Raw genomic sequence first — 57,671 nt, 5'->3', positions numbered from 1 at the left:
GTTCTAAAGACTGCTGCAACTCCCATTCTTTAATTTTAGCTTCGTGACCGGATAGTAGGATGTCGGGTACTTTCCAACCTTTATAATCTGCCGGGCGGGTGTATACGGGCGCGGCCAGCAAGTTGTCTTGAAAAGAGTCCGAAAGAGCAGACTGTTCGTCAGAAATTACACCGGGAATGATGCGTACAATAGCGTCTGTCATCACGGCTGCGGCTAGTTCGCCGCCGGTCAAAACGTAGTCTCCGATACTTATTTCTTTAGTAATCAGATGCTCACGAATGCGATAGTCGATGCCTTTGAAATGTCCGCATAGAATAATAAGGTTTTCCGCTAAAGACAGGCTATTTGCCATAGGCTGATTGAACAACTCTCCGTCAGGCGTTGCAAAAATGACTTCATCGTAGCTACGTTCTTCTTTCAAAGCGTTGATACATCTTTCGATTGGTTCAATCTTCATCACCATTCCTGCAAATCCGCCAAAAGGATAATCATCTACTCGCCGATATTTATCTTTGGTATAATCCCGAAGGTTGTGAGTGTGAATCTCTGCAAGTCCTTTATCTTGTGCACGTTTCATGATTGAACAATTAAAGAAACCTTCAATCATTTCAGGCAATACGGTTATAATATCGATACGCATACTCTTTATTTTTTCGCAAAAATACAAATAATCAAAGATAAACCTGTATTTTTGCTTAAACAATCGAAGAAATATGGATATTAAGGAGAAAATAGCAGAGCTGCGTGCCGAACTTCATCGGCATAACTATAATTATTATGTATTAAATGCTCCGGAGATTTGCGATAAAGAATTCGACGACAAGATGCGTATGCTTCAGGAATTGGAGGAAGCCTATCCGGAATATATGGATGAAACTTCGCCTACCATGCGCGTGGGGAGTGATATTAATAAGAATTTTACGCAGGTATCCCACAAATATCCGATGTTGTCGTTGGCTAACACTTATTCGGAAACGGAAGTCGCTGATTTTTACGAACGTGTCCACAAGGCCTTGAACGAAGATTTTGAGATTTGTTGTGAAATGAAGTACGACGGAACTTCTATTTCTTTAACTTATGAAGATGGGAAATTGATTCGCGCTGTGACTCGTGGAGACGGAGAAAAAGGAGACGATGTGACCGATAATGTAAGAACAATACGTTCTGTTCCTCTCGTACTGCATGGCGATCATTATCCTTCATCTTTTGAGATTCGTGGAGAGATCTTGATGCCTTGGAAGGTATTTGAAGAACTGAATCGTGAAAAAGGAGCACGGGAAGAACCGTTGTTCGCCAATCCGAGAAATGCGGCTGCTGGGACGTTAAAGATGCAAAATTCTTCTACTGTTGCGTCACGAAAACTGGATGCTTACCTTTATTATCTTTTAGGAGACAATTTGCCTTGTGACGGACATTATGAGAATCTTCAGAAGGCTGCGGAGTGGGGTTTTAAAACTTCTGATCTGACAAGAAAATGCCATACTTTGCAGGAAGTATTCGATTTTATTAAATATTGGGATGTGGAACGCAAGAATTTACCGGTAGCCACGGATGGAATCGTCTTAAAAGTAAATAGCCTGAGACAGCAGAAAAATTTAGGTTTCACAGCAAAATCTCCTCGATGGGCCATCGCCTATAAATTCCAAGCAGAGCGTGCGCTGACGCGTCTCATTAAAGTAACTTATCAGGTAGGCAGAACGGGAGCGGTAACTCCGGTTGCTAATCTAGAGCCTGTACAGCTTTCCGGGACGACCGTAAAACGTGCTTCATTGCATAATGCGGATATTATCGAAGGACTTGATCTGCATATCGGAGATATGGTATATGTAGAGAAAGGAGGAGAAATCATTCCTAAAATAACCGGGGTAGATATAGATTCACGCAGTTTTATGCTGGGAGAAAAAGTACGGTTCATTACTTATTGTCCTGAGTGTGGAAGTAGATTAACGAGATATGAAGGTGAAGCTGCTCATTATTGCCCCAATGAAACGGCATGTGCTCCTCAGATAAAGGGGAAAATAGAACATTTTATCAGCCGCAAAGCGATGAATATAGATGGTTTAGGTCCTGAAACAGTAGATTTGTTTTATCGATTGGGGTTGATTCGGAATGCGGCAGACTTATATGATCTTACAGTCGAAAAGATTAAAGGACTCGACCGCATGGGGGAGAAATCTGCAGAAAATATCATTGCGGGAATTGCACAGAGTAAGAAAATTCCTTTCGAACGAGTGATTTTTGCATTGGGAATTCGATTTGTGGGTGAGACGGTAGCAAAGAAAATTGCAAGAGCTTTTAAGGATATTGATGAGTTGCGGCAAGCTACCTTTGAAAAATTGATAAGTATCGATGAAATCGGAGAAAAAATAGGGGAAAGCATTTTATTATACTTTGCAAATCAAGTCAATTTACGACTGATTGAACGGTTCAAAACAGCTGGGCTACAATTATGTCGGACAGAAGAGAATATTAAGGAATACACAAATAAACTTGCTGGAAAGTCCATTGTTATCAGCGGAATATTTACACACCATTCAAGAGATGAATATAAGGATTTAATAGAAAAGAATGGAGGAAAGAATGTCGGAAGTATTTCCGCTAAAACAAGTTTTGTACTTGCCGGAGAAAATATAGGACCTTCGAAATTAGAAAAAGCAAACAAAATAGGAATCCCTATCGTAAGTGAAGATGATTTTTTGAAACTAATTTCGTGAGATATGAAAAATATTCATACTTTTGTGGTTAAGATTATTAGGGATTATAATTAGGATTCATGATACAGACTAAATTGAAAGGAATGGGGGTAGCACTGATTACTCCTTTCAAAGAGGATGATAGTATTGATTATGACGCACTCATGCGCATGGTAGATTATCTATTGCAGAACAATGCAGATTTCTTGTGTGTGCTTGGAACTACGGCCGAAACTCCAACTTTGACAGAGAAAGAGAAAATAATAATCAAGAAAAAAGTTATTGAGCGTGTACATGGAAGGGTGCCGATTCTTTTAGGGGTGGGCGGTAATGATACGCGTGCAGTAGTAGAAGCTTTGAAAAACGATGATTATACTGGTGTTGACGCTATATTGTCTGTTGTCCCTTATTACAATAAACCTTCACAAGAAGGCATATATCAGCATTATAAAGCAATATCAGAGTCTACAAATCTTCCAATTGTTTTGTATAATGTACCAGGCCGTACAGGTGTTAATATGACAGCTGAAACAACTTTACGGATTGCTCGCGATTTTGAAAATGTGATTGCAATCAAAGAGGCTTCAGGAAATATTACTCAGATGGATGATATTATCAAAAATAAACCTGATAATTTTGATGTAATTTCCGGTGATGATGGCATTACTTTTCCGTTAATTACATTAGGGGCAGTTGGAGTAATTTCAGTTATAGGCAACGCTTTTCCACGTGAATTTAGTCGCATGACACGATTGGCACTTCAAGGAGACTTTGCCAATGCCTTAACGATTCATCATAAATTTACGGAATTATTTAATTTATTGTTTGTAGATGGGAATCCTGCAGGAGTAAAATCAATATTGAATGCAATGGGAATGATAGAAAATAAGCTCCGATTACCCTTAGTTCCTACACGCATTACAACATTTGAGGCTATACGTAAAGTTCTGAATGAATTAAATATCAAATGTTGATTTCTTCAACTTTGAGTCTTAGATTAGAGCGGTAGATAAGCAATGAAAACGGCATGTGAAATGAAGTATACCAATCATTTCACATGCTAGCTTTTGTTTTTGAACATTTACTGAAGATACCCAATTAAACATAATCATCATTATGGAATATAATGAAATAATTGTTTAATCCAATTAATCATTTATATTTATAACAAGTAATGGAGTATCTGAATGAAAAATCATTTTGCGTGCAATACCCGGGTTAAACAAACGAGCAAATATATTTCTTTTATAAGAAGTTAAAGTTATTATGTCAATTTCATTTTCTTTTATATATTTATCAAGCCCTTTTAATATATTTTCATTTGTCACCACATCATAATGAATTTCAAGGTTGGGATATTGTTTGTGGAAATATTCTTTTATACCAGCAAGTTTGATTTCATCCCATGTATCTTTTGATTCGGCGAAGTGTATGAGAGACACTGAAAAATGAAAAGATTTCCATGCACTAAAGAAAGATTCAAAAGCAATTAGATCTCTTTGATCAAAGTTTGTTAAAAACGCAATTCGTTTTATCTCATTAAATTGTTTAAATCGTGTATTCTCCGGAATTGCTAATACTGTTGTACGACTTCTTTCGATAACTTCGGCCGTTACACTACCAATTAAATCAATGTCTTTTTGATTTTTTCCTCTAGTCCCCATAATAATTATTGGCGGACGCTGTTCTTTCGCATACCTTAAGATTTCTTCTTCGGGAATACCTTCACGCAAAATGCAACTAAATTTTACATCCGGGAATTCTCCGGATGAGATTTTTTCTTTTATTTTATCAGATAATAAATTAAGATCAGCATGAACTTTTTTAATAATCGTTTTTACAGATTCTTCATCTCCCATCTGATAATTAAACACATCTCCATACGGTAATGACGAAGCATATATAGGTGTAAAGTATACATGTAATAGAACTACTTCCAAATTTTCCAATTTGGCCAAATTGAATCCTAAGCCACATGCTTTGAGTGAATAGCTGGAAAAGTCAACCGGAATAAGGATTTTATTCGATTTGCTTTTCACTTTTGGTAAGTTCTCCCCTACAATACTTTCAGAAAGCCAGACAGAACTCTCTGTTATTTTTAATGCACGGGGCAAATCACTTTCTTTAATTCTTAAACGTACTCCTGAAGATACAACCGGCTGTATTTGGTTTACATTGTGGATGTAAGTTTCTATACCTTCATTTTCCAAGACATTTTTAAGGATTTGAGCCTTAGTATATGTCAAAATCGCTAGTGTAACTAATTTATCTTCCATAAATAAATCTTTTTATATGGGTGAATAAATCAAAAAATCCCAACTGTGTTAACACAGTTGGGACTAATATATTCTAAATTTGCATAGATTCGGTAGCTTGCTTATTGTGCATATTCATATTCAGTTCATCCAAAATTTTTAGAGCCCGATCAAGAACTGTCGTATCATCCAACATAACAAGCCCACCATCCGGACCGGGCTCTAGATGAATTCCGACACTTTTCCCTTCCTTGAAATTATGCCCACCAAAAAAGTTACGCACAGTATCTACATGTAAACCAAGTTCATCTGCTATTCTATGCATGCTACCGCTAGGCAATGAATCTTTAATTTTACGAAGTTCATTAAACGTAATTGTCCTCATGTCTCATAAATTTAATGGTTAATACTAAATGTATTGATTAATACGCTATAAACTTAAACAAAAAAAAAAGATAAAGCAAATAAATGCTTATCTTTTTCCTTTTATTGATTAAAAGTATGGAGCGTTTTATATCTTTTCAATGGCTTTGGCAGGTACCCAGCCTACCTTCCCATTTTCTAAACGAATTTCTTTCCATTCTTTCATTGAGTTATCTTTAATTTTTATTTTTCTGCCTTCGTGTAAAATGAATAAACTTGTACCGTTTTCGCTAGGAGTACTACGTACTGTAATGCTTGGATACATGACTATTGCATCTGTCCGAATAAGTAATTCTTTTTTTAGTTGCCAAGCAAATAAATTAGAACATATCACAATAACCAGGCATATGATTCCCGATATGAAACCTGCTTTTTTCCATACTAGTTGTTTAGAATAAAGAAACAGAATCATGGAGAAGATTAATAAGACAAAAAATACAATACTCCATAAGGCCCATCCGTCTACGCTCATCGTATTAATCAGTTCTTTAGTCCAAACTATAAAAAATATTTCCGGAATGGGTTCCACTTTATCTATGGTTTTAGCGCGAGCTATCTCCAAATTAGCTCGTATATCACTATTTCCAGGTTGTAAAAGCAAGGCGCGTTCATAATTTAGTACAGCTTTGCCTATTTCTCCCAATTTATAGTAAGAATTTCCTAAGTTATAATACACTTCCGCAGCTTCTCCTTGCATTAAAAGTGCTTCATAGATTTGAGCAGCTTCAGCATATTCATTTTTAATATAAGCAGAATCTCCTTCAGTCTTAGTCACTTCACTCAGTTTTTTATTAGACAAAAGAGTGTGACTGTTTACATGTGCAGAATCTACTTTTTGTAACTGCGTAGGTTCAACTTTCAAAGAGTTTTGCCCAAAGGCGAATACTGATATTGATAATAATATAATAAAGAGTGTTTTTTTCATAACCCAAAATATTCAGAATTAATGTTTTATAGAGCTTTCCATTTTACTGATCACTTCTATTGAAGATGAATATATTTTATCCATGGCTTGATTTTGATTTCCCGGTGCGAAACGAGCAAACTCGCAATTGTTTAATGCATTTAAAAAATCTTTTATCAAGTCTTCGCCTACTCCATGATCTCTTAGCTTTTCTTCAATATTATCTTTCGATAAACGAGAAACCGGAATATTCAATTTATCACTGATATATCCCCACAAAGCTTTTAAAACTTCATCATAAAAAGCTTCTTGTTTATTGTTAGATAGTAATTTCCCTGCCATTTTCATGCGTTTTACAGCTATTTTATTGGCTCTCTTAGTTTTTATTTTAGCAACATTCGCATTTTCGATAGCTTGCTTACGATAAACTATAAATAAAACAATAAAGGCAAGAGTCGGAATTATATAAAACAGCCAAAATCTCATTGATCCATAAAAGAAATGTCCTTTAGGTACAAGGGTAACTTCATTCTGCTTAATATAGCGAATATCTTCCCCTAATACCTTCAGATCTTCCTTATTAGTGAAGTTAGCAATCACCTGATTGGCATTTCCTGCTCCTTTTTCTACTTTAACCGTATATTCCTCCGTATGTAAGGTTTTATAAGATTTTGATCGAATATCAAAATAACTGAAAGAAATTGCAGGAATTTTGTAAGTACCTGCATGTCTTGGAATAGCTAAACACTCAATAATTTTATTTCCTGTAAGTCCATCTCGAGTGAGCCGAACCTGATGATCTGTTTTAGGGTCGTAGATTTCAAAGTCATTAGGAAATTTCACTTCCGGGCTGGAAATTAATTTTAGATTTCCAGTACCGGAAATAACTATTTTAACAGTGAGCGCATCGTTTGTCTTCAATTTTTCGTTATTAATAGAAGAAGAAATAGAGAACTCCCCCACTCCACCTGTAAAATTTGCAGGCTTATTATTAGCAGGAAGCGAATGAACATCTATTGAAATTCTGGGAGTTACAATATTCTTTCTGATTTCAAGTATATTACTTCCGCCATTGAAAAAAGCTTCAAAAGGATCATCAGATTGTATGGCCTTTCCTATAGTCATTTGAAACTGTGCCGGTTCGATAAATAATTTACCCGACTGCTGTGGAAAAAGAACAAATTGGCGATATACTGCCGTAGAGTAATTACGTCCATTATAATGCTCCTGACTCCATCTTGCATTAGCGGGCATTTCAATCTCTTGGGAATGAAATCCTTTAAAATCAGGAAGTTTTGCATTATTCAATTGTAAGTTCGGTTCCCTGGTATATATTTTATATGTCAGTACAAAAGCTTCTTGTTCATATACATTCGTTTTACTGGCTGTAGCAGTAATAAATAGATCTTGGTTAGACACTGAAGAAGAACGGGCAGTTCCGGAAGCTTGTCCCCTATTTCCACCTTGTTCTTGAGGCAGAACTTTTATTTTTATGGAGTTTGAAACAAGTTGATTACCATCTGCTATGACAGAAGCTCCGGGAATAGAATATTCACCTGCTGCAGTGGCCATTAAAATAAAAGTATAAGTAATACTGCTGGTTGATGTCATATTCCCGTTTATGATTTGTGTACTGCTTTGCTGAGATCGACTAGGTCCCATCAACACTTCGAAACCTTTAATAGAAGGTGCACGAAAATCTTTTATTTTCTGTGTGGTTACTGTATAAGATAAACGAAATTGGTCGCCTACAACTACCACATCGGGTGCGGAAGCCTTGAATGAGATGTTCTCAGCAACTGCCTGAATGCAAAGTGCTGTTAATGCTATCCATATAATAAAAAGTTTTCTCATTGCTTAGAAATTTATATCATCTATTTTTATTTACCAGTCTTTTTCCAAATGTCCGCTTTGGATAACCCTTTGTTGTTTCTTTACCTTGTCTTGAACATTCTTTTCATCTTGCATAACAGAATTCAATAGCTGTTCGGCATTTTCTTTAGACATTTCGTTTTCTTTCTTTTCAGATTTAGGAGGTTGCTGGTCTTTTTTATCATCTTTTTTCTGATCATGTTGCTTCTCTTCCTTTTGATCTTGTTTTTTATTCTGATCCTTGTCTTGATTTTGATTTTGTTGCTGTTGCTGATTCTTCAACATCTTTTGCGCTAAAGCCAAATTATATCGTGTTTCATGGTCCGAAGGATTATTGCGTAAAGACATTTTATATGCTTCTACCGCTTGTGCATAATCTCTTCCTGCTTGAAGAAGTACCCCCATGTTATGATAGATTTGAGATAGTTTTGATTTGTTTTTTTCTATTTTAGCAGCAGCCGTATACTGTTCCATAGCATCTTTAAACTTTTGTTGTTGAGAAAGTGTGTTTCCTAAGTTATACATTGAAACAGCAGACTGAGGATTTATTTCCAATGCTTTCCGATAGTTCACTTCCGCATCGACAAATATACTGTCTTTAAAAAAGCGGTTACCTTTGCGAATATAATCACGTTCTGCTTTCTGGGCGAAGATGCCGGCAGTAAAAAACAGAAGAACTGCAAAAAGCAAATATTTGATTTTGAAAATATACATAATTACTTCTTATTATTAGAAAATAAATGAATATTCTTAAACAATGGGTTTTTACGATCCAAGATTAAAATATCAGCCAATAGTAATAGCAGAATAATCCAGGCAACAGCTTGAAACTGTTCATTGTATTCAGTATACACTTTCGACTCTACATCAGACTTCGCCATCTTGTTTATTTCTCTATTGATTGCTTTTTGAGCCGCATTCGTATTATCTACCCGAATATATATACCTTTTCCTTCTTTGGCAATTTCCTGGCACATAGCTTCATTTAGCCGGGTAATAATTACATTCCCTGCTCTGTCTCGTCGAAAATCGTTGGTTCCTTCTACAGGTATAGGTGCTCCTTCGGGCATTCCTACTCCCAACACATTTACTTGGATCTCTTTTCCCGCTGCATCTTTCGCTGCTTCTACCGCTCCCCCTTCATGGTTTTCTCCGTCGGTTATCACAATAATAGCACGTCCTACGCCTTCTTGCGGAGTAAAGCTACGGGTTGCAAGTTTGATGGCTTCTCCAATTGCAGTTCCTTGTTTAGATATCAATGAAGGAGATATAGATTCTAAAAACATTTTAGCAGAAATATAATCGCTCGTTATGGGGAGCTGCGTAAATGCATTTCCGGCAAAAACAATCATTCCTACTTTATCGTTATCCATTTCGTCAACAAGACGGGATACCAATCGCTTGGCTTTTTCCAACCGGCTTGGTTGAACATCTTGCGCAAGCATAGAGTTCGAAATATCCAAAGCTATGATCACTTCTACTCCTTTGCGTTTTACTGTCTCCAATTTGGAACCGAATTGAGGACGAGCCAACAATACCGAAAACAGTCCGATTGCAGCAATAATAATCCCAAATTTTACGTCAGGACGATATTTAGAAACATCCGGCATTAGTTGGGACAACAAATAAGGATCGCCAAAACGCCGAATATTCTTTCTTCTTTTATAGTTTGAATAAAAGTAGAAAATTGCCAGTAAAGGCAATAATAACAACAGATACAAATATGCAGGTTCTTCGAATCGGAACATTTTTTATTGTTTTACAATTTATAAATACGATTTTGATAAGCTCTTTTTTAAGGAATTTTCTTGAGTATTGAATTGCGCAACAAGACTTCGAGCAACACACACATAAAAGCTGCCAACGCAAACCATCGATACTCCTCTTCTCGTTTGTTATACTCTTTTACACTCAGTTTCGTCTTTTCCAGTTTGTCAATTTCCGTATATACTTCTTTTAATTTAGTATTACTTGTAGCACGGAAGTAATTGCCTTCTGTCGTTCCGGCGATCTGAGTCAATGTACTCTCATCGATTTCCACCGGCATATTGATATATTGCACCGTATTCCCCATCGGATAAGGATAAGGCGCTACCCCATTGGTACCTACGCCTATAGTGTATATTCGTATTCCAAAACTTTTGGCTATTTCAGCCGCAGTCAAAGGAGATATATCCCCTTTATTATTGGTTCCGTCTGTCAGCAAAATAATCACTTTAGATTTAGCTTTGCTATCCTTTAGACGAGTAACCGCATTGGCTATACCCATGCCAATAGCCGTTCCATCTTCTATCAATCCGCATTTTATATTGTGAATTATATCCGATAATACAGAATGGTCTACCGTAAGCGGACATTGAGTAAACGATTCGCCTGCGAACAATGTAATTCCGATATTGTCATTAGGCCGCCCGTTCACAAATTCGGCAGCTACATCTTTGGCCGCTTCGAGTCGGTTTGGTTTTAAATCCTCAGCCAACATACTGGTAGATACATCGATAGCAAGCATAATATCAATCCCTTCTATTTCACTATTCTGCCATTTATTGGTCGTTTGTGGGCGTGCAAGCACCAGGATTATCAATATAAAAGCGAGTACACGCAATATAAAGGGAGCGTGCAGTAAATAGTTCTTATAACTTTTGGGAGTATGAGCATACACTCTCGCGTCAGAAATTTGCAGCGTAGCTTCACTCCTTTTATGCTTTAATATATACCATACAATGTAAGGTATAAGCAATAGCAGTAAGAACAAATATTCGATATTGGCAAAAACCATTTTATTTCTGATTTAACAAAATTCATATTTAGTATCCGGAGCCCTTTATGCTATGCAAAAAGTTCGTAAAGTTGGATACCGATGTATATACAAGCGCTTATCAAGGCTATTGATAAGAACGTAATGCCCAGAACCAAGAGAATCTTTACTCGTAAAGAACGTTTCTCTATGATTGTAATTTCCGTTGGTTGCGGCTTTTTCTCCTCTTCTAGTTGCTTTGTGTCATCAATAAAATCGATAGCATTAATCAAATTGGCATCGTTTTCATTCATTAGCGGATCATGTTTGGCGAACTTCACTAAATCAGCAGTTTGGAAAAGGAGCTGTAAATCTGATATCGCCTCTCTATCCCTTATCTTTAATAAGTTATCTATGATTTCGGAAGAAGTCATTTCTAATGCATTAAATCCGAAACGATCCTTTATATACGTACGAATAACATCTGTCAACTCCGTGTAATACTCCTTCGAATGTCCTTTTTGCCAAATCTTCTCACTTTTAATCCGTTCTATTTCTTTCATTGCTGTTTGGTGTGGGGGCAATTTCGGTTCTATTTTTATTTTTCTTATAATAGGCTTATTATCACGAAGGCGAACTATAAGATAGATAAGAAGGCCCAGTAAAGGTAATGCAAGAAACGAACATCCTATCAAGCCGTACCAGTCTTCCCATGAAAAAGGAGCTTTCATTACAGTTTTTTGTCCGAAAAAATGATCCGGATGCAAGGTATCTACCGGCATAGAATAGACTTTCAAGGCCAATGCATTCGACTTGTATACTTTGCCGTCCACCGTTACCGGCATAGGAGGTAAGTAATACAATGCCGAATCAAAAGAAGTAATTGTATACTCCTGAGTTATCAGCATTCGTTGGCGGTCATTCAAATATTGTGTATCGAGCTTTGCGGCCTCTATAATCTCCACTTTGTTAACGATAGTGTCAACATATGCCGGAAATGAGGCTTGTTGTTTGGCGTCCATAGCCACTTGTAATTGTATTTTTGTTTGTTCTCCAATTAAAATCTGTAACGAATCGATCTTTGCTTCTACTGTGACAGATTGTGCCCTAGCATTGCTAATGGATAACAAACATAAGAGTATTATCAGAACAATATTTTTATTCATGCCCGATTCTATTAATTACGTTTTGCAAATAAATTCAATAAAGCTTTCACATAGTCTTGGTCTGTTCTCACAGACACTGCGTCTACATTACTTTTGGCAAAAGTTTCGTCCAGTTCTGCCTGTCGTTGTATCCACCAATTACGATGTGCCCGGCGTACAGCTTTTGAAGATGTGTCGATCCATTGTTCATGTCCGGTTTCCGCGTCTTTTATCCGAATCAGCCCTATGGAAGGAAGTTCACTTACTCTTTTATCGTATACTTGCAAAGCCACTACATCATGTTTTCTGTTGGCAATAGTCAAAGCGTTTTTAAAACTTTCCTGATCTATAAAATCGGATAAAATAAAAGCAGTACATCTCCTTTTCATTGCGTTGGTCAGATATTCCAATGCCATCCGGAGATTTGTACGACGGCTTTTAGGTTGGAAATCAATCAGTTCTCGAATGATATAAAGAATGTGTTTACGTCCTTTCTTAGGAGGGATAAACTTTTCTATTCGATCTGAAAAAAACATCACGCCAATTTTATCATTATTCTGGATAGCGGAAAAAGCAAGTGTGGCCGCAATTTCCGTCACCATATCTTTCTTTAACTGTTTCACCGTACCAAACTCCAAACTTCCGGAAACATCAACCATCAACATGACAGTCAGCTCACGTTCTTCTTCAAACACTTTTACATAGGGTTTGTTGAAGCGTGCCGTCACGTTCCAGTCTATATCGCGTATGTCATCGCCAAATTGATATTCACGCACTTCAGAGAAAGACATCCCCCTACCTTTGAAGGCGGAATGATACTGCCCTGCAAAGATATTATTAGAGAGTCCTCGCGTCTTTATTTCAATTTGGCGAACTTTTTTTAATATTTCACTTGTTTCCATTCTAACGTTCTAATTGAAATCAGAGTTACAGGTTAGGGCACTTCTACTTTATTAAGAATTTTGCTGATAATCTCGTCCGAAGTCATGTTGTTGGCTTCTGCTTCATAAGTCAGTCCGATACGATGTCGCAGTACGTCGTGAGCCACAGCGCGTACATCTTCAGGAATTACATAGCCCCGACGCTTAATGAAAGCATAAGTGCGGGCAGCCAAAGCCAAATTAATGGAAGCGCGCGGCGAACCGCCAAATCCAATCATTTCTTTCAATTCCTTTAGATCATATTTTTCAGGAAAACGAGTTGCAAATACAATGTCTACAATATAGCGTTCTATCTTTTCATCCAGATATACCTGGCGAACGATTTTGCGAGCTTCAATGATTTCGTCCGCTTTTAATATGGGTTTTACATTGAAACTTTCCCCGTTTATATTTTGACGGATAATCTGTTTTTCTTCTTCCAATTGAGGATAATCGATTACCACTTTAAGCATAAAACGGTCGACTTGCGCTTCGGGCAGCGGATAAGTTCCCTCCTGCTCAATAGGATTCTGAGTGGCCAATACTAAAAACGGCTCAGGCAATGAGAACGTTTCTTTTCCAATCGTAACCTGTCTTTCCTGCATGGCTTCAAGCAATGCGCTTTGTACTTTAGCCGGTGCACGGTTGATTTCATCTGCCAGAACAAAGTTGGCAAAGACAGGACCTTTTTGTATTTTAAAGGCTTCATCTTTCTGACTATAAACCATGGTACCAATGACATCGGCAGGCAATAAGTCCGGTGTGAATTGAATGCGGCTATACTTTGCATCGATAAGCGAGGCGAGAGTTTTGATAGCCAATGTTTTTGCCAAGCCGGGTACTCCTTCCAAAAGAACATGTCCGTCTGAAAGTAATCCGATAAGTAATGATTCTACCAAATGTTTCTGACCTACAATAACTTGGTTCATACCTACAGTCAGGTTGGTAACGAAAGCGCTTTGTCTTTCAATCCGCTCGTTCAACTCGCGGATATCAATTGATTCAGCCATAAATCCTAAAATGTTTTATTATTGAATTCTCGTTTATTTTATTGTTAAGCCGTTCTAGTCGCAGCTTTTTATTTTGATTCCAAATGTAAGCTATATAATTAACCATCGCAACCATTTTTTTGTTAAAAAACAATGTAAAATCTTTAGATTAAGGTACTTTCATATTGTTTTGTACTTACATAACATTTTATCGGAATTGCTCGCTTCCTATGCGGCAAACTGTTTGACATGCAAATAGCGACTCTTATTTTTCAATTAGTTCCGGAATTTTAATCGTTGTTCCAAAAGGTACATTGTCAGGATCCTTTATTACATCCGAATTGTGTTTTACAATATAAGGCCACATTGCCTTGGTGCCGAAGAAGCGTAACGAAACCTTTGTCAGAGTTTCCCCTTTCTGAATTGTATACCTTGTTTTAGTGCCGGTTATTTGGTATACAACAGATTCGGAGTACACATTTACAGGATTTGCTTGCTCTTTTGATTCTACAGTTTGTCTATGTCGCACTTCATCTTTCAGCTCTTGCGCAACTTCCAATATTGTGTCTTTTTTCGCAACAGTATCGGTTATTTGTTCCGGTAACGGAGCCGAACCGGCGTTTATTGGCAAGTCAATTGATTCCTTTCTTGGCGAGGGAGGAAATATATCGGGGTAGTAAACGAAGAAAACAACTCCTCCGCATAGCAACAGAATAGCAACGATGCCGACTGTCAAGTAATAAATATAAGATTTCCTTTGTTGATGAGTGTCACTTTTTGACAAACTCTCAAGCTTTGTACATTCATCTGTTTTGTCTTCGTTCTTTGTAAATTCCTCCTTTTTCATTTCTTTATGATTATCTTCTTCAGCAGGAATGGTTTCTGTAACGAGGTTTTCCGTGTTTACTTGTTCTTCTTTTGTATAATTTTCAACGTCTGCTAAGTTTTCTTCTTCTGTATCCTCTTCCTCTGCTGCTATTTCATCCGTTGGCGTATCTTCCAATAATGTATTTTCATTTAATACTACTGTCTCAAAATGAGCGAAAGGTTTATTGATCACTTCTTTCAAATTCGTGTCAGGAGTGAATGATATTTTAGAATGTCCTTGTATCTTAAACCGTTCTCCCGTATTTACATTTATACTCTCCCTGCTATCTACATTTATCAGTTTGAAAGTTCCCAGACCTTTGATTTTTATATATTTTTCATTTTCCAAGGCCTGTTCTATCAATAGAAAAAATTCTTTGACAAAATCTTCAGCATCTTTTTTAGTCATATTGTGCTTCGAAGCCAACAAGTCTGTAAAATCTTGGATGGTCAATCTTTCATTCATAGTTGGAGAAAAAATTATTTAAATTTATCCTTCAAAATATTGCTCGGCCTGTATGCGAGCACCAGTTTTGGGGGGAATAATATTCGTTGGTTCGTAACCGGATTCACAGAAATGAACTCCCCTTTTTTCTTTACCTCAAAAGCTCCGAAGCCTTGTATGGAAATACTGTTTCCTTTTTCAAGCTCTTGCGTCATTTGCCCCAATAAAGAAGTTATCAGGTCCGTAGTGTCCTTAGTCGTATATCCCAGTCTGTCGGCTAATTCTGAAGTGAACTCTTTATTATTCATGATAATCTGCAATCTTTGCGTATAAATCAAAATCATCCGCGTCGGTAACTTCTACCCAATAGAACCCACCGATGCACAAATCGGTTTCGGGGCGCCGGATTAAAACTTCAGGATCCACTTCAGGAGAATCGAATTCGGTTCGTCCGATATAATAGTCTCCTTCTATCCTGTCTATTATGACTTTCATGCAAGAACCTATCTTTTGCGCGCTTAATTCCGCTGAAATCTGTTGCTGGATACCCATCAATTCGTCCAAACGGGCTTGTTTTACTTCTTGCGGGATAGAATCCTCATATTGATCAGCAGCGTAAGTCCCTTCTTCCTCAGAATAAGCAAAAGCTCCCATCCTGTCGAATCGTGCGTTGCGTACAAATTCTTTCAGTTCTTCAAAATCTTTTTCCGTTTCTCCGGGATGCCCGACCATTAAAGTTGTCCGTAAATGAATGCCGGGTACCTCTTTGCGAAATTGCTCTATCAATCTGTATGTCTGCTCTTTCGTCACTTGGCGACGCATCAGTTTCAGCATGTTGTCGCTGATGTGTTGCAGGGCGATATCCATATATTTACATACATTGTTTCGTTCACGCATAACGCGAAACAAATCTGTCGGGAAGTGTGCCGGATAAGCGTAATGCAAACGAATCCATTCTACTCCCGGAATGTCGGAAATCCGCTCTATCAACTCCGGAAGCATTTGCTTCTTATATAGGTCGATACCATAATAAGTCAACTCCTGCGAAATAACCTGGAACTCCTTTACCCCTTGGGATACAAGATAGCGCACTTCATCCAGAATATCTTCCATCGGTCTGGACACATGTTTTCCCGTGATGATAGGAATGGCGCAATATGAGCATTTTCGGTCACACCCCTCTGAAATTTTCAGATAAGCATAATGTTTCGGAGTAGTCAATGTACGCTCGATATGCAACTCTTCATGATAAGCTTTCCCTAGATCGTGCAGTAATTCTTTCCAATTGAATTTCCCATAGAATTTATCTACCTGAGGAATTTCTACGGCCAACTCTTTTAGATATCGTTCCGAAAGGCACCCCATTACAAACAGCTTTTTCAAGTCTCCCTCTTCCCTTCTTTGAGCAAACTCCAGAATCATATTAATGGACTCTTCTTTGGCATCGCCAATAAAGCCGCATGTGTTGATAACCGCTATTTCTCCTTTCGGATTTTCCGTATCATGAGTAACATTGTACCCCACCTCTTGCAGCTGTCGCATCAACTGCTCCGAATCTACTAAATTTTTAGAACACCCTAATGTGATGATATCTATTTCTTTTTTTCTCATGCGTTGTCACCAAACAAGGAGTCTACAAATTCATTTTTACGGAAAACCTGTAAATCTTCCATTCCTTCTCCCAATCCGATATATTTTACCGGTATTTTAAACTGGTCGGATATACCGATCACAACTCCTCCTTTAGCCGTTCCATCCAATTTCGTGATGGCCATAGCGGTTACTTCTGTTGCCAAAGTAAATTGTTTCGCCTGTTCAAAAGCATTTTGTCCGGTAGAACCGTCCAATACCAGCAACACCTCGTCGGGGGCATCCGGCACAACTTTCTTCATTACATTCTTGATTTTAGTCAACTCATTCATCAAGCCTACCTTATTGTGCAACCGCCCGGCAGTATCGATAATCACCACGTCCGCACTGTTGGCAACCGCAGAGCTGAGCGTATCGAAAGCTACAGAAGCGGGATCGGCTCCCATCTTTTGTTTGATTACAGGCACTCCTACCCTATCTCCCCAAATCATCAACTGTTCTACGGCTGCCGCGCGGAATGTATCGGCGGCGCCCAAATAAACAGATTTACCGGCTTTTTTAAACTGATAGGCCAGTTTCCCTATCGTAGTTGTTTTGCCTACTCCGTTTACGCCTACTACCATGATGACGTAAGGCTTCTTCTCAATCGGCATATCAAAATCAACTATCTCTCCCGAGTTGTTTTCTGTAAGCAAAGCAGCTATTTCATCACGTAATATATGATTCAACTCCTGAGTATTCACATATTTATCCGCCGCCACACGTTTCTCAATACGCTTAATAATATTCAACGTAGTTTCCACGCCTACATCAGAGGTGATCAATACCTCTTCCAAGTCATCCAACACCTCATCATCAACTTTCGATTTGCCGGCTACGACACGAGCTATTTTTCCAAATACGCTCTCTTTGGTTTTAGATAATCCTTTATCTAACGTTTCCTTTTTTTCTTTTGAAAAAAAACCGAATAATCCCATGTTTATAGTTATTTGTATAATACATAATGCCTACAAAGATATAATAAAGGATTGGAAAAGTAAAAAAATACAATAAAAAATCCCCCTGCCAACTAATCGGCAGGGGGATTTTACATATTTAGCTTAGATGCTATTTCAATTATTTCTTGAAGAAGTCTTGTACTTTATCGTTCGGTACCATTTGTTCATCAAAAACGTATGCTCCGGTCTTAGGAGATTTCACCATTTTGATAACTTTGGTATAAGAACGTCCTTCTTTTGTTCCTTCGTGCAAACTTGCTACTGTTTTCTTTGCCATGGGTGATAGTTCTTATAATTATTTAATTTCCTTGTGTACTGTTACTCTCTTCAGAATCGGGTTGTATTTTTTCAACTCAAGTCTTTCGGTAGTGTTTTTTCTGTTCTTTGTTGTGATATAACGAGATGTTCCCGGCATTCCGCTATCTTTGTGTTCTGTACATTCCAGAATCACTTGCACTCTGTTACCTTTTGCTTTCTTTGCCATTGTAAGTTTTCTCCTCTACCTTTTTAGCCGATTACTTTAATACTTTTCCAATCACAATAGCCTTTAGCCACCGCTTCAGTCAGCGCAGCGTCCAGACCTTTTTTGTTGATAATACGCAGTCCGTTAGCACAGATGCTAAGGCTGATCCAACAGTCTTGCTCTACGTAGTAGAACTTCTTCTTAAACAAGTTCACATCAAAGGTTCTTTTAGTTCTTCTCTTTGAGTGTGAAACATTGTTGCCAATCATGGCTTTCTTTCCGGTAATTTGACAAATCTTCGACATTTCTATCTTATTTTTATAGTTTTATATCTATACTTCTTTCAAACAGGACGCAAAGTAAGCACTTTTATCCGTATAAAACAAGAATTTCTTTAAATAATTCACAGCCAAGTATTCTTTTTTCTTTATTTGAGCATATCCCTGAGCATAAGTAGCGCATTATTGCCTGCTCTTTCCATATTCATGCTTCTCCCGCGATTTGTCTCCTGCCTGTAAGTGCGAATTTCGTTTTTATAACCAACGGCGATCCAAATCGTGCCTACCGGTTTCTCCGGAGTTCCTCCTCCGGGACCGGCAATGCCGGAAGTTGCAACGGCGCAGTCCGTCTTCATCACTTTCATCGCGCCTCTTACCATTTCGGTCACGGTTTCCTCACTTACGGCTCCATGTTTTCCCAATGTTTCGGCAGAAACACCGAGAAGTGTGTTTTTAATATCGTTAGAATAAGCCACTATGCTTCCGCGAAAATAATCCGAACAACCCGGCACAGAGCTTATACGTGCGGCTATACTCCCTCCCGTGCAACTTTCTGCGGTGGAGACGGTCAAATTATTTTTCCTTAGTAAATCTCCTACGATTATTTCCAAGGGAATATCTTCTTCGCTGAAAATGTCATTATCCAATATGTTCTTCAGTTTTGCCGACTCCGTGTCCAATGTTTTTTCCAGTTCCGTCTGGTTTTTTCCACGTGCCGTCAGACGAAGACGAATGACTCCGAGTTTGGGCAGATAAGCCAATTTGACGCATTCCGGCAAAGCGCTTTCCCATGCATCCAGCTTTTCCGCCAAAACGGATTCGGGATTGTTCTGAACTAAAAAGGTCCGGTGTATGATTACATCCGTATGAAATCTTTCATGCAATTTGGGTAATACGGATTCTTTCATGACGGCGTTCATCTCTTGCGGGACTCCGGGCATTGAAACGAGTACCTTTCCATCCTTTTCGAACCAGCTTACGGAGGCGCTCCCCACCGGATTGTTAATGACCGTGCACTCTTTCGGAACCATTGCCTGGCTCTTATTTAACGCATTCATCGGAATCTTTCCGGCAAGCACTCGTTTGATGTTTTGAAACACTTCTTCATTAAAAACCAACTCGGTACGAAAGTACTTGCAAAGAGTTTGTTTGGTAATATCGTCTTTAGTAGGACCGAGCCCTCCTGTCACCAAAACAACATTCACTCTTCTTAAAGCAGTATCGATTGCTTCCATTATTTCATCTTCCCGGTCTCGTATGGAGACGACACGCAATACTTCTATGCCTATTTTGTTCAGCTCCTGTCCCATCCAAGCCGAATTGGTATCGACAACTTGCCCTATCAACAGTTCGTCGCCAATTGTTATGATTTCAGCAAACATTATTTTCTACTTATTAATTAACACTTTCCGTTTCACCATCCATATTTCCTGCTCCATTGTTTTCGTAATGACATATTGTTTTAAGTGTATCGCGCCTTTAAAGGCAAACCCGCGAATATGCAGGAAGATCTATGGAGCAGAAATCTTTATCGAGATACTTGAAATATCCCGTAATAGCGATCATTGCAGCGTTGTCGGTCGTGTAGCTGAATTTTGGGATGAATATATTCCATCCGTATTTTTCGGCATGTTCTTTAAAGGCGTTTCGCAATCCATTGTTGGCAGAAACCCCGCCGGCTACGGCAATTTCCTTGATTTTATACGCTTTGGCCGCTTTTCTCAGTTTATCCATCAGGATATCTACGACCGTAGCTTCGAGCGATGCTGCCAAATCTGCTTTATGATGCTCAATGAAATCGGGGTCTTCTTTCAGCCAATCGCGGAGAGAATACAAGAATGAAGTTTTCAGTCCGCTGAAGCTGTAGTCCAATCCCGATATATGAGGTTTGCTGAATGTAAACGCTTTCGGGTTGCCCTGACGCGCCAGCTTGTCGATAATCGGACCGCCCGGATAACCAAGCCCCATCACTTTAGAACATTTGTCGATGGCCTCTCCTGCCGCGTCGTCGATTGTTTGTCCCAGAATCTCCATATCATTGTATGCTTTTACCAAAATGATTTGGGAGTTTCCTCCCGACACCAACAGGCAGAGAAACGGGAATTCGGGATGTTTGTTTTCTTCGCCTTCCGATTTAATAAAGTGAGCTAAAACATGTCCTGTGAGATGATTAACATCAATCAAAGGAATGCCTAAAGAACGTGCGAAACCTTTGGCAAAAGAGACTCCCACCAATAGCGAACCCATCAGCCCGGGACCACGTGTAAACGCAACCGCACTCAATTCTTCTTTGCTGACGCCGGCTCTTTTCAAAGCTTCATGTACTACAGGCACAATGTTTTGCTGATGCGCCCGGGATGCAAGTTCGGGAACTACACCTCCGTAAGCTTCGTGAACGGCTTGGCCGGATACTACATTCGACAGCAGATAACCGTCTTTAATGACAGCGGCCGAGGTATCGTCACACGAAGATTCTATTCCTAATATAATTGTACTCATATGTCATAAACTATTAAACGGCACAAAAGTAATGATAAAACTACGATTCATAACGAACTATTTTATATTTTTGTCGTAAAATAAAAAAAGAGAACTTATAAGAGCACTGAAAAGAACTGTACGATGGATAGTGGGTATTGTACTGGGAGTATATATCGGAACTATTGTTTTGTTGAATATACCGGGTATTCAACGTTTCATGAGTGTGCTTGCATCGAAAGAGCTATCGAAGGTTCTCAACACGGAGGTTGCCATCGGCAAAATCGATATCGGATTATTGAACCGGATCATTATTGACGATGTATTACTGAACGATCAGAAAGGGAACGAACTGCTGAAGATTCCCCGTTTATCGGCCAAATTTGATTTTATTCCCTTTTTCAAAGGAAAAATTTCGATAAGCAATGTACAACTGTTCGGTCTTAACATGAATCTCAGGCAAGAAACGCCCGATTCTCCGCCGAATTTCCAATTCGTGCTGGACGCATTTACTTCTAAAGATACCGTAAAGCGCGAAAGCTCGCTGGATATTCGTATCAATTCCGTCTTAATCCGTCGCGGGAAGGTCACCTATCATTTATTATCGGAGCCCGAAACACCCGGAAAATTCAATTCGCGGCATCTTCAATTTCAGAATATCATAGGTAACCTTTCATTGAAAGCTTTGACCAAAGACTCACTCAACGTAGGGATAAAGCGTTTGAGTGTGGATGAAGCGGCTTCGGGATTCTCGTTGAAGAAGATGAGCCTGAAGCTGGTGGCTAACAAAAAGCGCATGAGTATCGATAATTTTGCCATCGAATTGCCCGAAAGCTCTTTACGAATGGATACCATCCACTTGATGTACGCCGGGGTGAAGACTGCCGAACAGTTTGTTAAGCAGGCTCATTGTTCTTTTCGTATTTTACCTTCCCAAATTACGCCGAAAGACATTTCTCCTTTTATCCCCGCATTATCGCACTTCAAAGAGCCGGTGACGCTGAACATGGAAGTGAACGGTACAGTCGACCAATTTTCCTGCCCTCATTTGGAGATTACGGCCGAAGGCCGGCAATTCAGACTCTTGGGAGAAGTATCTGTTCAAGATCTCTCCCATCCCAAAGACGCTTACATATTCGGCAAGCTTTCGGAATTGAGTGCCAGTTCCCGGGGAGTAGGTTTTTTGGTACGCAACCTGAGCGATAATTACAATGGGGTTCCTCCCCTTCTGGAGCATTTGGGAAATATCGCTTTCCGCGGAGAAATATCGGGATACTTTACCGATTTGGTAACTTACGGACTGCTTCAAACCAGTCTTGGAGCCGTAAAAACAGACTTGAAACTGAGTTCGGACAAAGAGAAAAAGGCTTTTTCTTATTCGGGCGCTGTGAAGACTGAAGATTTTGAATTGGGGAAACTGCTGGGAAATGAGTTGTTTGGGAAAGTGACACTGAACCTGGATGTGCACGGGCGGCATGTGGAAAAGCAATATCCTTCCATTGGGATGAAAGGTCTGGTGACTTCTGTAGAATACAGCGATTATAGGTACGAAAACATCGCTCTGGACGGCGAATATCAAAAAGGAGGTTTTACTGGGAAGGCAACAATGAACGATCCGAACGGATCCGTATACTTAAACGGTGATTTCAATTTGGCATCCAAAGTCCCTACTTTCAATTTCTCTGCCGTTATTGACAAAATTCGCCCCCATGAGTTGAATATTACATCCAATTACGCAGATGCGGAATTCTCCGTAAAACTCAGAGCAAACTTCACCGGAGGTTCGGTCGACGAAATGAACGGAGAAATCAATATCGACAGTCTGGAATTCAGTGCTCCCGGGAAAGAATATTTCATGAGAAACATGAATATTCAGGCTATCCGGCAAAATAATGAGAACCAATTCAAGCTGACCTCAGAGTTCCTTACAGCAAATATCGAAGGAAGCTTTCAATATCAGACCTTGTCTGCCAGTATGCTCGATATTGTCGGCAGATATGTTCCTTCTCTGCTGCCCTCTTTCAAGCATCAGGAAAAATTGCATAACAACTTCCGGTTCGATATACATATATATAATACGGATATCTTATCTGCAATATTTAATATACCCTTACGTATTCATACTCACTCCACAGTGAAAGGGTATTTTAACGATGCGGGTCAGCGTTTGCGTGTAGAAGGATATTTCCCCCGCCTGCAATATAAGAACGACCTGATTGAATCGGGGATGATTCTCTGTGACAATCCGTCCGACAATATTCAGATCAAACTACGGCTGACGAATCAGAAAGAGGCGGATGCCGTCAACATTGCGTTGAACGCGCAAGCCAAAGAAGACGTCGTAAGCGCAACTTTCAATTGGGGAAATAATGCGACAGCCACTTATAGCGGACAACTTGCCGCTGTCGCCAAGTTTTTGCGCACGGAAGGAGAAAAGCCTTTGTTGAAAGCGGTGGTCGATGTAAGCCCTACCGATATTATTCTGAACGATACGCTTTGGCAGGTTCATCCTTCACAGATTGTGGCCGACTCCGGAAGAATAGACGTAAACAACTTCTATTTCAGTCATGCCGACCGGCATATACGTGTCAACGGCCGTCTTTCGGAACTCCCTGCAGATACGGTGAAAATCAGTTTAAAAGAAATCAATCTGGGGTACGTTTTCGATATAGTGGGCATCTCCGACGATGTTGCTTTTGGAGGTGACGCTACCGGAACCGCTTATGCGACAGGGGTTTTCAAGAAGCCGGTGATAAACGCGCGTTTGTTTGTAAAAAACTTCTCACTTAATCAGGGGCGGTTGGGAGATGCCGATATTAACGGAGGATGGGATAATGAAAAAAGAGGAATCCTGCTGGATGCTTCCATTCGCGATATGGCCGATTCTCCATCCCGTGTCAGCGGCATCATTTATCCGTTGAAACCGGAAAGCGGACTGGATTTGAATATTGACGCCCGTGAGCTGAACCTGAAGTTTCTCGAATATTATATGAGTTCTATCGCAAACGATATCAAAGGAAGAGGAACCGGCAAAGTACACTTTTATGGAAAATTCAAAGGCTTGAATCTCGATGGAGCTGTCATGACGAATGCTTCTATGAAGTTTGATATACTGAACACACGGTTCGCCATCAATGACACGATTCATCTCGCCCCTACCGGATTGACGTTTAAAAACATGCGGATTGCCGATGTGGAAGGTCATCAGGGAACAATGAACGGCTATTTGCGCTTTCAGCATTTCAAAGACTTGAGCTATCGTTTTGAAATACAGACCAACAATATGTTGGTGATGAATACGAAAGAATCTCCCGACATGCCTTTCTACGGCACAATATACGGCACGGGAAACGCCATGCTGACGGGGAATGCGGCGCAAGGGCTCGACGTTAATGTGGCGATGACTACAGACCGGAATACTTCCTTCACCTATATTAACGGAAATGTAGCGTTGGCTGCCAACAGTCAGTTCATCAAGTTTGTAGATAAAACACCTCGCCGTGTTGTCCGCGACTCTGTTCAGATAGACGATTATGATGATTTATTATTGAAGCGACAACTGTCTGAGAAGGAACAAGATACCGATATCCGGCTGAATATTCTGGCCGATGTAACCCCCGACGCCACTGTGCGGATCGTCATGGATCCGATAGCCGGCGACTATATTACCGGAAAAGGAACGGGAAACATCCGCACGGAATTTTATAATAAGGGGGACGTGAGAATGTTCGGCAACTACCGGATCAGCCAGGGAGTTTATAAATTCAGCCTTCAAGAGGTGATACGCAAGGACTTCGTGATTAAAGACGGCAGTACGATAAATTTCAACGGAGCCCTTCTTGACGCGAACATGGATATTCAGGCTTCTTACACGGTGAACTCGGCGTCTTTGAATGACTTGATACCCGATGCATCCACCGTTATTCAACAACCCAATGTACGGGTGAATTGCATAATGAATTTGAGCGGCGTCTTGCTTCAACCCACGATAAAGCTGGGTATCGAACTCCCGAACGAGAGGGACGAGATTCAGTCGTTGGTGCGGAATTACATCAGCACGGAGGAACAAATGAATATGCAAATCCTGTATTTGCTGGGTGTGGGCAAATTCTATACGGAAGACGTCCGGCGGGAAAATCAAAACGCTTACGTGATGACTTCCGTTCTTTCCTCTACTCTCTCCGGGCAACTGAACAATGCTCTTTCGCGAATTTTCGAAACCAACAACTGGAATATAGGAACCAACTTGAGTACCGGCGACAAAGGTTGGACGGATGTGGAATTCGAAGGCATCTTGTCGGGGCAGTTATTAAACAACCGGCTGCTGATTAACGGTAATTTCGGTTACCGAGACAATCCGCTGGCAAATACCAACTTCGTGGGTGATTTTGAGGCGGAATGGCTGATAACACGTTCCGGTGATATCCGGTTGAAAGCCTATAATGAAACGAACGACCGCTACTATACGAAAACGAACCTCACCACGCAAGGTGTGGGAATTATGTATAAGAAAGATTTCAATAAATGGAGCGACCTTTTTTTCTGGAACAAATGGAAACTCCGGAACAAGCGGAAACGGCAGGAAGACCTTCAGCAGGAAATGAAAACAGATAGCGTTGCCTCCGAAGAAGCAAAAACGAAAAAGAAAAGAGAGCGATAGTCTCCGTAAGAGTCCGGGACATCCGCAACCTTCGTTGTGCAGATAAAAACAAAAAAAAGACCGCAGGTTTTCAGTCCGTGCGGTCGTTTTTTTACATCGATGCTCTCCTAATAAGAGCGGGCGAAGATTACGCGGCAGGGCGAAGGTTTGCCTGTCACCATACATTTACCCGGTTCTTTGTCGCCCGGAATAAACGAATCGAACGGTATGCAGCGAATGGTCGCCTTGGTTTCTTCTTTTATTTTTTCTTCCGTTTCGGAAGTTCCGTCCCAGTGCGCCAGAATAAATCCTCCTTCTTCGATTTTTTCTTTAAACTCTTCGTAAGTATCTACGCTGATGATGCGCGAATTGCGATAGTCGAGCGCCTTTTTATAGATATTCGCCTGAATTTCTTCAAGCAGGTCTTTTACATAAGCCTCTATTCCATCGCAAGTCACCGTTTCCTTCTCCAAAGTGTCGCGGCGCATTACCTCCATCGTGTTGTTTTCCAAGTCGCGTCCTCCCATGACAAGCCGCACGGGAACACCTTTCAGCTCATAGTCGGCAAATTTAAAGCCCGGACGTTTGTTGTCGGCATTGTCGTACTTCACGGATATGCCCAACGCTTTCAGGCGCGCCACGATTCCTTCAACTTTTGCGTCGATCTGCTTCAACTGTTCGTCGTTTTTGTAGATAGGAACAATCACTACCTGAATCGGCGCCAGATGCGGAGGCAATACCAAACCGTTGTCGTCGGAGTGTGTCATGATCAGGGCACCCATCAGGCGGGTCGATACGCCCCATGAAGTAGCCCATACGTATTCCAGTTTATTCTCTTTGTTGACAAACTGCACATCAAACGCTTTGGCGAAATTTTGTCCAAGGAAATGGGAAGTTCCGCTCTGTAAAGCCTTTCCGTCCTGCATCATCGCTTCGATGGTGTACGTGTCCAATGCTCCGGCAAAACGTTCATTGGCCGATTTTACTCCCTTTACAACCGGCACAGCCATGTATTTTTCGGCAAATTCACCGTACACATGCAGCATCTTCTTTGCCTCTTCTTCCGCTTCTTCACGGGTAGCATGGGCGGTGTGTCCCTCTTGCCATAAAAATTCCGCAGTGCGCAGAAACAGTCGGGTGCGCATCTCCCAACGCATCACGTTGGCCCATTGGTTGCACAGGATGGGAAGATCGCGGTATGAATTGATCCAGTTTTTATACGTGTTCCAGATGATGGTTTCGGATGTAGGGCGGATAATCAGCTCTTCTTCGAGCTTAGCTTCCGGGTCTACCACGACGCCTTTGCCGTCGGGCGAACTTTTCAGGCGATGGTGTGTCACCACCGCACACTCTTTTGCGAAGCCCTCTACATGTTCCGCTTCACGGCTTAAAAAAGATTTGGGAATCAACAAGGGGAAATAAGCGTTCACATGCCCTGTTTCTTTAAACATGTCGTCCAGTTGTCGTTGCATCTTTTCCCAGATTGCGTATCCGTAAGGCTTAATCACCATACAGCCGCGCACGGCAGATTGCTCTGCCAAGTCTGCTTTTACTACCAAATCGTTGTACCATTGCGAATAATTCTCGCTACGTTTGGTCAGATCTTTCAGTTCTTTTGCCATTATATTTTTTTATTTAAGTTTTTCCATTTCAAAACAGGATGCAAAAATACGAAAAATGAACGAACTGCCATAGATTCTTTTCCGTTTATTTTTGCATACGGCAGATTCTTGCCACAGCGTTTCAGGTATTTTATAATCAATCGGCGAGATATGTTTCTCAAGCGAAGCTGGCGGTTTTCGGAAAAGCTTTGGCATCTGAAAAAACACGGGCGGCCTCTGAAAAAAAGCCCGCCGTGTTTGATTACAAAGCCCGCCGCCTTTTTTTCAAAGCCCGCCGTGTTTTTTTTAAAGGCGGCGGGCTTTTTTCACGACTTCTTGCGGGTGGCTTTAAAACGCGGATAATACGTCGTATATACCGTGCAGAAACTGCGACGGATACGGCGTTTTCTTCAACACCTCCGCGCTGTATCCGCATGAAAATGCTCCCGCTCAGCAACCGTTCCTTATTATCTCCCCCGACTGTTGTGCCCGATGATTGCTTTTTGTTCTTTTTTCATTATCTTCGCAAGCAAATAAACATTTTAATAAATGATATGAGACAAGCAAATTTATTTATGATGTCGGCAGCAATGTTATTGGCTGCCTGCGGCGGAACAAAAGACGCGGGCAAAACAGAAGAAGGTCAGGTGCTTATCGAAAAATCGGATATCAAGATCGAAGGCAGGCGCATGACTCCCGAAGCTCTTTGGGCTATGGGACGGATCGGTGGATTGGCGGTATCGCCCGACGGGAAGAAAGTAGCGTATACGGTGGCCTATTACAGTGTCGCCGAGAACAAAAGTAACCGCGAAATATTCGTGATGAATGCCGATGGAACGGATAACCGGCAAATCACGCGCACCGTTTATCAAGAGAACGAAGTGGCCTGGATCAAAGGGGGAAGCAAGCTCGCTTTCCTGAGCAACGATAGCGGAAGCAGCCAGCTTTATGAAATGAATCCCGACGGAACGGGACGCAGGCAACTAACCGATTACGACAAAGATATCGAGGGTTTCAAATTCTCTCCCGACGGAAGAAAGTTGCTGTTTGTCTCACAGGTGAAAACGAAGCAGACCACAGCCGATAAATATCCCGACTTGCCGAAGTCTACGGGCATCATCGTCACCGATCTGATGTATAAGCATTGGGACGAATGGGTAACGGGCGCTCCGCATCCTTTTGTCGCCGATTTCGATGGCGATAAAATCTCAAATGTAGTCGATATTCTCGAAGGCGAACCGTACGAAAGTCCGATGCGCCCGTGGGGAGGTGTCGAACAACTGGCTTGGAACCCTTCTTCGGACGAGGTGGCTTACACCTGCCGTAAAAAGACCGGACTGGAATATGCCGTGTCTACCAATTCCGATATTTACATTTACGACTTGAAGACGAAACAGACCCGGAACATTACCGAAGAGAACAAGGGATACGATACGAATCCTTCTTATTCTCCCGACGGGAAATACATCGCATGGCAGAGTATGGAGCGCGACGGGTACGAGGCCGATTTGAACCGTCTCTTTATCATGGACCTGGCGACCGGAGAAAAGCGTTTTGCGAGCCAAGCTTTCGAGTCGAACGTAGATGCGTTTGTGTGGAGCTCCGACGCGAAAACGATATACTTCACGGGCGTATGGCACGGCGAAACGCATATCCGCGCGATCGACCTGACAAACGATTCGGTGAAATCCATCACTTCCGGTATGTACGACTATGAAGGAGTGGCTTTGTGCGGCGACAAACTTATCGCCAAAAGACATTCGATGAGTATGGCGGACGAAATTTATACGATAGAGCCGGACGGATCGACTACCCAACTCACGCAAGAAAACAAAGCTATTTATGACCAACTGGAGACAGGTAAGGTAGAACCGCGATGGATGAAGACGACTGACGGCAAACAGATGCTGACTTGGGTGATTTATCCTCCGAAATTCGATCCGAACAAGAAATATCCTGCGGTTTTGTTCTGCGAAGGAGGACCGCAAAGCCCCGTAAGCCAGTTTTGGTCGTATCGTTGGAACTTCCAGATCATGGCAGCCAACGATTATATCATTGTCGCCCCCAACCGCCGGGGCTTGCCGGGATTCGGCAGAGAATGGAACGAACAGATCAGCGGCGATTACGGCGGCCAGTGCATGAAAGATTATTTCACTGCAATCGACGAGATGGCGAAAGAACCGTATGTGGACAAAGACCGTCTGGGGTGCGTGGGCGCCAGCTTCGGCGGCTTCTCCGTCTACTGGCTGGCGGGACATCACGACAAGCGTTTCAAGGCATTCATTGCGCACGACGGTATCTTCAACATGGAAATGCAGTATCTGGAGACAGAAGAGAAATGGTTTGCCAACTGGGACATGGGTGGCGCGTACTGGGAAAAGCAGAATCCGGTGGCGCAACGCACGTTTGCCAACTCACCTCATCGCTTTGTCGACCGTTGGGACACTCCGATTCTTTGCATCCATGGCGAGAAAGACTACCGTATCCTTGCCAATCAGGCGATGGCGGCTTTCGATGCGGCCATCATGCGTGGAGTTCCGGCGGAATTGCTGATATATCCCGACGAAAACCACTGGGTGTTGAAACCGCAGAATGGCATCCTCTGGCAACGGACTTTCTTCGAATGGCTCGACAAATGGCTGAAAAAATAAAACGCTCTTCATGAATGTTTGAAAGGGAACGCAGTTTGCGCCTTCACGAACAGTAAAAAGAGCCGTATCTTTACTCCGAACAGAGTGTGATACGGCCCTTTTTTATTTCTTTCGGTTATGGTTTATCATTTTCTCATCCGTGAGAACTGTCTGCAAGCCGAGTTTCTTGAATCGGTCTATCTCCTTTTATTCAGTTTGACGACTTCACCCAAGCAAGGAATCTCTACCCGTATTTTTCGTTTTTTTGCTTCGGCGGCAAAAACCTGCGGAGGATCGTGCAGAGGCTCGTCCGACAAATCGAATGTTCCGTAATGCATGGGGATCGTCAGTCCCGCGTCCATCTCTTCCGCCGCTGTGAGCGATTCGTAGGGAGATATATGATTGGGTTGCATGAACCAGCGCGGTTTATACGCGCCTATTCCCAACAAAGCATAATCCGGCGGTCCGAACAACTCGGGAACCTCACTGAAATGAGCCGCATATCCCGTATCGCCGCTATAATATATCGAAATTCCATCACCCTGAAGCATAAACGCTCCCCAAAGTCTTTGCCCTCCGTCGCGCATCGAACGCTTGCTCCAATGCTGGGCGGGCAAAAAAGTGATTTTCAACGACTCGTCTTCCAACTGCTGATACCAGCATGCTTGTATCGTTTCCATCTGCGGAAACCAACTTTCTATGAGTTCTCCGGTGCCTAATCCGCAAAACAGTTTCATCTGCGGATTGTTTGCCGATAAGCGGGCAACGCTTCGTTTGTCCAAATGATCGAAATGATCGTGGCTTATCAGCAAATAATCGATTCCCGTGAAAATATCGGGGTTTGCGGGCAGTTCGCTTCTTCTGCGTACAAAAGGAATATTCCCGAATACAGGATCGAACATGATTCTTTTTCCTGCCAATTGAAGGAAAAAAGAGTTGTGTCCGAGCCATATCAGGCAATTTCCGGTGGCGGAATCCAATGAATGAAGATAGCAGACTTTCGGATTCCATTTGGTGTTCTTCTTCTCTTTTCGCTGCGGATTCGGAGACAAACGCCATTTCAACACACTGCCCATGCCGGGACGATAGCGGTGTTGCCGGTTATAATAACGTCCGCGTACCACGGGATTTCCTCTCCAATAAGGATTTATCGTGGCCAAACGCTCATTTCTTCTGAAACATATATGTTCGCCCATGCTTACTTTTTCTATTCATGCTTCATTATGCTGCAAACATAATGAAAAAGAATGATTCTCAAAACGGAAAATTTCATGGAAAAGCGCTATTGTCATACCCGATGCAATCCATACAACGGCAGTTGCCATCCTAAAGCGGACAAGTTAATGATGCAAAGCACCAATCCCGTCACCCACAGTATGAACAGCGACCATTTCAGCACACTTCCCATCGGCTGCCAATGGAACAACTGGCGAAGAATGGAATAAGCCAGTCCGACCAATGGAATACCTATAAAAAGTACTCCCCCCATGGTGCCGACTACAGTCATTATGGGAGATATCGAAGCCAAAGGTTCCCAGTTAATCGTAGGGATCCATTCGAGCAACAATGCTCCGCCGCCAATCGCTATGGAGATAATCGCTATCACCAACGCGACAAAAAGAATAGCCAATACGAACAGTACAGGGAAGCAGACAATCAGCAGAGCGATTAAGAATAATTTGAGTATAAATCCCACCACCGCTACGAAAGCGTCCCCTATCTTCTGAAGAAGCGTACGCGGTTTGTCTGATCTCATATAGTTATTTACTCCGTCCGCCATCCGTTCAAACCCGTCTGTAACGGTCTTACCGATGTTTTCTACCGTGACGGCTTCGCCCCGCATGCTCAACTTCTCGGCAGCCGTGCGCGCTTCGGGAATAAGCAGCCAGCATACAAGATAGATAATGACCATCGGGAAATAAGGAAGAAATATTAAAGCAATCATTAAAAGGCGCACCACCGTAACGTCCCACCCCAAATAAGCGGCCAGGCCTGCGGCTACACCGCCCAACATTTTATTGTCAGGATCGCGAAAACAGCGCCTGCTGCCGCCCGAACGGTCGTTATTCTGTCTTTTCCCCTCTTCTTTCGGATTTTCTCCCGGTTCATCTCCGCTCTCGGCATCTGCAAGATCTTCCGGTTTTCCCATTCGTGCGATGACTTCCTCTACATCGGATACAGTTATCACCTGTTTGCTCAGGGAGATTCTCTCCGAGAAGAGTTCGGAGATTCTGTTTTCCATGTCATCCACTATTTCATTCGCCCCCTGTTGTTTCCGGAAATGCAGACGAAGATTGTTTAAATAATTATCCAGCAAACGATAGGCGTCCTCATCGATGTGATAAACTGTTCCGCCTAAATTTACAGTCAGTGTCTTTTTCATTGTTATTTCTTTTTTCAGATTATCTGTTTGCAATATGGTTCACGGTTTCATTCAATTCTTTCCACGAAAGCTCCAACTCCAACAAAGACTCCTCTCCTTTCGCAGTCAGCCGGTAGTATTTGCGCGGCGGACCTTGCGTCGATTCCACCCACTCATAACTCAATAAATCGTCATTTTTCAAACGCGTCAACAATGGATATAAGGTTCCCTCTACCACAATCAGCCTGGCTTCCTTCAGTTTCTGAATAATATCCGAGGCATAAAACGGTTCTTTATGGAGCAACAACAGGATGCAATATTCCAACAGCCCCTTTCGCATCTGAGACTTTACATTTTCTATATTCATATTATTCAAATTTTGTTCAGCAAAAATATATATTCCGATAGTACTATGTATAACATGGTACCTTTAATTATAAACAATTAACATATTGGAGGAGCGAATTGTTTATCGAAAAACTTTCGTACATTTGCTTCCATATAGCCAATAAAAAATTATGCTTATGTTTGTTATCAGAAAAGCGACAACAGAGGACTGTTTTCTTATACATCAAATGGCGAAGCAGGTTTTCCCGTCAACTTATCAAAACATTTTGTCTTCCGGACAAATAGACTACATGATGGAATGGATGTATGCACCTGACCATATTTATAAGCAAATGCAAGAGCAAGGGCATCTTTATTTCATTGCTTACAACAGCGGTATCCCTTGCGGTTATGGTTCCATAGTACAAGAGGAAGAAAGTATTTTTCATTTGCAGAAGTTGTATGTGTTGCCTTCTTTCCAAGGGATGAATTGCGGAAGTTTTTTATTCAAAGAAATAATCCGGTACATTAAAGACCTGCATCCCGGCCATTGTAGATTAAGGCTCAACGTAAATCGGTATAATAAAGCAATAAAATTCTACGAGCGCATGGAGATGAAAAAAATAGCTGAAGGAGATTTCCCAATTGGAAACGGATATTATATGAATGATTATATCATGGAGTTGGAGATATAAAAACAGAGCAATATAAAAAAGGTGGTAACAAGAACAGAACCTGTCACCACCTTTTTCTATGTAGCAAAATATTAATTAAGCGACTTTCTCAAGCTTCTTCATGATCGAGAAGATAAACAATGCGGACAACAAGCAGCATACGATCAATACGCTCCATACCATCCAAAGTTGCATGTCACCCCACAGATAACCGATGATAGAAACCATATAGTTTCCAATGGCTGTGGCGACAAACCATCCTCCCATCATCATTCCTTTATATTTAGGAGGAGCTACTTTAGATACAAAAGAGATACCCATCGGAGAAAGCAACAGTTCGGCAAATGTCAATACCAGATAAGTGGATATCAACCAATTGGGAGAAACCAGTGTATCGGGATCGATTCCTTTGGCAGCTATCGCGGTAGGTGTAGGCAAACCTATAGAGCCTATTGACAAAATTAAGAAACCACAGGCTGCAATCACCATACCGATACCGATTTTACGAGGAGCGGAAGGTTCTTTCTTTCTCCTTGCTAAATAAGCAAATATAGCCAAAGATACCGGCGTTAAGGCAACTACGAAGAATGGGTTGAACTGTTGGAAAATTTGCGGCAGAATCTCTATGGTATCATCCATCGCATAATAATTTCCCGCCAATATGATCAGTGAAGCCAATACTGCAACTCCGGAAATTATTTTAGCTTTTCCGGTTTTAGACTGGAACAATGAGAAACCTCCGTATACCGCAATGATGATAAGAACAAGATTCCATACATCAAAACCGATACGGTTTATTCCGGTAACATATTGCGTCGTATAGTCGCGTGCGAAGAATGTCATCGTCAAACCGTTCTGATGGAATGCCATCCAGAAGAAAATAACCACCGCGAAAACAAGCAGCAAAGCAACAATACGCTGTTTGGTCTGTTCGGGAGTAAGTTCCGGTTCATTATGGTTGTTGGATGTTTTGGCTTGTTTGGAGTTATAATCGGCATGTTTGTACATTGACCGGCAACCAAGGTAAATAGCCATAGAAGCAATCAATGAAATACATGCTACAGCAAAACCGTAATTATAAGCTTCAGAAAGCTTTTCAATGTAGGTCGAACAAAATGAAGCCATGTCACCGGTGAATCCCTGCGCTGCTTTCAATCCTTCCAAAGCGGCGCTTCCTTCCGGTTTGATTGTTCCGTTTAGAAATTGATGGGCCAATGAAGGAATCTGCGCATTGTATGTAAAACCGGCGCCGGAAAGCACGTAATTAGTCATTTTGGTCGCAGCTGTAGGAGCAAACAATGCGCCCACATTGATAGCCATATAGAACAAACTAAAAGCTGTGTCTCTTTTTGAACTGTACTCAGGCGAGTCATAAAGATTACCTACCATTACTTGCAAATTTCCTTTAAAGAAGCCGGTACCGCAAGCTATCAGGAAAAGAGCTCCCAACATCATCATTTTTCCGGTTGAATTGGCAGCCGTAGGAATTGCCAAGAGCAAATAACCGACAAACATGACTACAATGCCGATTGTAACAATCTTACCATAGCCGCACTTATCCGCTAAAATACCCCCAACAAGCGGCATAAAATAAACGGCGGCCAGGAATGAACCAAAGATGGTAGAGGTCTCAGCGGCCGAGTAACCAAATTTTGCTTGCAAAAAGAGTGTGAAAATAGCAAGCATTGTGTAATAGCCAAAGCGCTCTCCGGTATTGGCTAGAGCCAAAGCATATAAACCTTTCGGTTGTCCTTCAAACATATAAAAATAAATATTAGATTAATAAAAATGATTATTTCCTGCAAATATATACTTTTTCCTGAATTATTCAGCAATTATCAACAAAAGTTGTCATTCAAACAAGCGGCAGACTTCCGCTTTCGATTCCCTGATCAAATCACCCGGAGATATTTTTATCTGCAATCCCCGTACACCGGCGCTTACATAGATGTGTGGAAACCGAAGGCAAGTGTCGTGAATATATGTGGGAAAATGTTTTTTCATCCCGATAGGCGAACAGCCTCCGCGTATATATCCGGTAAGCGGAAGAAGCTCCTTCATAGGAATCAAATCGCATTTTTTGTTTCCGGATACTTTGGCGGCAAGTTTCAGGTCGACTTCATGCTCTCCGGGAATAACGCATACAAAGTAACCGCTTTTATCACCATGCAACACAAGCGTTTTGAATACTTGTTCTATGTTCTCTCCCAAGCCGGCAGCTACATGTACTGCGCTTAAATCGTTTTCATCCACTTCGTAAGCGATAAGTTCATAAGGAATTTGGGCCTTGTCGAGCAAGCGGGCGGCATTCGTTTTATTGATTTTCATTTTCGTTGTTCGTATAATAGTTTTTTAATCAACCTCCAATCTCTTCCCTCAAAAACTTCGGGGTATATCCTTGCAAGCTTTTTGCCACTTCTTCCGGTGTTCCGAAACTTAATACTTCACCGCCGCCTTTTCCGCCTTCGGGTCCCATATCGATTAGATAGTCCGCCATTTTGATGACATCGAGGTTATGTTCGATTACAATCACCGTATTCCCTTTATCAACCAATTTATTAAGTACTCCCATCAGTACGCGGATGTCTTCAAAATGAAGTCCTGTAGTGGGCTCGTCGAGTATATAAAGCGTTTTGCCGGTATCTCTTTTTGCCAGCTCCGTTGCCAGTTTCACACGCTGGCTTTCTCCGCCGGAAAGCGTGGTAGACGATTGCCCGAGTTTGATATAACCCAATCCGACATCTTGCAGAACCTTTATTTTGTTCAGGATCTGCGGAACGTTCTCGAAGAACTCGACGGCACGGTTGATGGTCATATCGAGCACATCGGCTATCGATTTTCCTTTGAAACGTACTTCCAGCGTTTCTCGGTTGTAACGTTTGCCGTGACAAATCTCACAAGGCACGTAGACATCGGGAAGAAAATTCATTTCAATGGTTTTATATCCGTTTCCTGAACAGGCTTCGCAACGCCCTCCCGAAACATTGAAAGAGAAACGTCCCGGTTTATATCCGCGAATCTTCGCTTCGGGCAAGCCGACAAACAGGTTACGGATGTCGGAAAATACACCGGTATAGGTAGCGGGATTGGAGCGTGGAGTACGGCCTAAGGGCGATTGATCGACATTCACCACCTTGTCTATATGTTCTATACCTTCAATGGAGTCATACTCCAGCGGGTCTTGCAACGAACGGTAGAATTTCTGTGAAAGAATCGGCTGTAATGTTTCATTAACCAAGGTAGACTTTCCGCTGCCGGATACTCCGGTCACACAGATCAATCTGCCTAACGGGAATTCGACATCCACATTTTTCAGATTATTCCCTTTCGCCCCCTTTAGCCGTATTGCCAAGCCGTTTCCTTTTCTACGCTTGGTGGGAACCTCTATTTTCATCTTTCCGTTCAAGTATTGCGAAGTCATAGTATCTGTCTTCAGCATTTCTTGCGGAACACCGGCGAAAACAACTTCTCCTCCGAGTCGTCCGGCTTTAGGGCCCATGTCGATTATATAGTCGGCCGCCAACATCATATCTTTATCGTGCTCCACCACAATAACGGAGTTGCCTATATCGCGGAGTTCTTTCAAAGAATGAATCAACCGGAGGTTGTCGCGTTGGTGCAACCCGATGCTCGGTTCATCTAAAATATAGAGCACATTGACCAATTGTGAGCCGATTTGTGTCGCCAGTCGTATGCGCTGGCTTTCACCTCCGGAAAGACTTACGGAACTCCGGTTTAAAGCCAGATAATCCAACCCCACATCCAACAGAAATTTCAGGCGCGTGCGGATTTCTTTCAGTATTTCTGCGGCTATTTTCTTTTGTTTATCCGAGAGAAAAGCATCGACGTTCATCAACCAATCATACAATTCATTGATGTCCATATTCGCCAATTCGTTGATGTTCTTGTCGTGAATGCGGAAGTGCAACGCTTCTTTATTCAGGCGCGCTCCTTTGCATTCGGGACAAACAGTCGTCTTGGCAAATTGTTCCGCCCATTTTTGCGCCGTAGCCGAGGCATCTTTTTCTTGCAACATCTGGATATATTTCACAATGCCCTCATAGGTCACAAAATAATCGGAAGATGTCCCTATCAGCGAGTTCTTAATTTTAATACGTTCGTCCGATCCGTGTAATATTTCCTCAAGCGCATCTTCCGGAAGCTCTTTTACAGGAGTTTTCAATCCGGCGTCGTATTTTTCGAGCAAAGCGGCAATCTGCCAAAAGATCATTGTGTTTTTGTATTTTCCCAAGGGGGCTATCGCTCCTTCATGAATGGAAAGCTCCCGGTCGGGAATCACTTTATCTATATCGATTTGGTTGACTATGCCCAATCCTTTACATTTCGGACAGGCCCCTTGCGGAGAGTTGAAAGAAAAATTGTGCGGCGCAGGCTCGCGATAAGACAACCCTGTGACAGGACACATCAGACGTTTGCTGTAATGGCGGATGCTTTCGGTCTGAGCATCCAGAATCATCAGCAGACCGTCTCCCTGCCTCATGGCAGTTGCCACGCTCTGTTTCAAACGTTTATCATCCTTGTCGGCTACAACCAGTTTGTCGATTACAACCTCGATGTCGTGATTCTTATACCGGTCGACTTTCATGCCGTGCGTTATTTCACGCACATCCCCGTCTACACGGACATACAAGTAACCTTTTTTGCGTACCTGTTCGAACAACTCTTTGTAATGTCCCTTGCGCGAACGCACCAATGGAGCGAGTAAAAATATCTTTTTGCCTTTATAATCATTTAAAATCAGCTCGATGATTTGCTCTTCGGTGTATTTCACCATCTTTTCGCCCGACAAATAAGAATAAGCTATACCGGCGCGGGCAAAAAGCAGACGAAGATAATCGTATATCTCCGTCGTAGTGCCCACCGTAGAACGCGGGTTTTTATTCGTCGTTTTCTGTTCGATAGAGATCACCGGACTCAATCCCGTGATCTTATCCACATCGGGGCGTTCCAGATTTCCCAAAAAGTTGCGGGCGTACGCCGAAAAAGTTTCGATATAGCGACGCTGCCCTTCGGCGAATATCGTGTCGAATGCCAATGAAGACTTACCGCTGCCGCTTAATCCGGTTATCACCGTCAGACTGTCGCGAGGAATTTCCGCATCGATATTCTTCAAGTTGTGCACACGCGCCCCGTACACGTTGATATATTCCGTTTCCTGCATATTCTTTTCTTTCATAAATGCTGCAAAATTAATGTTTCCGCATGAAATATGCTCCTAAAAAAGCACAATATTATTTTCTTAACTCAAAACTTATGAAGATATAATACATTTATTCGTACCTTTGTTTCTTAATTTAAAGAACTAACCGTTATAAATTAATGAAACTAATCAGTCGAATATCCTTGCTTTTGCTAATTATAAGCATTTCATATACGATGGGGTATGCGCAGGAGAATCAATCTTACTTTTTGCATACCATCGAAAAAGGTCAGAGTTTATATTCCATATCCGGTATGTATAACGTCACTACAACCGACATCATCCGTTTGAATCCGGGATGTGAAGATAAAATATACGCCGGACAGACTATCAAAATTCCCAAAGGTAAGGAGATACAGCAAGGAGAAACGTTTCATACCATCCAAGCCGGAGAAACTCTGTATAAACTGACGACCGTATATGGCGTGTCGGCGAAGGTCATTTGCGATGCCAATCCGGGCTTAAGCGCCGAGAATTTCCGCATCGGGCAAGTCATACGTATCCCGCTGGAGAAAGATGCGGTCTCCGTTAAACAAGAGTTGCCGGCAAGTAAACCGATTAAAGGTCCGGTGCAGTCGAGATGCAAGGATATGCATAAGGTAAAACGTAAAGAAACGATTTTCAGTGTAAGCCGTCAATACGGAATCAGCGAAAAGGTGTTGATTGCCGCCAATCCGGAATTGAAAGAAGGAATGAAAAAAGGACAGTTTCTTTGTATTCCTTATCCGGGTGCTGCCTTGCTAAATCCCTCTCAATCGGAGAGTCAGCCTGCCACTCCTCCAAGCAATAGCGAGCTTTTCCGTGAAAATAGAGAAACTCCTCGGGAAATTTCCACCATAAAAGCGGCTGTTCTGCTACCTTTTCAGGAAGACAAGCGAATGGTGGAATATTACGAAGGTTTCCTGATGGCGATAGATAGCCTGAAACGCGCCGGAACTTCCGTAGATTTGTATGTATACGATTGCGGTAAAGAGAGTTCTTCGTTGAATGTGATTCTGGCCAAAGAAGAGATGAAAAGAATGGATGTCATATTCGGTCCTATGCATCAGCAGCAAATCAAGCCTTTGTCTGCTTTTGCCCAAAAGAATAATATCCGACTTGTGATTCCTTTCTCTTCCAGAGGACAAGAAGTTTTCAAAAATCCTCTCGTCTATCAGATCAATACGCCTCAATCTTATTTATATTCGGAGGTATACGAACATTTTACCCGTCAGTTTCCTAATGCTCACGTCATATTCATGGAAGCAGCCAATGATGACAAGGAAAAAGCCGATTTCATCAGCGGTATGAAGCAAGATTTGAAAAATAAAGGAGTAACGATGAGCTTTGTCAGTGAAAATGCCGATAAAAGCACGCTTAAAGCTGCCGTTCGTGAAAATAAGGAGAATATTTTCATACCGACATCAGGAAGCAATATCACACTCATAAAGATTCTTCCGCAGCTGACGTTGCTGGTTAGAGAAACTACGGAGCAAAACATACATTTGTTCGGCTATCCGGAATGGCAAACTTACACCCGCGACCATTTGGACAGCTTCTTTGAACTGGATGTGTATTTTTATTCGTCTTTCTATACCAATACTTTATTCCCTGCTGCCGTACAATTCACAAACGCTTATCATAAATGGTACAGTAAAGATTTAGCGAGCAAATATCCCAGTTACGGGATGCTTGGCTTCGATACGGCATTCTTTTTCCTGAAAGGTTTGACAAGGTATGGATCGGAATTGGAGAAAAATCTCGATAAAATGAATCTGACACCTATTCAAACAGGATTTAAATTTGAACGGGTGAATAATTGGGGAGGATTTATCAATAAAAAAGTATTCTTCATTCATTTCACCAGAAATTTTGAATTAGTAAAACTTGACTTCGAATAAGAAAGACGAGTATGATAAAAATGAAATCGCTTTTGATTGCCTTCATTCTAATGACGGTTCTCACACTTCCAAGTATTGCTCAGATAGGTGAACTTCGCCATAACTTTTCCGTGGGTGTAAACGGAGGTCTTAATTTAAACAAATGTTTCTTCACTCCTACCATCAAGCAAAAGACATTGTTGGGAATGACCGGTGGAGTTACCGCGCGTTATATTTCCGAGAAATATTTCTCGATGATTTGCGGCGCGCAGCTTGAAATAAACTTTTCGCAACGCGGATGGGATGAATTGTTTGAAACTGTAAATGAAAAAGGACAAACGGTAAAAGATGCTACACGGGGATATACACGCAAAATGAGCTACATCGACGTTCCTTTTCTTGCGCATCTGGCTTTCGGTCATGAAAAAGGATTGCAGTTTTTTATCCATGCGGGACCTCAGATTGGATTCTTGATCGGAGAATCGGAAGAAAAACAGAATATAGATATGAATACTCTGACCGATACTCAAAAAGCCGTATACGGAGGTAAGATCAACAATAAGTTCGACTATGGAATCGTCGGTGGCGGAGGTATAGAGCTTAAGACAAAGAAAGCCGGCAATCTGTTGCTCGAAGGGCGTTACTACTTTGCTTTATCCGATTTTTACAGCACTACCAAGAAAGATTACTTCTCCCGTGCTGCGCACGGGACAATCAGTGTGAAAATTACTTATCTGTTTGATTTGAAATAACGCCCGAATAAACCCGCCCCAACTAAGAATGCTCGAATTTCTCCGTGCATAAGTACCCAAAAGTATAAAAAACAGGCACGATAAAAAATAAATTAAAGAGGAACTGTCCGAAAGGTTAGCTTGAATACTCAATCAATATTATGAAAAGGTTGTGACAAAAAGAAAAATTATTTCTGATTACTTTTCGAACAGTCTCTCCTTTGTCAATAGATAAACGAACACGCATTTATCGTAGGCGATCTGCGGCTTTCACCATTACTTCATCGCGCCCGATGGCACGAATCGCCAAGATATTCAGAATAATCGAAACAAGCGGGAGACAGAGAGCCCATCCGATGCGAAACATGCCGGCATTATCTTTTAATGCGGTATAAAAAGCAAAAAAGGCAATATAATAACCTACCAACAACAAAGAGTTGAAAATAGTCATGCGAATTTGGAGCATACGGTTCTTATATAGAAAAATAGTCCCCAAGGCTATGATACCGCTAAGCGCCAAAATACCGAATAAGCCCCAAGTCGATTGAAAAGAATCATGCATATCTACTCCCAGAGGTTTAAAGGCATGCTCCCCCATCGTATCTGTAAAATATCCCATAGGCAGACACATCGCCGCAATTAGCGCTCCTGTGACGATTAATAGATAAACTGTTTGAATTCGTTGAATCATAATTTATATATGAATAAGTAAAGTTAAACAATAATAGCCAAGCAATAAGGAGCGGAATAAGCATTCCTCCTACTTACTTGACTATTTCCATTTTTTGTCAAAAACAATAAGTTATTGAAGTTTTTCTTTCTCTTTCGCCGGATTTCTATAATAGATTTTCCCTTCAATATATTCCTGGGTGGCAATCAACGTAGGTTTCGGCAATTTTTCGTAATAACGGGAGATTTCGATTTGCTCTCTGTTTTCAAACACTTCTTCCATATTATCCGAGTAGGAAGCAAATTCTGCCAATTTCTTTGACAAATCGCTTTTTATCTCGACGCTGATTTGGTTGGCCCGTTTACCTATAATGGCAACACTTTCATATACATTCCCGGTATCAGCACAGAGATCCATCATATCACGGGTTACCGTCGTTGTGGGAGCATTTGTTTTTTTGTAATCCATAAATCTATAATAAAATTAGTCTTTAGTTACTTTTTTCGATTCTCTGAAAATTTTTTCAGCCTCTTTCAGGTATTTGCTTTCAGGAAACTCATTTTTGAAAGCGTAATATTCGTCTATTGTTTCGCGATAGCGATCAAGCTTCTTGGATTCTACGCTATTGACCGCCATTTCATAGCGGGCACGGAGGATCAAAATAGAAAGTTCTTCGCGATAATCGGTGTAAGGATAATCTTTCAACGCATTTTGGGCAGTAATGATAGACGATTCATAGTTATTACCCATGTAATTACCCAAATTGTAATATAAACGCGCAGAATAAAGTTCTTTCAACACCAATTTATCCTGTAAGGCGAAAATCATATTTTGCGCTTCCAGCTTTTTGCTGCTTCCCGGAAAATATTCCATAAACATCTGCAATTGCTGAATGGCCTGATAAGTGCTTGTTTGATCGAGCCGCGGTTCGGGAGTATCCAAGAATAGCGATTTCCCCGCATGGAAACGAGCCAATTCGGTATAAGTACCTCGCGGATAAGTAGTGTAATAAGTGATAAATGTTTGAGCAGCAGTTTGATAATCCTTTTGATTGTAGTAACACATTCCCAACATATACAGCGATTCTTCTGCTTTGTCTGTTCCTTTCAGAATAGTAATCAATTCGTTAAGCAGAGTAGCCGACCGATTGTACTGTCCTTTCGCGAAATAATTTTTGGCAGCTTCGTACTTATATTCATAATCAGTGCTTTTCAGCAATTTATTATACTCTCCGCAGGAAGTCAGAGCGGCTGCTGCAAGCAAAACTATAAGGATATTCTTCTTCATTCTATTAAAAAATAATGCGCAAAGTTACTTATTCGTCGGGAATTAACCAATTAATCTACCTTTTTTAATACATAAAAGGCGTTAAACGACGAAAGAAATGGACCGATAAAGCAAAACATAGATCACAAAGCAAGCTATAATTTGTACAAATCGCTTGCCGCCAGCAGGTCTACTTTCTTCTCTTTCAGCACGGCAATACATTTCTCCAGATTACTCGGGCGGATCACTACATTCGCTACATGATTGCTCGCAAACGAATACATGTATTCTATGAAAACACCTTCAGCTGAAAGATATTTCAACACTTTGGCCAAAGCACCGGGAATATTCGGGCAACTAATGCCAATCACATCGGTTATATTTACCGCAAAATTGTTCTCTTTTAAAGCTTTGTATGCCTTATCCGGATCGGATACTATTCCCCGTAAAATGCCGAAATCGGCATTTTCGGCAATACACAGCGCGGAAAGATTGATGTTTTCTTTTGCCAACACCTCGGTTACTTCCGTCAGCCTTCCCGATTTATTTTCCAGGAAAATAGAAAGTTGTTTTGCTACCATGATCTTAAACTATTTAGATTTTATTTCTCACATTTAAAGTCTCCTATTATCTATTATCCGTTGGGCTTTTCCGGTACTGCGTTCGATGCTTCGAGGTTCCACAAATTTCACCTTTACTCCCAATCCTAACACGCTTTGCAAACGATCGCTCAGTTTCTTCTTCAGCGCAAGCATTTTATTGATTTCGTCCGAATAAAAATCGGGACGTATCTCTACACGCAGTTCCATTGTATCCGTATTGTTTTCTCTGTCTACTATTAATAAATAGTGCGGTTCAAACTCTTCCATCTCTAGAATTACCGATTCGAACTGGGTGGGAAAAACATTCACTCCCCGAACAATCAACATATCGTCGCTGCGTGCTAAAATTCGGTTCATGCGTACCAAAGTCCGCCCACAAGAACATTTTTCATAATTCAGAGAAGTTAAATCCCGTGTCCTGTAGCGCAATAACGGCATGCCTTCCTTGCTGAGATGAGTAAAAACCAGTTCGCCTGTTTCTCCGGGACCAACCGGTTGTAAAGTGTCCGGATCTATAATCTCAGGAAAAAAATAATCTTCGTTCAAATGAGCGCCTTCCTGACATTCGCATTCATATCCCACTCCGGGACCGGCTATTTCACTAAGTCCATATAAGTCGTATGCTTTGATTCCAAGTTTATCTTCAATTTCACGGCGCATGTTCTCCGTCCACGGTTCCGCGCCGAAAATTCCGATTTTCAGTTTGAAGTCGTCGCGGGGCAACTTCGACTCTTTGATAGCGTCTGCCAGATAAAGAGCATACGAAGGCGTACAGCAAAGTACCGTGGCACCGAAATCATGCATCAAAGTTATTTGCTTTTTCGTGTTGCCACTGGACATGGGAATCACTGAGGCTCCGATATTTTCGGCGCCTGAGTGTGCGCCCAGCCCACCTGTAAACAATCCGTATCCGTAAGAAATCTGAAAAACATCCGAGCGATCGGCCCCATAAGCCGTATAAGCTCGCGAAAGGCATTCCATCCACGATGATAAGTCCTTGCGGGTATACCCCACTACCGTAGGCTTTCCCGTCGTACCGGAAGAAGCGTGTATACGAACAATTTGACTCATCGGTACGGCACAAAGACCAAACGGATAATTCTCTCTCAAATCATGTTTTGTAGTAAAGGGAAGTTTTGTGATGTCGTCAATCGATTGTATGTCATCCGGGGTCAATCCCATTTCGTGCATCTTTCTCCGATAAAAAGGAGTGTTGTGATATACATATTCTACAATCTTCCTGAGACGTATGTCCTGAATTTTACGAAGACTTTCACGATCCATGCATTCAATCGCTTCATTCCAAATCATGTTTTCCGGTGTATTTTATTAGTGGTACAAAATTATTTTCTGACATGAATATCTTGCAAAGTAAAGGATTTATTTGGATAAATGATTTGTTATATCGATTATTTTACCGAATATTGTCCTTCTTTTCAACGATTGACTATGAATTTTGAATTGACATCAGCCTATGAACCTACCGGTGATCAGCCCGAAGCGATAGCCCAACTGACGGAAGGAATACGTCAAGGTATTCCCGGACAGACATTGTTGGGCGTTACCGGTTCCGGAAAGACATTTACCATTGCCAACGTTGTTGCCAATATTAATAAGCCGACGTTGATTTTAAGCCACAATAAGACATTGGCAGCGCAACTGTACAGTGAATTTAAAGGTTTCTTTCCGAATAATGCGGTAGAATACTATGTTTCGTACTATGATTACTATCAGCCGGAAGCGTACTTGCCGAGTACCGATACATATATAGAGAAAGATCTTGCCATCAACGACGAGATTGACAAATTGCGGCTCGCCGCTACTTCGGCCCTGCTTTCCGGGCGAAAGGATGTGGTGGTCGTTTCTTCGGTTTCCTGTATCTACGGTATGGGAAACCCTGCCGACTTCTATAATAATGTCATTGAAATCGAATGCGGGCGTATGCTCGACCGGAATGTTTTTCTGCGTCGGTTAGTAGATAGCTTGTATACACGAAACGATATAGACCTGAATCGGGGAAATTTCCGTGTGAAAGGAGATACGGTGGATATCTATCTGGCATATTCCGACCATTTGCTTCGGGTGACTTTTTGGGGTGACGAGATTGACGGCATCGAGGAGGTAGATCCCGTAAGCGGTGTTACCGTCGCTCCTTTTCAGGCATATAAAATATATCCCGCCAATCTTTTCATGACAACGAAAGAAGCGACCCTTCGCGCCATTCGTCAGATTGAAGATGATTTGACCAAACAGGTAGCCTATTTCAGGTCCATCGGCAAGGAATATGAAGCGAAACGGCTGTACGAACGTGTCACGTACGATATGGAAATGATTCGGGAGTTGGGACATTGCTCGGGCATTGAAAATTATTCGCGCTATTTCGACGGGCGCGAAGCGGGAACCCGTCCGTATTGCCTGCTCGATTTTTTTCCTGACGACTTTCTGATCGTTATCGACGAGAGCCATGTGAGTGTTCCGCAGATACGCGCCATGTACGGAGGAGACCGCGCCCGCAAAACGAATCTTGTGGAGTATGGGTTTCGATTGCCTGCGGCGATGGACAATCGTCCGCTGAAGTTCGAAGAGTTCGAGGCAATGGCCAAACAAGTGATTTACGTCAGCGCCACGCCGGCGGAATATGAATTGGCACAATCGGAAGGAATTATTGTTGAACAGGTTATCCGTCCGACCGGATTGCTCGACCCTGTCATAGATGTACGTCCGAGTATGAATCAAATAGACGATTTGATGGAGGAAATTCAACTCCGGATCGAAAAAGAAGAACGGGTACTCGTCACCACACTGACCAAACGCATGGCCGAAGAACTCACCGAATATCTTTTGAATCACGGCGTGCGATGCAACTATATCCATAGTGATGTGGACACACTGGAGCGCGTGAAGATCATGGATAGTCTTCGTCAGGGAATTTACGATGTATTGATCGGTGTGAATCTGCTGCGTGAAGGGCTCGACTTGCCCGAAGTTTCTCTTGTCGCCATTTTAGACGCCGACAAAGAAGGCTTCCTCCGATCGCACCGATCGTTGACGCAAACTGCCGGACGTGCCGCGCGTAATGTAAACGGGAAAGTCATCATGTATGCCGATAAGATAACCGAGAGTATGCAGCTGACCATCGACGAGACCAACCGCCGGCGCGAGAAACAATTGGCGTACAACGAAGCCAACGGTATTACTCCGCAACAAATTAAAAAGGCACGTAATCTGGCTGTATTCGCACATACGGATGCGGAATCCGGCGAGCTTCCCAAAGAGAAACGTGCTTATGTCGAACCCGCCGCACCGAATATCGCTGCCGATCCGATCGTACAATACATGAATAAGGCGCAAATGGAAAAAAGTATTGAGCGTACCCGCAAGCTGATGCAGGAAGCGGCTAAGAAATTGGAGTTCATCGAAGCGGCGCAATATCGCGACGAATTGTTGAAACTGGAAGATCTGATGAAAGAAAAATGGGGATAAATTATTAATAAACATAGAACAACACCTCATCCCTCTTAATATATGTTATAAAACACATTATTTTGCTTGTATAGTTTGCGGTTTTCGGAAAAGTGCCTACATTTGTAATGTGTTTTTCATAGTATTAGATTTAAGGTTAACAAAGGTTGGAGTACAGCGGTACTCCTTTTTTTATGCCCATACTACATGTGGCATATACTAAGATAAAATCATATGGAGCAAAAAACAATTCTAAACGGTCATAATAAACAAGAGTATCCTCCCATGCATACGGCAGAACATCTGTTGAATGCAACTATGGTACGGACTTTCGGATGTCCGCGTTCACGGAACGCCCATATCGAAAGAAAGAAAAGCAAATGCGATTACCTGCTTCCTTCCTGCCCTACTCCCGAACAGATACAGAACATCGAGGACAGCGTGAATGAAGCAATCAAGAGAAACTTACCGGTTAATACGGAGTTTGTGACATATGATGAAGCCAAAGAGTTGGTCGATTTAAGCAAATTGCCTGCCGATGCCTGCCGGATGCTGCGCATCGTGCGGATTGGAAATTATGACGCCTGCGCTTGCATTGGGTTGCACGTGGAAAACACCTCCGAGATTGGAACTTTCAAAATTATCAGTTATGACTATAATGAAGACGAGAAGACACTTCGGATAAGATTTAAACTTATTGGCAATAAATAGATAAACAAACGTCTTTCTTGTCTAAAACGAACGAAAACGTACATTTTGTCATGTTTCGAGCAATCTTTTTCATACGAAGATGACAAATAGTCAATCTGTTACGATAAAACACTGCCGGCACATATTTTGCATCTCTTTTAATGGAAAGAATGTTTAACTAAAAGATAGGAGAGTAAATTATGATGCCTGTAAGAAAAAATCAAGGTTGGTTACCAAGTATCTTTAATGATTTCTTTGATAACGATTGGATGGTGAGAGCCAATGCAACCGCGCCCGCTATCAATGTATTCGAAACAGAAAAAGAGTATAAGGTCGAATTGGCTGCTCCCGGCATGACGAAAGAAGACTTCAATGTTTGCATTGATGAGGAGAGCAACCTCGTCATTACTATGGAAAAAAAGGTGGAAAACAAGGAAGAGGAGAAAGACGGTCGCTATTTGCGTCGCGAGTTCTCATATTCAAAGTTCCAACAGACTATGATTCTGCCCGATAATGTAGATAAGGAGAATATTTCTGCCGTTGTAGAAAATGGAGTGTTGAACATCCAATTGCCGAAACTCTCGGAAGAAGCTGTGAAGAAAGCAGAAAAGCGAATCGAAGTAAAATAAAAGCGTAACCAATAAGAAGTAGAGGGACAAGGAGCATTTTAAAAATGCATCTTTGTCCCTCTTTCTTTAGCTATGAACTCATGTGCTTTATTAAAAAATTTACATGCCGACAATGATACGTCCCGTTTATATTGGGATATCGAATTGTCCCAAAATATTTATCCGTTCTTCCGGTAGCTCATGATCGCCCATATATTAAATCCTGCTGCGAAGAATAGTAATATAATCAATTGAGGTATTAATTCGGATATTCCGCTTCCACGTAAATACACCATCCGCATCACTTCCATAAAGTATTTCAGAGGATTGAATACCGTTATCATTTGTGCCCATTCAGGCATACTGCTTACAGGGGTAAACAATCCGCTCATCAATACCAGAATCAAAAGGAAGAACCACATAACAAACATGGATTGCTGCAATGTGTTCGAATAATTAGAGATGATAAGTCCGAATCCGGACATCGCGAATACGAAAATAAGGGAAAAGAAGTAAATAGTTATAAAGTTACCCACAGGAACAATTCCATAGAACAGCCATGCCAGTCCGAAACTGATGGTAAGCACAACAAAACCTACCAGCCAATAAGGCAACAGCTTGGCCAGGATAAAAGTGAACTTCGACACGGGCGTAACATTGATCTGCTCAATTGTTCCAATCTCTTTTTCATTGACGACATTCAATGCCGGCAGAAAACCGCAGATCAAACTCAGCAGCATAACCATCAATGCCGGAACCATATAGAGTTTGTAATTCAAATGCGGATTAAACAATGATTGTGTATCTACCCGTATCGAAGGAAAAGAGGCGAAATCCATATAGCTTTCCGGATGGTTCAATCCTTTTCCCGAGGCATATTCATGGATGATAGAGGCCAGATAAGAGCTGCCGATTCCTCCTTTCATCCCATTCACTGCATTGGCTGCTATCAGAATAGAGGTTTCTTTACCGTTCATCCAGTCTCGTTCTAAATTTCGGGGTATCTCCATGACTATATCCGCCGCTCCCGCTTCAATATGCTGCAAACCTTTTGTATATGAAGAAGGCAGTTCTGTCAAGCGGAAATAAGCAGAAGCCGCAATCTTGTCCGTTAACTGCCGCGAAAAGGCGGAGCAATCATGATCTACGATGTTCAGCCGGATATTTTTTATTTCCAAAGTTACAGCCCACGGCATCAACAACATACTCATGCAAGGAAAAAGCAGAATCAGCCTCGGCAGAAACGTGTTGCGAAACAGCTGCTTGAACTCTTTTTCTATAAGAAACTTAATCATAGCTTATCTCTCTTCGAATATAGATACACTTCATCATTCCAAGCGATACTTGAAATTCCTTATACTTATAGTAATCAATATACCTGCCATCACCAGTAAGACTACGATTTCCCTATATATTTCCATCACCGATACCCCTTGAATCATCAACTTCCGTATGGCTTCGATATACCAACGTGCAGGAAGTATGTTCGCAATGACCTGGAGCACACAAGGCATGCTTTCTATTGGAAAAATCATTCCGGACAAAACCATTGTGGGCATCATCAATACCAGTCCTGAAGCGAGCATTGCCGCCACTTGAGTGCGTGTAACCGATGAAATGAGCAATCCCAGTGACAAAGAGACGAAAATAAAGAGCAAGGATATCATGACGAGCGCCAATAAACTGCCGGCTACCGGCACTTCCAACACAAACACAGAAAGCAACAATATCGTCAGCAGATTGATAAATGACAATGTAAAATAAGGTATGGCTTTCGCTATGATAATAAACAACGGACGGATGGGAGAAACCAATAAGACTTCCATAGTACCCGTTTCTTTTTCGCGTACGATAGAAATGGAGGTCATCATTGCACAAATCAGCATCAGAATCAATCCCATTACACCCGGAACAAAATTGTAGGCACTTTTCATTTGAGGATTGTACAGCAATTTGATATTCGGAGTCAATCGTGGCATCGTCAAATCCGGAGGTAGTATTTCTTGTTGCACTGCTGCCACAACACCTGCCGCATAGTTTGTTTGGGCTGTCGACATATTTGGGTCGGTCGCATCTGTTACAAACTGCAATCTCGCATCTCCTGTATATAAGCCTTCGGCAAAATTCGGTCCAAAGACCACAGCCATATCTATACACCCGGTCAGAAAAGCAGTTTCCATTTCCTGCGGAGAATGCATTTTCTCCGTTATGTTAAAATACTCCGAAGCCTTCAGCCGTTCTATAATCTTTTGAGTCGCGACATCGTTCGAAGGATCAAGCACTGCCATTCGCACGTTTTTCACCTCCGTACGGATAGCAAAACCGAACAATATGATTTGTACGATCGGCATCCCCAGCAATATCAGCATAGTTCGCCGATCGCGAAATATGTGATGAAACTCTTTTTTCACAAAAGCCATAAACTGCTTCATAATTCAATCTGCTTTTCGTACCGCATGACGGGCCAGTTGTTGAAAAACATCATCCATTGTATCTGCGCCGAACTGCTTCTTCAGATTGGCAGGCGTATCGAGTGCTTTGATTTCCCCATCGACCATAATAGATATCCGGTCGCAATATTCGGCTTCATCCATATAATGCGTAGTAACGAATACTGTGATTCCCCGATCGGCAGCCTGATAAATCAGCTCCCAAAACTGACGTCGGGTAGCAGGGTCTACACCTCCTGTAGGCTCGTCTAGGAAAACGATTTTTGGTTCGTGGAATATCGATACCGAGAAAGCCAGCTTTTGCTTCCAGCCCAACGGCAGACTTTTCACAACAACATTCCGTTCTGCCCGAAAGCCCAGATATTCCAACATCTCATCGGTTTTCCGTTTTATTTCCATATCGCTCATTCCGTATATTCCACCGAAAAGACGAATATTCTCCCATACTTTCAAGTCTTCATACAACGAAAACTTCTGGCTCATATAGCCGATATGTTTTTTCACTTCTTCCGTTTGCCGGTAAATATCAAAACCGGCAACTTTACCGACACCTGAAGTCGGACGACTTAAGCCGCAAAGCATGCGCATGGCAGTTGTCTTTCCTGCACCATTTGCTCCCAAGAAACCAAAAATCTCGCCTTTGTTTACCTGGAAAGAAATATGGTTTACGGCCGTAAACTCGCCAAAACGTTTCGTCAGTCGCTCCACTTCAATTGCAGGAGCGGTATTACACTTAATATCTGTTCGATCTAACGGTGGCGGACAAAGGATAGCGGAAAACTGCCGGAGCACATGTTCGGGCGTATCGATGCCTTCAATTTCTCCATGATTGATAAAAGCTATCCGGTCGCATTGCCGGGCCTCGTTCATAATGGGAGTAGACACGATGATGGTAATGCCCGTTTCACGGAGATAATGAAGCGTTTGCCAAAACTCTTTGCGAGATACCGGATCGATTCCCGTAGTCGGTTCATCCAGAAAGAGAATTTTCGGTTTATGAATCAGCACGCAGCTTAACGCCAACTTCTGTTTCATTCCGCCCGACAAGGCTCCTGCCCTTCTTTTTTTAAAAGGTTCTATCTGCTCATAAATGTTTTTAATCAGTTGATAATTCTCCTGAACCGAAGTGTGGAAGAGGGTTGCGAAGAATTCAATATTCTCCTCCACCGTCAAGTCTTGATAGAGCGAAAAACGTCCGGGCATATATCCTATTCGTGTACGGATTTTTTTATAGTCTTTTACTGTGTCGCATCCATCTACTTCCACTACTCCGCAATCTGCAAGCAACAATGTGGTGAGAATGCGGAACAAGGTGCTCTTACCGGCTCCGTCCGGACCGATTAGTCCGAATATTTCTCCGCGTTTCACCGAGAACGAAACATTTTTCAACGCTTCTAACTCTCCGTATCTCTTGCAGACATCCCTGACAACTACTATTGTTTCTTTTTTATCCATACCATCAAAACTCTGCGTTTGACTCTTTGTCTTATTCCCGTTCACCGGAACACTACTCCCCCATACATTCCAATTTTTAACTCTCCGTCGTTTTTTACCGCTATTTTTACGGCATATACAAGGTTGGCACGTTCATTTTTTGTCAAGATGGTTTTGGGAGTAAACTCCGCTCTGTCGGAAATCCACGTAACTGTGCCGGGATAAGCTTTTTGACGCGAGCCACCATAATCGGCATACACGTTCACACTGTCATTCAACGCTACTTGCGACAATTGTTCCGAAGTGATATAGGCCCGCAGATACATATGATCTATTTCTGCTATTTTAAACAGTGGTCTTCCGGTGGCAGCCAATTCTCCGGCTTCCGCATACTTTGTCAAAACTGTTCCTCCCACAGGTACGCGGATGTGGCATTTTTCAAGTAAATCTGCCGCCTGCGCTACCTGAATAGCCGCAGAATTTCCTTGTTCCGTCAGGCTGTTCACATTCTTTCTCAGCGTAGACTCATGTGCAGCAAGCTGCTTTTCGAGCAATTCGACTTGGGCATTCCGGTCATCCAACTGCTTATGAGTGGCAGCACCTGCCGCCAACAGATTCTCCACTCGCTCTTTCTCGTGGCGGGCGGTAGAAATTTGCTGCTTGATGGCGGCAATCTGTTTAGGCAAGTCGGGGAGTTGATTTTCCACCGATTTCATTCCCGCTTCGAGTTGCAGCTTCTTAAGATAGATTTGCACTGTGTCTATCAAGCCGACCTCTTCACCCGCTTGCAGCCGGGCTCCTTCTTCCACATCCAAGCGGAGCAATCGACCGGTAACTTCGGCGGAAACAACTATTTCCGTAGCCTCGAATGTTCCGGTGGCGTCATAATCCGGTGTTTTATTGCCGCAAGCAAAGAACATTAAAAATGCCGTTCCCCGGATTCCGGCTTTTAAGGTTTGTTTCATAATCCGAAAATATTAATGGTTGGTCGTATGTTTTAATTCATAAATAGCCATAAGCCATTGGATTTCGTGCAATGCTTTCGTTTGCCGGGCAAGGCTTTCGGCAGTCAACTCGCGTAATAACTCCGTTACCGTGAGTGTACCGTTAGCTACTTTGGCTTCAGCCGACCGCCGGATATTACCGCGCAGGCGGATGATCTCATCATCATCTTGCATTTGTTGTTCCAGCGAACGGATTGCCTGCCGCTGTTGTACCATTTGCAAGCGGGTGTTGAAAAGAAAAACATCCCGGCTGTTGTCTATCTGCCGATATCTGTCCGATATCAGTTTGCGGTCGTTTTTCAACGTATACAGGCTTCCGAAATTCCAGACGAATCGGAGCCCTGCCACGTAAAATGGAGAAAATTTGTTTTTCAGCATGTTCAGTCCGGGGTTTCCGTAAGCGCCTTGCGCAAAAAGGCTTAAATGCGGAAGATGTCTTATGTTCAACGCTTTTTCCTGTACATGGATTCCGTTTTTCTGAGCATCGAACCACAAAAGTTCCGGCCGGTAAATTTCTTCCGTGTCCGAAAAAGGTTTTACAAGTACCGGCTTCTCTAAAACCGTTTCGGGCAATAGCTCCTCTCCTACGAACAGCGACAACATTTTCAAATAAGCCGCACGCAAAGTCGAAAGCTCCATTTGTTTTTGGCGTGTGTTCAGCAGTTCCACGCTCACGGCATCCAGATCGGACCGGTTGGCAATACCGTATTTTCGATAGGCTGTTATCTGCTGTTCGTTCCTTTTCAACTCTTCTTGCAATAAGATGTTCTGTTTCAACTGTTCGTCCAACAACAAAATGCCGAAGAAAAGGCGGTTTATCCGGCTATTCAAAGCATACATTTCCACATTTACATTTTGCCGTTCTATCTCGGCCTCTGCTGCCGCCTGCTTCTTCTGTATCCGTATTTTCCCGCTGTCCCAAACATTCTGTTGCAACTCCAGCATCACGAGGTACTGGTCTTTCGGAATTCCTTTCATGTCGATATTCGGAATCTTCAGCGGCAGTTCCGTAACGTCACTTTGATAAGTTGCCTTGGCCGAAAAAGCGAATTGGGGCAAATACCCCTTCGACGCATTCTCTATATTGTATGCTTTTGCCCTTTCTATCAAACTGTACCGGCGTACCAACGGATAGTGTTCCTGCGCTTTGCGCCTGCATTCGTCCAAAGTTGTTTGGGCATACGTTCCGGCAACGGGTAGCCAAAGAAAAAAACTGAACATGATTTCTTTCATATATCTTCAATTAGTTTTTTACAATGCAAAGGTAAGTGTTCCCGATGCACAACCATATTCCGATAGTTGGCAGAAATGCTCTATTAGTTCGAGAAAAAGATATAATCCCTTAAATAGCTGCTATTTTATTATCTTTGCAGGAAAGAACAGGAAGCATGAAACAAAAAGAACCTTTGGATTTAAGTCTTCGTTTATTTGAAGAGATGCAAATGCCCCAGCATGGTCAAACACATTTCATCAACTCTGATTTCGGTTTTATCAAAAACCTTAACCAGACGAAAACCTTTCTCACTGACGGACAACTCTATCGCATTATAGGAGCGCGTATTATTCTGGTGCGACAAGGCTCGGCTCATGTTTCTCTCAATCTGTTGGAACATCAGCCTCAATCCAATCATTTGTTTCTCGTGCCGCCAGACTCTATCGCCCAATTAATTAAAGTCTCACCGGACTTCAAAGCGCAGATGATTGCCTTTAACGGTGATTTCCTTCTCAGAACAGATGGAGAAAACTTTTCTGAATTATTTTTTCAGCAGTATCCCCAATCTTTGTTGTTATTGACAGCCGAAGAATGGATACTTATCCAAGACTTCTTTACATTAATATGGAATATTGTCCGGAATAAAGAGTTTCACAAAGAGGTTGTTCAACATCTCTTGGAAGGATTGTTGCATCATATCGAACACATTGCCCGTCCTCAAAATCAATCGGGCAGCAATTGCATGACACGGCGGGAAGAAATATTCCGGCGCTTCATCTCTTTGGCTAATGCCCATAGCCGTACGGAGCGCAACGTTGCTTTTTATGCAGACAAGCTATGCCTGACTCCGCGCTATCTGAACACCGTTATCCGGCAGACCAGCGGGCAGACAGTGATGGAGTGGATAAACCGTTCCGTCACGCTCAAGGCCAAAGTATTGCTGAAACACAGCAACTATGTGATTTATCAGGTTTCGGATGAACTGAATTTCCCAAACCCTTCCTTTTTCTGCAAATTCTTTAAGCGGATGACCGGAATGACACCGTTGGAATACCGGAAGTCAAAATAAGACATAAAGTGTGATCCGCTCTATTCCTGCTTGCCGGAATAACGGAATAAGTAATAGTAAAAACCGGATTTTTATGTATCTTTGCAAACTTTTTCACAATAGAAATTATTTGTATGCAAGGAATCAAGAATCTGACGCACGGTCCTATCAATCGACAACTCTTTAATCTGGCCATGCCCATCATGGCTACATCGTTCATTCAAATGGCGTATAGCCTTACGGACATGGCTTGGGTAGGAAGAATAGGCAGCGAGGCTGTAGCCGCCATCGGTTCCGTCAGTCTTCTGGCATGGATGTCGGGGTCGATTTCACTTTTAAATAAAGTCGGTTCGGAAGTAAGTGTGGGGCAATCTATCGGGGCGCAGAATCAGGACGACGCCCGGCAATTCGCTTCTCATAATATTACGCTTGCATTAATTATTTCCCTTTGTTTGGGCAGCCTGCTGTTCATATTCGCCCGCCCCATCATCAGCATTTACGAGCTGGAAGCTCCTATCAGCGCCGCCGCTGTGAAGTATCTGCGGATTATCTCCACAGGATTGCCCTTTGTCTTTCTTTCCGCAGCTTTCACCGGTATTTACAATGCGGCGGGACGAAGCAAAGTTCCTTTTTATATCAGCAGCGCGGGACTGGTATTGAATATGCTTCTCGACCCTTTGCTGATTTTCGGGCTCAAGCTGGGAACAAACGGAGCCGCTTATGCCACATGGATTTCGGAAGCTACTGTGTTGTTGATCTTCATCTATCAGCTTCGCGTCAGGGATGTGCTATTGGGACGATTCCCCTTTTTTACCGCTCTCAAAAAGAAATACGCTCATCGTATTTTCAAATTGGGTTTCCCCGTTGCCGCATTAAATACTCTTTTTGCTTTCGTGAATATGTTTCTTTGCCGCACGGCGTCCGAGCAAGGCGGGCATATAGGGCTGATGACGTTCACTACCGGAGGACAGATTGAAGCGATTACGTGGAATACTTCTCAAGGCTTTTCCACCGCCCTCAGTGCCTTCATTGCTCAAAACTACGCCGGGGGAAGAACAGACCGCGTGCTTAAAGCCTGGCAGACAACCCTGTGGATGACGGGTATTCTCGGCACATTCTGTACATTCTTGTTCGTATGCTACGGCAGCGAAGTCTTCTCAATCTTCGTGCCGGAGCGAGCCGCTTACGAAGCGGGCGGAGTTTTTCTCCGCATAGACGGTTATTCGCAATTGTTCATGATGCTCGAGATTACAATGCAGGGAGTGTTTTACGGTCTCGGGCGTACCGTTCCTCCGGCTATTGTCAGCATCGGATGCAATTATATGCGGATTCCGCTCGCTATTCTGTTCGTAAACATGGGAATGGGTGTGGAAGGAATCTGGTGGGCGGTCTGTGTCACCACCATTGCCAAAGGATTGATTCTGTTGGGGTGGTTTATGATTATCCGGAAAAAATATTTAATACCGCACATGGCGTCTCGCCAATCGTGACGAAACGCTTCGTTGCTTCCGGAAAAGAATCCTTCATTGTTTATAGGCGCGATATGCGACCGGGCGGATTTACGTCATATCTTTTCTTAAAAATAAAGACGTAGGAAAAGTTTCCTTTGGCTCTCTCCCACCCGGCTTTTGAAGCCTGGCAGAAGCAATGTGTCGATAAAGCCACATTACGCTGTTTTTTGGCCGAAAATGGGGTAATATTCCTCGTTCGTAAAGATGTTTAGGCAGCTCTTTTATTTGATTTTCAGAAGATTATCAGTTTAACAATCGAATCATACAGCCTACGGAAAGGTTATTTTGAAAACGACAAAAAGCCAAAATGCCACTATGACTGTTTTACAAACGTAAGCCTCCGGTAAACCACGTATTTTCTGCAATCTCTTCGACCAGTATCTTTGTGCCCAAAAATAAAACTTATGATGACACGAGAAGAAGTTGCAGAAATTATTATGTACTGCAAGGAACACAAAGTAACTTATAAATCAAGGCTGGCGGAACTCAATATCCCTGTCTGGAGATTTTATGACAGCAAGTCCCGTTATGCAGAAGAACAGTCCTGCGTCAATACTTCCAAAGGCGATTTTATAGAACTGGGACAAAGCGGCACATTTATTCCTGTCCCGT

49 protein-coding genes and 1 pseudogene (1 of these 50 running past the window's edge) are annotated in these 57,671 nt (G+C 42.1%); 13 read left to right on the top strand and 37 right to left on the bottom strand.

Going from position 1 to position 57,671, the window contains the following annotated elements; genetic code table 11:
* On the bottom strand, positions 1-640 hold the 5' portion of the coding sequence (trmD, locus tag C234_RS0106965; RefSeq protein ID WP_027325162.1) for a tRNA (guanosine(37)-N1)-methyltransferase TrmD. The gene continues 35 nt to the left of window position 1, outside the view; the window shows 640 of its 675 coding nt (coding positions 1-640); its start codon is at positions 638-640; its stop codon lies beyond the left edge, outside the window.
* Positions 641-713: 73 nt separating this feature from the next.
* On the opposite strand from trmD, the gene ligA reads away from it, so the two are divergent.
* Both ligA and dapA read left to right on the top strand, forming a co-directional pair.
* Positions 714-2,714 carry an NAD-dependent DNA ligase LigA gene (gene ligA / locus C234_RS0106960; protein WP_027325161.1) on the top strand — a complete coding sequence of 667 codons (2,001 nt, stop codon included), beginning with the start codon at positions 714-716 and terminating at the stop codon, positions 2,712-2,714.
* 59 nt (positions 2,715-2,773) lie between these two features.
* Positions 2,774-3,667 carry a 4-hydroxy-tetrahydrodipicolinate synthase gene (gene dapA, locus C234_RS0106955; RefSeq protein ID WP_027325160.1) on the top strand — a complete coding sequence of 298 codons (894 nt, stop codon included), beginning with the start codon at positions 2,774-2,776 and terminating at the stop codon, positions 3,665-3,667.
* Between the two features lie 174 nt (positions 3,668-3,841).
* Here the strand turns inward: dapA and C234_RS0106950 are convergent, their stop codons facing one another.
* The 19 genes from C234_RS0106950 to tsaD form a co-directional block, all read right to left on the bottom strand.
* Positions 3,842-4,969 carry a universal stress protein gene (locus C234_RS0106950; RefSeq protein WP_027325159.1) on the bottom strand — a complete coding sequence of 376 codons (1,128 nt, stop codon included), beginning with the start codon at positions 4,967-4,969 and terminating at the stop codon, positions 3,842-3,844.
* A gap of 73 nt (positions 4,970-5,042) precedes the next feature.
* Positions 5,043-5,333 (bottom strand): hypothetical protein, encoded by a 291-nt coding sequence (locus C234_RS0106945; protein ID WP_027325158.1) that lies wholly within the window; start codon positions 5,331-5,333, stop codon positions 5,043-5,045.
* A gap of 126 nt (positions 5,334-5,459) precedes the next feature.
* Positions 5,460-6,296, bottom strand: a complete 837-nt coding sequence (locus tag C234_RS0106940; protein ID WP_027325157.1) for a tetratricopeptide repeat protein — start codon at positions 6,294-6,296, stop codon at positions 5,460-5,462.
* Positions 6,297-6,314: 18 nt separating this feature from the next.
* Positions 6,315-8,129, bottom strand: coding sequence for a BatD family protein (locus C234_RS0106935; RefSeq protein WP_027325156.1), 1,815 nt, complete (start codon positions 8,127-8,129; stop codon positions 6,315-6,317).
* Positions 8,130-8,159: 30 nt separating this feature from the next.
* Positions 8,160-8,861, bottom strand: coding sequence for a tetratricopeptide repeat protein (locus tag C234_RS0106930; RefSeq protein ID WP_034537311.1), 702 nt, complete (start codon positions 8,859-8,861; stop codon positions 8,160-8,162).
* Between the two features lie 2 nt (positions 8,862-8,863).
* A complete protein-coding gene (locus tag C234_RS0106925; RefSeq protein ID WP_027325154.1) occupies positions 8,864-9,895 on the bottom strand; it encodes a VWA domain-containing protein in 1,032 nt (343 codons plus the stop codon).
* A gap of 47 nt (positions 9,896-9,942) precedes the next feature.
* Positions 9,943-10,926, bottom strand: a complete 984-nt coding sequence (locus C234_RS0106920; protein ID WP_027325153.1) for a vWA domain-containing protein — start codon at positions 10,924-10,926, stop codon at positions 9,943-9,945.
* A 50-nt stretch (positions 10,927-10,976) separates the two neighbouring features.
* Complete coding sequence (locus tag C234_RS0106915) at positions 10,977-12,050, bottom strand: BatD family protein (RefSeq protein WP_027325152.1); 1,074 nt, start codon at positions 12,048-12,050, stop codon at positions 10,977-10,979.
* 11 nt (positions 12,051-12,061) lie between these two features.
* On the bottom strand, positions 12,062-12,931 hold the full coding sequence (locus C234_RS0106910) for a DUF58 domain-containing protein (RefSeq protein ID WP_021644468.1): 870 nt from the start codon (positions 12,929-12,931) through the stop codon (positions 12,062-12,064).
* A 32-nt stretch (positions 12,932-12,963) separates the two neighbouring features.
* Positions 12,964-13,959, bottom strand: a complete 996-nt coding sequence (locus C234_RS0106905) for an AAA family ATPase (RefSeq protein WP_027325151.1) — start codon at positions 13,957-13,959, stop codon at positions 12,964-12,966.
* 244 nt (positions 13,960-14,203) lie between these two features.
* Entirely contained in the window at positions 14,204-15,271 is a 1,068-nt protein-coding gene (locus tag C234_RS0106895; RefSeq protein ID WP_027325150.1) for an HU family DNA-binding protein, read from the bottom strand.
* Between the two features lie 14 nt (positions 15,272-15,285).
* Positions 15,286-15,558: an HU family DNA-binding protein gene (locus C234_RS0106890; RefSeq protein ID WP_027325149.1), complete on the bottom strand. Its 273-nt coding sequence runs from the start codon at positions 15,556-15,558 to the stop codon at positions 15,286-15,288.
* The gene (gene rimO / locus C234_RS0106885; protein ID WP_027325148.1) at positions 15,551-16,861 is read right to left on the bottom strand and encodes a 30S ribosomal protein S12 methylthiotransferase RimO; all 1,311 of its coding nucleotides are present in this window, start codon (positions 16,859-16,861) and stop codon (positions 15,551-15,553) included. The genes C234_RS0106890 and rimO overlap by 8 nt, the downstream gene beginning before the upstream one ends.
* Complete coding sequence (gene ftsY, locus C234_RS0106880) at positions 16,858-17,817, bottom strand: signal recognition particle-docking protein FtsY (RefSeq protein WP_021644473.1); 960 nt, start codon at positions 17,815-17,817, stop codon at positions 16,858-16,860. Before ftsY ends, rimO begins: the two co-directional genes overlap by 4 nt.
* Positions 17,818-17,956: 139 nt before the next feature.
* Positions 17,957-18,115, bottom strand: a complete 159-nt coding sequence (locus C234_RS17105; RefSeq protein ID WP_081688133.1) for a DUF4295 domain-containing protein — start codon at positions 18,113-18,115, stop codon at positions 17,957-17,959.
* A gap of 18 nt (positions 18,116-18,133) precedes the next feature.
* Entirely contained in the window at positions 18,134-18,322 is a 189-nt protein-coding gene (rpmG, locus tag C234_RS0106870; protein ID WP_002560155.1) for a 50S ribosomal protein L33, read from the bottom strand.
* 23 nt (positions 18,323-18,345) lie between these two features.
* Positions 18,346-18,606 (bottom strand): 50S ribosomal protein L28, encoded by a 261-nt coding sequence (gene rpmB, locus C234_RS0106865; RefSeq protein ID WP_021644475.1) that lies wholly within the window; start codon positions 18,604-18,606, stop codon positions 18,346-18,348.
* A 122-nt stretch (positions 18,607-18,728) separates the two neighbouring features.
* Positions 18,729-19,961, bottom strand: coding sequence for a competence/damage-inducible protein A (locus C234_RS0106860; protein WP_027325147.1), 1,233 nt, complete (start codon positions 19,959-19,961; stop codon positions 18,729-18,731).
* A gap of 97 nt (positions 19,962-20,058) precedes the next feature.
* On the bottom strand, positions 20,059-21,078 hold the full coding sequence (gene tsaD, locus C234_RS0106855; RefSeq protein ID WP_027325146.1) for a tRNA (adenosine(37)-N6)-threonylcarbamoyltransferase complex transferase subunit TsaD: 1,020 nt from the start codon (positions 21,076-21,078) through the stop codon (positions 20,059-20,061).
* 199 nt (positions 21,079-21,277) lie between these two features.
* Here tsaD and C234_RS0106850 point away from each other — a divergent pair, with 199 nt between their 5' ends.
* Positions 21,278-25,717: a translocation/assembly module TamB domain-containing protein gene (locus C234_RS0106850; protein WP_027325145.1), complete on the top strand. Its 4,440-nt coding sequence runs from the start codon at positions 21,278-21,280 to the stop codon at positions 25,715-25,717.
* A 107-nt stretch (positions 25,718-25,824) separates the two neighbouring features.
* Here the strand turns inward: C234_RS0106850 and proS are convergent, their stop codons facing one another.
* Entirely contained in the window at positions 25,825-27,318 is a 1,494-nt protein-coding gene (gene proS / locus C234_RS0106845; RefSeq protein WP_021644479.1) for a proline--tRNA ligase, read from the bottom strand.
* Positions 27,319-27,851: 533 nt separating this feature from the next.
* Here proS and dpp5 point away from each other — a divergent pair.
* A complete protein-coding gene (gene dpp5 / locus C234_RS0106835; protein WP_027325143.1) occupies positions 27,852-29,948 on the top strand; it encodes a dipeptidyl-peptidase Dpp5 in 2,097 nt (698 codons plus the stop codon).
* A 176-nt stretch (positions 29,949-30,124) separates the two neighbouring features.
* On the opposite strand, the gene C234_RS0106830 is transcribed toward dpp5, so the two are convergent.
* From C234_RS0106830 to C234_RS0106820, 3 genes are all read right to left on the bottom strand, one after another.
* A complete protein-coding gene (locus C234_RS0106830) occupies positions 30,125-31,123 on the bottom strand; it encodes an MBL fold metallo-hydrolase (RefSeq protein WP_027325142.1) in 999 nt (332 codons plus the stop codon).
* A 92-nt stretch (positions 31,124-31,215) separates the two neighbouring features.
* Entirely contained in the window at positions 31,216-32,310 is a 1,095-nt protein-coding gene (locus C234_RS0106825; protein WP_027325141.1) for a PspC domain-containing protein, read from the bottom strand.
* 19 nt (positions 32,311-32,329) lie between these two features.
* Positions 32,330-32,656 (bottom strand): PadR family transcriptional regulator, encoded by a 327-nt coding sequence (locus tag C234_RS0106820; RefSeq protein ID WP_021644483.1) that lies wholly within the window; start codon positions 32,654-32,656, stop codon positions 32,330-32,332.
* 157 nt (positions 32,657-32,813) lie between these two features.
* Between C234_RS0106820 and C234_RS0106815 the strand changes: the two genes are divergently transcribed.
* Positions 32,814-33,311, top strand: coding sequence for a GNAT family N-acetyltransferase (locus C234_RS0106815; protein WP_027325140.1), 498 nt, complete (start codon positions 32,814-32,816; stop codon positions 33,309-33,311).
* Positions 33,312-33,386: 75 nt separating this feature from the next.
* Here the strand turns inward: C234_RS0106815 and C234_RS0106810 are convergent, their stop codons facing one another.
* The 3 genes from C234_RS0106810 to uvrA form a co-directional block, all read right to left on the bottom strand.
* Entirely contained in the window at positions 33,387-35,051 is a 1,665-nt protein-coding gene (locus C234_RS0106810) for a peptide MFS transporter (RefSeq protein WP_027325139.1), read from the bottom strand.
* Positions 35,052-35,141: 90 nt separating this feature from the next.
* The gene (gene ybaK, locus C234_RS0106805) at positions 35,142-35,618 is read right to left on the bottom strand and encodes a Cys-tRNA(Pro) deacylase (RefSeq protein ID WP_027325138.1); all 477 of its coding nucleotides are present in this window, start codon (positions 35,616-35,618) and stop codon (positions 35,142-35,144) included.
* Between the two features lie 28 nt (positions 35,619-35,646).
* Positions 35,647-38,472, bottom strand: a complete 2,826-nt coding sequence (uvrA, locus tag C234_RS0106800; RefSeq protein WP_027325137.1) for an excinuclease ABC subunit UvrA — start codon at positions 38,470-38,472, stop codon at positions 35,647-35,649.
* Between the two features lie 158 nt (positions 38,473-38,630).
* Between uvrA and C234_RS0106795 the strand changes: the two genes are divergently transcribed.
* Both C234_RS0106795 and C234_RS0106790 read left to right on the top strand, forming a co-directional pair.
* Entirely contained in the window at positions 38,631-40,391 is a 1,761-nt protein-coding gene (locus tag C234_RS0106795) for a LysM peptidoglycan-binding domain-containing protein (protein ID WP_027325136.1), read from the top strand.
* Between the two features lie 11 nt (positions 40,392-40,402).
* Positions 40,403-41,122 (top strand): porin family protein, encoded by a 720-nt coding sequence (locus C234_RS0106790; protein ID WP_027325135.1) that lies wholly within the window; start codon positions 40,403-40,405, stop codon positions 41,120-41,122.
* Between the two features lie 226 nt (positions 41,123-41,348).
* On the opposite strand, the gene C234_RS0106785 is transcribed toward C234_RS0106790, so the two are convergent.
* From C234_RS0106785 to C234_RS0106765, 5 genes are all read right to left on the bottom strand, one after another.
* Complete coding sequence (locus C234_RS0106785; RefSeq protein ID WP_027325134.1) at positions 41,349-41,792, bottom strand: DUF4293 domain-containing protein; 444 nt, start codon at positions 41,790-41,792, stop codon at positions 41,349-41,351.
* A gap of 111 nt (positions 41,793-41,903) precedes the next feature.
* Entirely contained in the window at positions 41,904-42,239 is a 336-nt protein-coding gene (locus C234_RS0106780; RefSeq protein WP_021644078.1) for a DNA-directed RNA polymerase subunit omega, read from the bottom strand.
* A gap of 15 nt (positions 42,240-42,254) precedes the next feature.
* The gene (locus tag C234_RS0106775) at positions 42,255-43,058 is read right to left on the bottom strand and encodes an outer membrane protein assembly factor BamD (protein WP_021644079.1); all 804 of its coding nucleotides are present in this window, start codon (positions 43,056-43,058) and stop codon (positions 42,255-42,257) included.
* Positions 43,059-43,192: 134 nt separating this feature from the next.
* Positions 43,193-43,618 (bottom strand): ACT domain protein, encoded by a 426-nt coding sequence (locus tag C234_RS0106770; protein ID WP_021644080.1) that lies wholly within the window; start codon positions 43,616-43,618, stop codon positions 43,193-43,195.
* Positions 43,619-43,651: 33 nt separating this feature from the next.
* Positions 43,652-44,950, bottom strand: coding sequence for a phenylacetate--CoA ligase family protein (locus C234_RS0106765; RefSeq protein ID WP_027325133.1), 1,299 nt, complete (start codon positions 44,948-44,950; stop codon positions 43,652-43,654).
* Between the two features lie 138 nt (positions 44,951-45,088).
* Between C234_RS0106765 and uvrB the strand changes: the two genes are divergently transcribed.
* The 3 genes from uvrB to C234_RS0106750 all read left to right on the top strand — a co-directional run bounded on the left by uvrB (position 45,089) and on the right by C234_RS0106750 (position 48,420).
* On the top strand, positions 45,089-47,122 hold the full coding sequence (uvrB, locus tag C234_RS0106760; RefSeq protein ID WP_027325132.1) for an excinuclease ABC subunit UvrB: 2,034 nt from the start codon (positions 45,089-45,091) through the stop codon (positions 47,120-47,122).
* 213 nt (positions 47,123-47,335) lie between these two features.
* Positions 47,336-47,812: an alanyl-tRNA editing protein gene (locus C234_RS0106755; RefSeq protein WP_027325131.1), complete on the top strand. Its 477-nt coding sequence runs from the start codon at positions 47,336-47,338 to the stop codon at positions 47,810-47,812.
* Positions 47,813-47,991: 179 nt separating this feature from the next.
* Positions 47,992-48,420 (top strand): Hsp20/alpha crystallin family protein, encoded by a 429-nt coding sequence (locus C234_RS0106750; RefSeq protein ID WP_021644084.1) that lies wholly within the window; start codon positions 47,992-47,994, stop codon positions 48,418-48,420.
* Between the two features lie 158 nt (positions 48,421-48,578).
* On the opposite strand, the gene C234_RS0106745 is transcribed toward C234_RS0106750, so the two are convergent.
* The 5 genes from C234_RS0106745 to C234_RS0106725 are packed head-to-tail and all read right to left on the bottom strand — an operon-like array spanning position 48,579 to position 54,520.
* Positions 48,579-49,694, bottom strand: a complete 1,116-nt coding sequence (locus tag C234_RS0106745; RefSeq protein ID WP_027325130.1) for an ABC transporter permease — start codon at positions 49,692-49,694, stop codon at positions 48,579-48,581.
* Positions 49,695-49,727: 33 nt separating this feature from the next.
* The gene (locus C234_RS0106740) at positions 49,728-50,831 is read right to left on the bottom strand and encodes an ABC transporter permease (RefSeq protein ID WP_027325129.1); all 1,104 of its coding nucleotides are present in this window, start codon (positions 50,829-50,831) and stop codon (positions 49,728-49,730) included.
* Positions 50,832-50,834: 3 nt separating this feature from the next.
* Positions 50,835-52,304: an ATP-binding cassette domain-containing protein gene (locus tag C234_RS0106735; RefSeq protein WP_027325128.1), complete on the bottom strand. Its 1,470-nt coding sequence runs from the start codon at positions 52,302-52,304 to the stop codon at positions 50,835-50,837.
* A gap of 41 nt (positions 52,305-52,345) precedes the next feature.
* The gene (locus C234_RS0106730; protein ID WP_027325127.1) at positions 52,346-53,248 is read right to left on the bottom strand and encodes an HlyD family secretion protein; all 903 of its coding nucleotides are present in this window, start codon (positions 53,246-53,248) and stop codon (positions 52,346-52,348) included.
* Between the two features lie 12 nt (positions 53,249-53,260).
* A complete protein-coding gene (locus C234_RS0106725; RefSeq protein ID WP_027325126.1) occupies positions 53,261-54,520 on the bottom strand; it encodes a TolC family protein in 1,260 nt (419 codons plus the stop codon).
* Between the two features lie 155 nt (positions 54,521-54,675).
* On the opposite strand from C234_RS0106725, the gene C234_RS0106720 reads away from it, so the two are divergent.
* The 3 genes and pseudogenes from C234_RS0106720 to C234_RS17755 all read left to right on the top strand — a co-directional run.
* Positions 54,676-55,569: a helix-turn-helix domain-containing protein gene (locus C234_RS0106720; protein ID WP_027325125.1), complete on the top strand. Its 894-nt coding sequence runs from the start codon at positions 54,676-54,678 to the stop codon at positions 55,567-55,569.
* Between the two features lie 113 nt (positions 55,570-55,682).
* On the top strand, positions 55,683-57,038 hold the full coding sequence (locus C234_RS0106715; protein ID WP_027325124.1) for an MATE family efflux transporter: 1,356 nt from the start codon (positions 55,683-55,685) through the stop codon (positions 57,036-57,038).
* A gap of 425 nt (positions 57,039-57,463) precedes the next feature.
* Positions 57,464-57,671: pseudogene (locus tag C234_RS17755) on the top strand (hypothetical protein); the annotation flags it as partial.

Origin of the sequence: Bacteroides pyogenes DSM 20611 = JCM 6294 (genome assembly GCF_000428105.1) — a bacterium.
Classification (GTDB): Bacteria; Bacteroidota; Bacteroidia; order Bacteroidales; family Bacteroidaceae; genus Bacteroides; species Bacteroides pyogenes.
Note: the sequence above shows the minus strand (reverse complement) of the source record. Positions and strands in the feature narration are given on the sequence as shown.

Bases quoted from the DNA above. Each gene is read 5' to 3' on its own strand.
- ligA (WP_027325161.1), top strand. From the start codon at position 714: ATGGATATTAAGGAGAAAATAGCAGAGCTGCGTGCCGAACTTCATCGG.
- dapA (WP_027325160.1), top strand. From the start codon at position 2,774: ATGATACAGACTAAATTGAAAGGAATGGGGGTAGCACTGATTACTCCT.
- C234_RS0106950 (WP_027325159.1), bottom strand. From the start codon at position 4,969: ATGGAAGATAAATTAGTTACACTAGCGATTTTGACATATACTAAGGCT.
- C234_RS0106945 (WP_027325158.1), bottom strand. From the start codon at position 5,333: ATGAGGACAATTACGTTTAATGAACTTCGTAAAATTAAAGATTCATTG.
- C234_RS0106940 (WP_027325157.1), bottom strand. From the start codon at position 6,296: ATGAAAAAAACACTCTTTATTATATTATTATCAATATCAGTATTCGCC.
- C234_RS0106935 (WP_027325156.1), bottom strand. From the start codon at position 8,129: ATGAGAAAACTTTTTATTATATGGATAGCATTAACAGCACTTTGCATT.
- C234_RS0106930 (WP_034537311.1), bottom strand. From the start codon at position 8,861: ATGTATATTTTCAAAATCAAATATTTGCTTTTTGCAGTTCTTCTGTTT.
- C234_RS0106925 (WP_027325154.1), bottom strand. From the start codon at position 9,895: ATGTTCCGATTCGAAGAACCTGCATATTTGTATCTGTTGTTATTATTG.
- C234_RS0106920 (WP_027325153.1), bottom strand. From the start codon at position 10,926: ATGGTTTTTGCCAATATCGAATATTTGTTCTTACTGCTATTGCTTATA.
- C234_RS0106915 (WP_027325152.1), bottom strand. From the start codon at position 12,050: ATGAATAAAAATATTGTTCTGATAATACTCTTATGTTTGTTATCCATT.
- C234_RS0106910 (WP_021644468.1), bottom strand. From the start codon at position 12,931: ATGGAAACAAGTGAAATATTAAAAAAAGTTCGCCAAATTGAAATAAAG.
- C234_RS0106905 (WP_027325151.1), bottom strand. From the start codon at position 13,959: ATGGCTGAATCAATTGATATCCGCGAGTTGAACGAGCGGATTGAAAGA.
- C234_RS0106895 (WP_027325150.1), bottom strand. From the start codon at position 15,271: ATGAATGAAAGATTGACCATCCAAGATTTTACAGACTTGTTGGCTTCG.
- C234_RS0106890 (WP_027325149.1), bottom strand. From the start codon at position 15,558: ATGAATAATAAAGAGTTCACTTCAGAATTAGCCGACAGACTGGGATAT.
- rimO (WP_027325148.1), bottom strand. From the start codon at position 16,861: ATGAGAAAAAAAGAAATAGATATCATCACATTAGGGTGTTCTAAAAAT.
- ftsY (WP_021644473.1), bottom strand. From the start codon at position 17,817: ATGGGATTATTCGGTTTTTTTTCAAAAGAAAAAAAGGAAACGTTAGAT.
- C234_RS17105 (WP_081688133.1), bottom strand. From the start codon at position 18,115: ATGGCAAAGAAAACAGTAGCAAGTTTGCACGAAGGAACAAAAGAAGGA.
- rpmG (WP_002560155.1), bottom strand. From the start codon at position 18,322: ATGGCAAAGAAAGCAAAAGGTAACAGAGTGCAAGTGATTCTGGAATGT.
- rpmB (WP_021644475.1), bottom strand. From the start codon at position 18,606: ATGTCGAAGATTTGTCAAATTACCGGAAAGAAAGCCATGATTGGCAAC.
- C234_RS0106860 (WP_027325147.1), bottom strand. From the start codon at position 19,961: ATGTTTGCTGAAATCATAACAATTGGCGACGAACTGTTGATAGGGCAA.
- tsaD (WP_027325146.1), bottom strand. From the start codon at position 21,078: ATGAGTACAATTATATTAGGAATAGAATCTTCGTGTGACGATACCTCG.
- C234_RS0106850 (WP_027325145.1), top strand. From the start codon at position 21,278: ATGAGTGTGCTTGCATCGAAAGAGCTATCGAAGGTTCTCAACACGGAG.
- proS (WP_021644479.1), bottom strand. From the start codon at position 27,318: ATGGCAAAAGAACTGAAAGATCTGACCAAACGTAGCGAGAATTATTCG.
- dpp5 (WP_027325143.1), top strand. From the start codon at position 27,852: ATGAGACAAGCAAATTTATTTATGATGTCGGCAGCAATGTTATTGGCT.
- C234_RS0106830 (WP_027325142.1), bottom strand. From the start codon at position 31,123: ATGGGCGAACATATATGTTTCAGAAGAAATGAGCGTTTGGCCACGATA.
- C234_RS0106825 (WP_027325141.1), bottom strand. From the start codon at position 32,310: ATGAAAAAGACACTGACTGTAAATTTAGGCGGAACAGTTTATCACATC.
- C234_RS0106820 (WP_021644483.1), bottom strand. From the start codon at position 32,656: ATGAATATAGAAAATGTAAAGTCTCAGATGCGAAAGGGGCTGTTGGAA.
- C234_RS0106815 (WP_027325140.1), top strand. From the start codon at position 32,814: ATGTTTGTTATCAGAAAAGCGACAACAGAGGACTGTTTTCTTATACAT.
- C234_RS0106810 (WP_027325139.1), bottom strand. From the start codon at position 35,051: ATGTTTGAAGGACAACCGAAAGGTTTATATGCTTTGGCTCTAGCCAAT.
- ybaK (WP_027325138.1), bottom strand. From the start codon at position 35,618: ATGAAAATCAATAAAACGAATGCCGCCCGCTTGCTCGACAAGGCCCAA.
- uvrA (WP_027325137.1), bottom strand. From the start codon at position 38,472: ATGCAGGAAACGGAATATATCAACGTGTACGGGGCGCGTGTGCACAAC.
- C234_RS0106795 (WP_027325136.1), top strand. From the start codon at position 38,631: ATGAAACTAATCAGTCGAATATCCTTGCTTTTGCTAATTATAAGCATT.
- C234_RS0106790 (WP_027325135.1), top strand. From the start codon at position 40,403: ATGATAAAAATGAAATCGCTTTTGATTGCCTTCATTCTAATGACGGTT.
- C234_RS0106785 (WP_027325134.1), bottom strand. From the start codon at position 41,792: ATGATTCAACGAATTCAAACAGTTTATCTATTAATCGTCACAGGAGCG.
- C234_RS0106780 (WP_021644078.1), bottom strand. From the start codon at position 42,239: ATGGATTACAAAAAAACAAATGCTCCCACAACGACGGTAACCCGTGAT.
- C234_RS0106775 (WP_021644079.1), bottom strand. From the start codon at position 43,058: ATGAAGAAGAATATCCTTATAGTTTTGCTTGCAGCAGCCGCTCTGACT.
- C234_RS0106770 (WP_021644080.1), bottom strand. From the start codon at position 43,618: ATGGTAGCAAAACAACTTTCTATTTTCCTGGAAAATAAATCGGGAAGG.
- C234_RS0106765 (WP_027325133.1), bottom strand. From the start codon at position 44,950: ATGATTTGGAATGAAGCGATTGAATGCATGGATCGTGAAAGTCTTCGT.
- uvrB (WP_027325132.1), top strand. From the start codon at position 45,089: ATGAATTTTGAATTGACATCAGCCTATGAACCTACCGGTGATCAGCCC.
- C234_RS0106755 (WP_027325131.1), top strand. From the start codon at position 47,336: ATGGAGCAAAAAACAATTCTAAACGGTCATAATAAACAAGAGTATCCT.
- C234_RS0106750 (WP_021644084.1), top strand. From the start codon at position 47,992: ATGATGCCTGTAAGAAAAAATCAAGGTTGGTTACCAAGTATCTTTAAT.
- C234_RS0106745 (WP_027325130.1), bottom strand. From the start codon at position 49,694: ATGATTAAGTTTCTTATAGAAAAAGAGTTCAAGCAGCTGTTTCGCAAC.
- C234_RS0106740 (WP_027325129.1), bottom strand. From the start codon at position 50,831: ATGAAGCAGTTTATGGCTTTTGTGAAAAAAGAGTTTCATCACATATTT.
- C234_RS0106735 (WP_027325128.1), bottom strand. From the start codon at position 52,304: ATGGATAAAAAAGAAACAATAGTAGTTGTCAGGGATGTCTGCAAGAGA.
- C234_RS0106730 (WP_027325127.1), bottom strand. From the start codon at position 53,248: ATGAAACAAACCTTAAAAGCCGGAATCCGGGGAACGGCATTTTTAATG.
- C234_RS0106725 (WP_027325126.1), bottom strand. From the start codon at position 54,520: ATGAAAGAAATCATGTTCAGTTTTTTTCTTTGGCTACCCGTTGCCGGA.
- C234_RS0106720 (WP_027325125.1), top strand. From the start codon at position 54,676: ATGAAACAAAAAGAACCTTTGGATTTAAGTCTTCGTTTATTTGAAGAG.
- C234_RS0106715 (WP_027325124.1), top strand. From the start codon at position 55,683: ATGCAAGGAATCAAGAATCTGACGCACGGTCCTATCAATCGACAACTC.